The following is a 57,671-nucleotide window of genomic DNA, read 5'->3' as shown; positions in this document are numbered from 1 at the left end:
TTTCTATATCGCTGCGCTGGCTGCGAAACATGAAAAGAGTTGCCCCAAATTACTTTTGGGACAACTCTTTTTTCAGGCTGTCGAGAAACTCTCGGCAGCTTTTTTCATTCCGCTTCAGCCGGACGCTTTCCGCGGGCTTGCGCCGAGCCGCTTCGTCGCTGCGCTCCTGCAGGGTCTCGGCCCTTCGCTTTCCCGCAGGAGTCGCCGGCTTCCGCTATGCAAGACGCCGAGAGCGTCCGTCTGTCCAAGAGCAGGCTTTCCTGACAGCCGCCACGCAAAACATCAAAAAAATGGCCCTCCTTCTGGTCAGGAGGGCTTAAAAAATCAGCAGCTTTCATTTTTGATAACCTGCCAAGTTCTTTTCTAATAGCAAAGGGTTACTCAACACTCTTTTTTGCTTAGTTCAACGCTGCGATTTTCTCAAGCGCTTCTTCTGCTGATGTGTACTCGTAGCCTAAGTCTTTAGCAACAGCTTCATACGTGATGCTGCCATTTGCTGTGTTAAGGCCAAGTTTCAAAGCAGGGTTTGAAAGGATGGCGTTTTTAACGCCTTTGTTAGCGATTTGCAAAGCGTAAGTCATTGTGACGTTCGTCAAAGCGATCGTCGATGTTCTTGGAACGGCTCCCGGCATGTTTGCTACCGCATAATGCACCACTCCGTGTTTTACGTAAGTCGGGTCATCATGAGTCGTAATGCGGTCGGAAGTTTCAAAAATTCCGCCTTGGTCAATAGCGATATCTACCACGACAGCCCCAGGCTTCATCGATTTGACCATTTCTTCTGTTACTAATTTAGGCGCTTTTGCACCGGGAATTAAAACAGCGCCGATGACCAAATCAGCTTCGCGTACGGATTCTGCAATATTGAACGGATTCGAGATTAACGTAGTTACATCGTTTCCGAAGATGTCATCCAATTGGCGAAGGCGTTCCGGATTCAAGTCAAGGACCGTTACTTGTGCACCAAGGCCGACAGCCATTTTCGCTGCATTCGTACCAGCTACACCGCCGCCGACGATTGTTACTTTTCCGCGTTGGACGCCTGGAACTCCAGACAATAGGATGCCTTGTCCGCCGTAGATTTTCTCAAGGAATTGAGCGCCGACTTGTGCAGCCATGCGTCCAGCCACTTCACTCATTGGAGTCAATAAAGGAAGAGTCCGGTTTACAGAAACGGTTTCATATGCGATTGCAATCACATGCTTGTCAGCCAATTCTTTCGCCAATTCCGGTTCTGCAGCAAGATGAAGATAAGTGAATAAGATCAAGCCTTCACGGAAGTATGCGAATTCAGAAGCAATCGGCTCTTTTACTTTCATGACCATTTCAGCGGACCAAGCTTCTTTAGCAGTGGCAACGATTTTTGCTCCAGCATCGATGTAATCCTGGTCTGTAAATGAGCTTCCCATTCCTGCTTGTGTTTCAACTAGGACCGTATGTCCGTCTCTAAGGAAAGCGTCCACTCCTGCAGGCGTGATCGCTACCCGGTTTTCGTTATTTTTGATTTCTTTTGGAATGCCAATTATCATTTCTTGTTCCCCCTTGAAATAATGTTGTGCGTGTAAAATCCATTATAGGGGGAAAAAAGGAGTTTTACTTTGTGTTAAATGAAAAAACCAAAAGCTCTGATTTGTGAAAAATCACAAACGATTTTGCTTTTCCCATTGGCGAATTTTCAAATCCAAGTACACCGCCATTTTTTCATGTGTGCTTTTAAGATTCAATTGGCTGATTTCAGCTATTCTTTTTAGGCGGTAGCTCATCGTATTCGTGTGGATAAACATCTTTTTCGCGGCTTCATGGACATTGCTGTCCTGTTGGATAAAAATCTCTAGGGAAGCGAGCAGATTTGTTTTATTGTGCTGATCGTATTGTTCGAGCACCGCGATAGCGGGATGTTCGTAATGGCTGGATCTTTTTTCTTCGATAATGGCATCGAAGTATTTGAATATGCCGAGTTGATGGTAATGGGTGGCTTCTGCCAAATCGGCAGGGAAGTAGGCCCTTAACTGAAGGACCTTTAGCGCTTCCTGGTAACTGGTTTCTGCTTTTTCAAAGTCTTTATAGACGGTTCCTGAGCTGCCTTTGATGCCTTTGACCGCAAAACGGTTATTCATCGCTGTGATGAAAAAGGAAATGAAATCGTTGAATACTTTTTCATCCGGCTGTGTGGGATGGGGAGAGGCGATTAAAATGACTTCATTTCGCATCACCACCATGAAATGGTTTGTAATCTTTTGGCTTGTCGTAATTAAATAGGAGATGTTTTCCTCGATCTTGCGGCTGATTTCTTCTTCAAACTGAAAGACGAGAACCGCATATCGAGCCGGCATCTTCAAATGCAATTGGGCGAATTTCTTTTGGATATCTTCGCCTGACTTGAATTGGCCCGTCAGCAATTGCCAAAAGAAATCCTGGTAGTTTTCCTCTTTCTCTTTCCGCTGCCGGTGGAGCTTCAAGAGAAGCGGCAAAGCAGCAGCAGCTGCATCTTTTAAAAGCGCTAATTCTTCATCGGATAACCGTTCATTTTTCTCGAGTGCCCAAATATAGCCGAGCACTTCCGTATTTCTGCGAATCGCAATCGCGACTCGATCACGCAGTCCGATTTCTGCAATTTCAGGAATCCGCAAAGCGGCATCCATATTCATCAACTTAGGAATAATCCGTTCTTTCCATAAGCGGTTAATGACTTTTTCGGGAACACGCTGGCTCATGATTGTGCCGATTCTGGCGGAATCCGTGGCGTCTTCATGAGAGCTATAAGCCAACAAACGATGATTGGCGTCTTCAATTGTGGCGGGACAATCCAATATCTCTTTCACGCTGTCGGCTAACTCTTGAAGTGTGCTGAATGGTTTTTTAAACGGGTTGTCCACATGGGTTTCTTTCATAATACAGCTCCTTGCATCAGGTGCGATTCTATAAGATAAGTATAGCGAAAGTGGGTAAGCTGTGCTAGACAAGCAATGGACATAAATTAGGCAGTCCGCCCCGTTTGCTGTATATGGCTGCTGGGTACTATAGGAAGGACGGTCGCACAAAACTTTGCAGATACAAAGAAGGAGGGCCAGTATGGATACGAGTAAATACTTAGTAAAGAAAGAAGACCAAGTAAAACTTAAAAATTACGGCACAGCCGAGGACCATAATGTCATTGGGGATGAATCAATAAACGAAAAGATGCCTGAACGCGTAGAGCGGCTAAAGCAATTGCACACGAAACTCCTTGCCGAAGAGGAAAAAGGAATTGTCGTGGTGCTTCAAGCGATGGATGCTGCTGAGAAAGATGAAGCCATCACTTATCTTTTTTCAAATTTGACTGCTCAGGGGCTTAAGACCACTTCATTTAAAAAGCCGAGTGAAGCCGAACTGAAAATGGATTATTTGCGCAGGTTTCAAAAAGGGCTTCCGGAAAGAGGGCAAATCGGTATTTTCAACCGCTCCTATTATGAAGAGGTCATTGCGCCTCGCGTCCATGATTTATTAGGGGAAACACCGCTGCCGGATGAATTGATTGATGAACAGATTTGGGATGTGCGTTATCGCCAAATTAATAACTTCGAACAATATTTGGTGGAGAATGGATTCCCGGTCGTCAAATTCTTCTTCAATGTCTCCAAAGACGAGCAAAAGAAAAGATTATTGAAGCGGATGAAAGATCCGGAAAAGAATTGGGAATTCTCATTCAATGATGTGAAAGAGCGCCAGCATTGGGATGGCTATCAGGAGATATTCGAAGACTTATTAAATAAGACATCGACTGAATTTGCTCCTTGGTACATCCTGCCAGCGGATAATGAAGAATTTTCAAGATACATTATTACGGAAGTCATGATCGAACTTCTGGAAAAAATAAATCCTCAATTCCCTGAAATTTCAGGAGAAGAAAAAGAGGAATTAGATGAAGCGGTCAAAATGCTGGAAAACGAATAAGGCAAAACAGAAGGAAAGCTTCTAGGGGACTGGATCCCTTAGAAGCTTTTCGTTTTATAGAAAAATTAAGTTGATCAAAACCGTCAAAATGATGGATAGGATAATCGAAACGATAAGGCTCCCCATACAAGACATGCGTATATTCATATTCATCCCACCTTTATCAATCTTAGTCATTCTTTACCTATATGAAAGATTTTCAAACCTGATCTTTCTGTCTGGAGCAAAGTTTGAGCAAGGTTGAAAAAGGAAAAAGAGGAGCAGAAGCAAAATGAAGGAGGCAGCCTATGAGTATTTTTTCTAATGAAGCGTTAGCGCATAAACATATTCTCATAACTGGAGCAACAGGAGGAATTGGATACGAAACTGCAAAAATCGCTGCATCGATGGGAGCGAAAATTACGGCAACGGGAAGAAACGAAGAAAAGCTGCAGAAATTGAAAGAAGAGCTGCTGCAGCTGACAGATGAAAAGAATCTTTTTTTCATGCCCGCAGATCTAGCAGATTCCAAAAGCCGTGAAGAATTGGTGGCAGCGGCAGAAGAAAAGCTCGGGTTTATCAATGGGCTGGTAAATTCTGCAGGAGTCGGGGGAGGCAATGTCGTAGAAGCGCTCGATGAGGAAACTTTAGAGCAGGTGATGAATTTGAACTTTAAATCGACCTTGCTTCTGACCCAATTGGTATATAAGCGCATGCTCGAGCGGAAAGAAGGAGATATCGTCAATCTTGCTTCTTTATCCGGCCTGCGTGGGACCCATGGCAATTCCGCATATGCTGCCAGTAAATTTGCAGTAGTTGGATGGACACAATCCATGGCGGTGGAAGCGATTGAACATAATATTCGCGTCAATGCAGTCTGTCCAGGATATGTCGATACCGAAATGGCTTGGAACAGCATCCGAAAAAAAGCAGATAAGAAAGGGATCTCTTTTGAAGAAGGAATGGAGGAAGCGAAAAAAAGCATTCCTTCCGGACAGCTTTCGACGCCGCAGGAAGTAGCGAATGTCATCGTCTTCCTGTTAACAGACGCCGCGCCGAATATAGTCGGCGAATCGCTCAAGATTTCCGGGGGCAGCGTTATGAGGTAAAAGAAGTTTCAAATCACTTTAAATAGGCATGAGAGAAAGGCTCATTCTTTCTCTAATGCCTATTTGTTTTCTACAGTTTAGGCCCACCACATTTGCCCAACGGACTCTTTGACCAAAACAGGCTTTAAATTCTCAACGGCTTTTGTGAAACCTTCATCGATGGACATCAAGCCGTCTTCGTGTTCGATGCTTACGACATAGTCATAGCCGTATAAACGCAGTGCACTGATGATGTCTGCCCATGTTTTTTGATCATGGCCAAATCCCACCGTTCTGAAATACCAGGAGCGGTCTTGCATATTGGCATAATCGGTCATATCTGTCACACCGTTTCGATTCGTATTCGGCTGGTCAATCATCGTGTCTTTCGCATGGAAGTGATGGATGGCGTTTTCCTTGCCTAAAATCTTGATCGCTTCAACGGGATCAATTCCTTGCCACCATAAATGGCTCGGATCTAAGTTTGCGCCGATTGCTGGGCCGCAAGCTTCCCTTAAGCGAAGCAATGTAGCAGGGGTATGGACTGAAAATCCGCCATGGAGTTCCAAGCCGATTTTCACATGAAGCGATTCGGCCAGATCATTTTTTTCTTTCCAATAAGGAATCAGTTTTTCTTCCCATTGCCATTTTAAAACCTCCTGGAAATCATGCGGCCAAGCCGCTACAGGCCAGTTCGGATAAAGTGCGTGTTCATGGTCTCCTGGGCAGCCTGAGAATGTATTGACTACCGGAACGCCCAATTTGGAAGCAAGCTTCAATGTTTTTGTGATCGTCTCATCTGCTTCGGCAGCAATCGTTTTTTGAGGATGAAGCGGGTTTGAGTGACAGCTTAGCGCACTGATCATTAAATCGTGGTCAGCGATTGCCCGTTTGAAATCTTGCAGCTTGCTTTCATCTTCGAGCAATTCATCCACTTTGCAATGTACATCCCCTGGATATCCGCCAGTTCCGAGTTCGATTGCTTTAACTCCTTTTGAAGCAACATAGCTAAGCATTTCATCAAAATTTTTATCCGCAAATAACACAGTGAAAACCCCTAAATCCACTAGAAAGACCTCCCTTAAGTTAAAGTCGGAAAATACAGAAATGTAATCCATTACATTCAAAATATAGCGATAAATCTACAGGAAATCAAGGGAATTAGAGAAATAAAATAGTTATTGACAGATAATTCTGAATAATTTAAGATGAAAATGTAATCGATTTCATTGACAGTGAGCAAAGGGAAAGTAGGAATGCCTATGGCGAATATTCAGCAAGTAGCTAAACAAGCAGGGGTTTCAGTAGCTACAGTTTCAAGAGTATTGAACGGGCAGAATAGTGTATCGCAAAAAACACGCATTAAAGTTGAAGAAGCCATTTCACTATTAAGATATGAGCCCAGTATGCTTGGCAGAAATCTGCGTAATTCAGAAAGCCGAATCATTTTGATCTTAATTCCTACCATTTCGAATCCTTTTTATTTGGAAATTATTAAAGGAATCGAAAATACGGCGCTGAATCATCATTACAATATTCTTTTATGTGAGACTGATTCAAATCCGGACAAAGAAAATATCTACTTTGACCTTGTTCGCAAAAGAATGGCAGATGGGATTATTTCGATGGACCCGGCAGTCAATGTTGAAACTTTAAAGCAATTGGCCGAGAAATACGCCATTATCCAATGCAGCGAGTACGGAGGAGGGATAGGAATTCCCTATGTAACGATCAACAATGAAATGGCTTCCTACCAGGCAGTCAGACATCTTATCCACATGGGGCATGAAAAAATTGCCTTGATGAATTCAGATGAGAAATTCCTTTATGCGAGAGAAAGGAGGGCAGGATATGAACGCGCTTTGACGGAATACGGCATTCCGATCCGAAAGGAATATATCCACTATACACAACATCTTGGTTTTGAATATGGCCAACAGGCGATGAAAAAAATTCTCTCACTGGAGGAAAGGCCGACCGCTGTTTTCGCAGTCTCTGATTTATTGGCAATCGGCGCTTTGAAGGAGATAAATGCATCCGGGCTGTCTGTTCCAAAAGATTTTGCTGTTATCGGATTCGACAAAATTGATTTTTCCAATATGACCAATCCTACACTTACGACGATTGCACAGCCCATGTACAAGATGGGAATCGCCGCCGCTCAGATGTTAATTGATAAAATTCAAGGCAAGCAAATAGACAGCATCGTATTTGACCATGAATTGATCATCAGAGAATCGACATCAGGATGAAAGCCAAGACTAGCGCTCTATCGATACAGGGATTGGTGATAGAGCGCTGGCCTTGGTTGTGAAATGTAACCGTTTGCAAGAAAGGGAGCATGAGAAAAAAACGAAGGGGTGGATGATGTTGAAGAAATTCCTGTTTTTATTGTTGATGTTCGTAACTGTTTTCGGATTAGCTGCCTGTGGCGATGAACCAGCTTCTGGAAGTGGAGAGGGAGCAGAAAATGATGGAGAAGAAACTTTGAAAATTGGTATTTCATTGCCTTCTGCAACACATGGATGGATGGGGGCATTGATTGACAGTGCTGAAAAACAAGCAAAAGCGTTGCAGGAAAGCGATGGCATTGAATACGTGATGACCAATGCTGCAGATCCGAATAAGCAAGCGAACGATGTAGACGATCTCATTGCTCAAGATGTAGACGTCATTGTCATGCTGCCCATTGAATCAGCCGCACTCACACCTGTTGGACAAAAAATCAAAGATGCTGGAATTCCTTTGGTCATTGTTGACCGGGAACTTGAAAACGACGCAGCTACTGTCGTCGTAAAAGGTGATAATGAAGGAATTGGGGTTAATGCAGGTAAATTCTTTGTGGAACAATTGAATGGAAAAGGAAAAGTGGTCGAAATATCAGGGCCTCCTAGTTCGGTGACTGAACAGCGCGGCTCAGGATTCAAAGAAGCTGTTGAAGCAGCTGACGGAATGGAAATCATCGCATCTCAAAGCGGAGACTTCTCGACAGAAAAATCATTGGAAGTCATGCAGAATATTCTCCAGGCAAATCCGGAAATCGATGCTGTCTTCACCCAAGATGATGGAATGGCATTAGGCGTTCTGCAAGCTATTAAAGAAGCAGGACGTACAGATATCCAGTTTGTTACAGGGGCTGGCGGTGCTAAGGAAGTTTTCGAAGACATTCAAAATGACGGCTTGATGAAGGCGACCTTCCTTTATTCTCCGACTATGGTAGAAGATGCAGTTTCCATTGCAGCTGACATTGCAAAAGGAAACGATCCGGCAGAGGCGATGGTTGTGAAAGAAGCGACTCAAGTAACAAAAGAAAATGTCGACGAATTCTACGACCCGGAATCGAAATTTTAATTGAAATCCAGGAAATGCGCTGGACAATGCAGCACCCGGCGCGTTTCTTCTTTTCTGATGAAGAGGGGGAATTGGAGCAATGACGGCTGATCCTTTTTTGACAATGCAAACTATCGATAAATCATTTAATGGAGTCCGCGTGTTGAAGAATGTCTCGTTGAATATTGAAAAAGGAGAAATTCATGCGCTGCTCGGTGAAAATGGAGCCGGGAAATCTACTTTAATGAACATCCTTGGTGGTGTGCATCAACCGGATCAAGGGGTTATCCAGTTAAACGGAAAAATAGTCAAAATGGCAAATCCGAGAGTTTCCCAAGAGCAAGGAATCAGCTTTATTCACCAGGAATTGAATGTGGTATCCGATTTAAAGGTCTACGAAAACATGTTCTTAGGATCAGAACTCAGGAATCGTGCAGGTATTTTGAATGTAGAGAAAATGCTCAGAGAAACACATGACATTATGGCTCAATTGGATGTAGACATAAATCCAAAAGAGTATGTGCGGAATCTGGACACTTCTTACAAGCAATTGATTGAAATCTCCAAAGCATTGCTGCATAACTCGAACCTGATCATCATGGATGAACCGACTACGTCGTTGGCTGAACATGAAGTCCATCGTTTATTTGAATTGATGAGGAATTTAAAAAAGAAAGGCGTTTCCATCATTTATATTTCCCATAAATTGAAGGAAATCAAAGAAGTATGCGACCGCTATACGGTTTTGCGGGACGGACAAGTTGTCGGCACGGGCAGCATGAAAGATGAAGATTTAGAGACGATTACTCGAATGATGGTCGGAAAATCAATCTCACAGGAGCGCTTCCTCCATCTACATCCTTTTGGGGAAATCGCTTTACAAGTAGAGAATCTATCCAGTGAGGGGCTTTTCAGGAATGTCAGTTTTTCTGTTCGCAAAGGAGAAATTGCTGGTTTTACGGGACTGGCGGGAGATGGAAGAACGGAATTGTTTGAGAGCTTATTCGGATACCGCAAAAAGTATCGGGGAGAAATTAAGATCCACGGCCGCTCTGTTAAGCTTAACCACCCAAGAAAGGCATTGAAAGCGGGTCTAGGCTTTGTGCCAAAAGATCGGAAGGAAAATGGCATTATCAAGGATTTAAGCGTTATCCATAATATGAGCTTGTCCGCTATGGGGAATTTTGAACGGGCAGGTTTTGTTCAAGAACAGATTGAAAGGAAGAGATTTCAGCATTATAAAGAGATGTTAAATATCAAAGTCCATAATCCGCGCGTGACAATTGATAAATTGAGTGGGGGCAATCAACAGAAAGTGATTATCGCTAAATGGCTGGAAGCGCAAACCGATATCCTTATTTTTGATAATCCGACTCAAGGGATTGATATCGGCGCAAAACAGGAAATCTATCAGGAAATTATTGCACTTTCGAAACAAGGAAAAGCGATTATCATTCTTTCTTCAGAAGCTCCGGAAGTCATGAGGATCTGCCACTCTATACACGTTATGTACCAAGGGGAAATTACTGCCAGCTTCAAAGGTGAAGAAGCGGAGGAAGAGGAAATCATGCAATATGCCACTGGTTCAAAAAGGGAGGCTGTGAAAATTGACTAACGCTAACATTAAAGAATACGAGCCCCAACCTTCGACGATGAAAAGCCGACTGTCCTGGTTATGGTCAGAGTATAGCGTCATTATCGCTTTTGTCCTTATTTTCATCGCATCGTCTATTCTGAACCCGCGATTTTTGGATATGAACAACCAGCTTAATATCTTGATGCAAGTATCCATCATCGGCATTATTGCAATGGGAATGACTGTGGTGATGCTCTCTGGAGGCATCGATTTATCAGTCGGTTCGGTCTTGGCATTGGTTGGGGTTATTTCAGTTTTATCTTTAAATGCTTCCGGAAGTATTTTGATTGCGGTATTCACGGCTCTTTTAGTGGGGGCATTCGTAGGGTTTCTCAATGGGCTGATGGTTGCGAAAGGAAGAATTGCCTCCTTTATTGCAACCCTCGGCATGATGGCTGCAGCAAGGTCGATTGCTTTATACATTGCGGAAGGCGGCAGTGTCTCAGGAGAAGTTTCCGGATTTACTGCAATTGCTAACAATAATTTATGGATTTTCGATTATCCAGTCATTATTTTCTTGGCTATGACGGCATTGGTTTATGTATTGATGCATAAAATGCGCTTCGGCCGCTATGTCTATGCATTAGGAAGCAATGAAAAAGCTGCCTTGCTGTCAGCTATCCGTGTAGACCGCATCAAGATCGGCGTCTATACACTTACAGGTTTGCTAGTCGGCGTCGCAGCGATTATTGAAACTTCCCGGCTCAATTCCATTTCTTCGTCCAGTTCAGGTGTTCAATATGAATTGGATGCCATCGCAGCGGTTATTATTGGAGGCACGCGAATGACTGGTGGCCGGGGGAAAATCATCGGCACTTTATTTGGCGTTCTGATCCTCGGTATCTTGAATAATATGATGAATTTGATGAACGTTTCTCCGCACCTTCAAGGTTTTGTAAAAGGTCTGATCATCATCATCGCTGTAGTGTTCCAAAAAAGGGAATAGGAGGCTGTTTTATGGGAATGAAAGTCGGCATTATCGGCTGCGGATCGATCACGAAAATGCGCCATGCACCTGAATATCAAGCAAATCCGTTTGTAGAAGAAATCATTTTTTACGACCGCAATATTGAACGCGCAGAAATATTGGCTGCTCAATTTTCAGGGCGGGTTGCAAAGACGGTAGAAGAATTGTTCGAAGATCCGGAAATCCAAGCCATCAGTGATTGTTCTTCTAATGAGCACCATCATCTTTTTTCAACAAAAGCTTTATTAAGCGGCAAACACGTCCTGTGTGAAAAGCCAATCTCATTAACTGTTGAAAATGCGGCAGAAATTCTTGCAGCCCAACAAATGTCCGGAAAAAAATTGATGATTGACCATAACCAGCGATTTACTCAAGCTCATAAAAAAGCCAGGGAAATTATCGCTTCCGGGGATTATGGGAAAGTGCTGACTTTCCGGACGACTTTTGGCCATGCAGGGCCGGAAACCTGGGGCATCAATAAAACCAATTCGACTTGGTTTTTTAAGAAAGAGCGCTCCGGTTTAGGAGTAGGCGGTGATCTTGGCATCCATAAAATCGACTTGCTGCATTTTCTTTTGGATGATGAAATTGAACAAGTGAGCGCCTTTCAAGGATCGCTGCATAAAATCAATGAGAATGGAAATGTAATTGAAGTCGCTGATAATATTGTCTGCAGCCTAAAAACAGCTAAAGGATGTTTAGGGACGGCTTCATTTTCGTGGACCCATTACGGAGGAGAAGACAATAGCACCATTATTTATTGTGAAAAAGGCATTATTAAAATTTATAGCGACGATGAATACCAACTGGAAATTCTGGCAAAAGACCAAACGAAAATAAAGTATCAGCTAGAAGACATGCAAACTAATGAAAAGCAGACGAATTCAGGAGTCATTGATGCGTTTATCGAAAGCATACGCCTTGATCAAAAGCCGCCTGTAACCGGCCAAGAAGCTTTAAATGCTCTTAAAGTGATTTTAGCTATTGCTGAAGCAGCAGATACACAAAAAGTGGTAACCATTGAAAAAGAGTCTCTCCAATTTTTATAGGAGAGACTCTTTTTTTGCAGGTATTCCGTATAACATCCATGGAGAAGAAAGCGTGAAAGGGTGATTTTTAGGGAGTGAATGGGCTGCTTGTTTCGTTAAATCCATCCAAACAAAGCATTCACCCTCTGCTTCTTCTGCTAGTTTCCGGTAATCAGCTGAAATGGTTTCCCATAAACCGGGCTGTTCCATAATATCGTCCCACGGGTAAATGGCCTGCAGGAAATCATGTTTTTTAAAGTCTTTTTTCGTAATAAGGATTCGTGTACTTTCTTCATTTTCGTAGAACCCCCATTGCGCAAGCTCTTCGTCTGTAAAAAGGTCACGAGTTGCCGGGAAAGGATAATAGCATTCATACGGAAATACAGCACCGGTCTCAATATAAAGGCGCTCCATCCAGGATTTTTTAAGGGAAAGTTCTTTTATTTCCGTCCAAACTCCGTTGTTGTTTTCAAGCATGGATAGATCTTGGGCTGTAGCTCCGTAATCCGCTGAATAAACAGTTAAACCGAGCTTTTCCAAAACGCGGCGAGCCGGGAGATTTTCTTCTTGTGTATTTGCTCCGACCCATCGGATCGTTTCATCATTTTTCGCTACGTTGAGTACGTATTTTGTTAATTGTGTCGCTAAGTCTTTTCCGCGGTAGCGCACATCGCTGCGGATCCGCCCAATCATTGCATGGCTTTTGCCGAAAAGCGTATAGCCGCAAACGCTTGCCAGGTGCTCTCCTATAAACAAACCATATAGGCGGTTCTGCCCTGCTACAAGCCGTTCGAAGATCCGCACGACATAATCATCTTCAATTCCGGTCTCCATCGCTTTTAAGTAAGGATAATCTTTTAGCTCCAAAGGCCTGATCACCTGCTCCATTCGGTTCCACTCCCTGTTTAATTGATGCTTTTATTATAAACAATAGAGGGCAGACTTTCTTGTGAAAAGAAAATCCGGAAATTACAGGGGAGAAGACTTTATATTTTCTTAATGGAATAAGGCGTTATGGTATATAGTTCTTTAGGGTTACTCATTGAGATTTTATATAAATCTTTAAAAACTGCTTCTGAAATTGCGTAACGGAATATTTGATCCGGCAGCTCTTTCAATTTTTCCGGCGCATCTTCATATTTCAATTCATCAATATCAACCCAAAACGTATCTGTTTTGCTATATGTATGCAGCAAGTCAGAATAAGTTGTTTCACGGGAAAGGCGGCAAAAGAGAGTGATGGTAGGAGAATCGTCTTCATCATTAAAATCCTTGGACTTTAAAAAGTAGTAATGGATAGCTTCTTGGACGATTATTTGTTTTTGGGGCATATTATTTGAACTCCTTTTCATTTGAATTCGATGAAGACCCGTGAAAAAGCAACAAATGATATAGAGGTTGATAAGCATAAAATACTACGAAATCTTTTCTTTTATAGTTTATATGGTCTACAAATATTTAGTCAAGTGTAAGTACTCACAAAATTCTAAAAATAAAAATAACTAAAAGACCTACTAATTAGTTAAAAGAAAGTTCCACGTAAAATATGCGCCTCCTTTAAAGGAAAGCGCATATGAAATGAGATCTATTTAATTAGAAATACTTAAGCAACCAAATACTCCTTCAACGCTTGTTGGAGTGTTCCGAGCGTTTTGGTTTTTTGATCGAATTTCAAATCGAGGTTAATCATTTTCCGGACCACTTCAGCCCGTAGGCCGGTTATCACTGATCTGCAGCCCATCATCGCTGTTCCATCAATAATCTTCATCAAATGGTGGATGACTTCAACTTCCATATCTGCAATTCCCGACATATCAATGATCAATGTCTGGATGCGGGAACGTCCGATTTCCGTAAGCACTTTTTCTTCTAAGATATTGGTGCGGAAAAAGTCAATGGTCCCGATAAGCGGCAAGATGCAAACTGAAGAGTTGATCGGGATGATCGGAACTGAAAGGTTTTCAACTAATTGCCGGTGGGCAAGAATCAAGGAATCTTTGTATGTAGAGTAATTGATGAAAAAAGTATTTAAAAATGAATCAAGTCCTGTATTGACGGCTTTTTCTAGCTGGAAGAAATCTAATGCCAGTTCTTTGTCTGTTTCTTCATCGAATTTCTCGATAAACGTCCAAAGCGTTCTGCGGATAGCCTGTATCCATTCAAGTTTGAAGGCAAGATCGATAGAATGAGTGGCCCATGCGATGCCTTCTTGTTTTGCGAATAGACGCAGATCCTCTTCTTCTCCGTCGACGATATAACCAACCAGTTTATGGGCGTTCGTAATCAAATCTATATTTCCAATAGTAAGTATTTCATTAATTTTGTCTTTTACATTTACTGCTTCTGAAAGAAGCTTATTTTCAAATTCGGATTTATAACCCTGGAAAAATTCTTTTAGTTCAACTGAATTTTGCAACGCGTCTGCCATTTAAATTTCTCCTTTAATTTTGATGTACAACATATACCTGTACCTCAAGGTATGTGTCTTTAAACCTAAAAAGTTAAAAAAAGTGAAAAATGAGTTTGAAATCAAGAAAATATTGAATTTTGTATAACTAATTTTCTGTTGAATAATCATATTAGCATATGAAAGTCAGAAAGAAATAGGTATTTTTGCTTTAATTTAGATTATATAAAATTATAAAAATTTTGTATGAAATTTCCGATTATTTATTTTCTTCTATTATTTGGATTTGAAATCGATCCTTGTTATACTAATTTTATCAAAAAAATATTATTGAAAAGGAGAGGTAATATGGCAGCATTCTTTAAAGGAAATAAGGTAGCGTATGCACTCAGCATGTTGGCGCTAGCCTGTGTTTTAGTTTTTTCGGCTTTTTCAAATGAAGTTCAGGCGGCTTCGAAGTTTAAAGATGTCTCTGAAAATTATTGGGCTTATCCAGCCATTAAGGAATTAACCGATGAACAAATCATCCTTGGCTATACGGATGGTTCATTTAAACCGCATGCTGCGGTTACGCGAGCTCAAAGTGCCATGTTTATTGTCCGTGCACTTGATATTCCGACGACAGGATATGCAAACCCTGGATTTTCTGATGTCTCTTCAAAAACTTCCGGTTATGCCGAAATTGCAGCTTTAGTGGATATGGGTATACTAAGCAAGGCGAAGAAGTTCAATCCATATGAACCGGCGACGCGCGGCCAAATGGCTAAAATGCTGGCCCTTGCTTTTGACTTGAAAGGAACCAGCAATAAAACAAAGAGTTTTAAAGATGTATCTGTTAACAATACCTTCTATCCTTTTATCAATGCATTGGTAGCTAACGGGGTTACACAAGGAACGGCCGTTGACCGTTTTGGAACATACGATAACGTGACACGCGTTCAAATGGCGGTATTTATCAAAAAAATCCTGGATTTAAACGAAGCTCCTCCGGCTAATGGGTTGCCGGCAGTTCCAACTGTTTCAGCAGCCAACGAAAAGATCATGGATGAAATTGTTGTGTTGATCAATAAAGAAAGAGCAAAAGTTGGCGCTCCAGCCTTGAAAGTTCATGAAGGCGTAGAAGACATTGCGCTGATTAAATCGAAAGATATGGTCGACAATAATTATTTTGCGCACGAGTCCCCAACTTTAGGATTGTATTCCGATTTGCTGAAAAAAGCGGGAATTTCTTATCGGGCTGCTGGAGAAAACTTAGTGGCAGGCTATACGACTGCAGAAAGTGCTGTGAATGCTTGGATGAATAGCCCTGGCCATAAGGAAAATCTTTTGAACCCTGGGTATACGCATACAGGTGTCGGTACCTATACAGGCGGCGCTTATCGTATGTATCATACACAAATTTTCATTACGCAATAAAAGCAAAATCGAATGCGAACGATTTTGCAGCATAGAGGAATTGCCCCGAATTATTTTTGGGGCAATTCTTTTTTTGTGTAACTATTCTGTCAATTTATTTGGAATTAAACGGCCGATGTCTTATGATGGGAAGAAGAAAGAAATCTGGATCTGGCCAAAGGAAATCCTTAATAGCATCAAGAGGAGTGGTGAATATGGCTGATAGAAAAGATGGCGAAGGAAAAAAACCTTTCATCGGGGCGGGCATTGCGCTAGGAGTAGCGATTGGAGCAGCTCTTGGGCAATTGTTTGGGTATTTGGCAGTGGGAGTCGGTGTAGGAATTGCTGTCGGATTAGCGATTGGGGCAGCAGTTGAACAAAAGCGCATTCAATAATGGGAATGTTAGCCGCTCTTTTAGAATGTAAAAGATGAGTCCGGTGGTCTAAGCGATGGGTAAATTTACAGTCTGTTATTCCGGAATTAATTGACTATTTCGATTTTAAGATTTATAATGCGGGTAGAAAGCAATAAGCTGGGTAACGAACATCACGTTTTATCGAACAGTCCTGTAGGGTCTCGGAATAAAACGTATATATTTTTTTAATTTACAAAAACGTTTTCGTAAAATGATACCGCTTACATAAAGAGGGGGGATCGGGATGCTGGATTATTCAAGGGGAGAAGGGGAGCTCGAGAATTGGCTGATTTCTGAAACCGAGTTCTCTAAAGGCGAATTAGGCAAGTGCGAAGCGATCATGGCTCTAGGCAATGGTTATATGGGACTTCGGTCATCAACGGAAGAACCATATTTGCAGGAAAAAAGAAATTTTTTTATAAACGGAACTTTCAATCGCTCAGAGCAAAATGAAGTGACCGAATTGCCGAATCTTGCGGACATCGTTCAACTGGACATCCGGGTGGATGGAGAACGTTTTAGTTTAGAAGTGGGTGAGACGAGTGATTATCTGAGGCAACTGAATTTAAAGACGGCAGAATTAAGCCGCTCCTTCGTTTGGATTTCCCCAAAAGGCAAAACTTTATCCTTCAAATTTAGTCGTTTTGTTTCGTTGGAACATCACCACCTAATTGCCTTTAAAATGGAGGTGAAAAGTTTATCAGGAGATGTTCAGTTCGCCTTCGATTCAGGTATCAACGCCCAAATGACAAATTCTGGATCCCAGCATTTTCTTGAAGGGGAACGGCGCGTCTTCGATAATCGTTTTCTTCAGCTGACACAAACGACCAATGAATCCGGCATCGATGTGGTCCATCAAGCGGCTCATCGAGTGAATTGGAACGGCAAAGAAATCGATATTGAACCTGAGATGGACATGGAACGCCGAAGGGTCTGGCTGAAATATGCCTTCGATTTGCAGGAGCACGACGTCTTAACGATTGAAAAACTGGCAACAGTACATACAAGCCGCAATAAAGAGAACTTACATGACGGCTTTGAATTAAAAAAAATACAAAATGACGCAATGGAAGAATTAAAACAGTTTGCTTTAAAAGGATATGAAAAGCTGTTCAATTTGCATCAGCAAGCGTGGCAAGAAAAAGTTTGGAATTTATATGCCTTTAAAGTGGACAGTGAAAAGGGCATTGACGAATTAGCCATCCGTTTTGCAATCTATCACTTGACGATTATGGCCCCTGCACACGACGAGCGGATGGGGATTGCAGCAAAAGCATTAAGTGGAGAAGGGTACAAAGGGCATGCTTTTTGGGATACCGAAATCTTTATCTTGCCGTTTTTCATCTTTTCCAACCCCGAAATAGCCAAGTCACTTTTGATCTATCGGTATCTTGGACTGGAAGGAGCCCGGAAAAAAGCAGCTGTACATGGTTATAAAGGGGCAATGTTTCCCTGGGAAATGGCCTGGCCGGAAGACGGAGAAGTAACCCCTGAATGGGGGGATATTGATATCGTCACAGGCAAACAATCGAAAATCTGGTCGGGTTTGATTGAACACCATATTTCTGCTGATATCGCTTTTGCAATTTACCAGTACGAACAGGCGACCGGGGATCAGGAGTTTATGGATGCCTACGGCTACGAAATGGTTTTCGATACCGCAACATTTTGGGCAAGCCGCTTGGAATGGAGCAGCCTAAAAGCGCGCTACGAAATAAACGATGTAATCGGGCCGGATGAGTATAAGGAACATGTCAATAATAATGCGTTCACTAATTATATGGCGCATTTCAATTTGAAATTGGCGATTCACTATTACGTGGAGTCAAAAGAATCCAATCCGGAATTATTCGAAAAGCTATCGGAGAAGATGGACTTGGAGGAATCGTATAATGAATGGCAAGAAAAAGCGGATAAGGTATATTTGCCGGAGCCGCGAGAAGAAGATTTAGTCATTCCACAGGATGATGCGTATCTTGGGCTCGAGCAAATCGATTTATCGAAGTATAGGAACCAGGTGAAGGTCAGGACGATCTACCGCGATTATAATTCGGAACAAATCAATGAGCTTCAAGTAACCAAACAAGCAGATGTCCTCGTTTTGCTGTATTTACTGGAGCAGCTTTCCATTAATGGAATCCGGCAATTCCCGAAGGAAATCAAGAAAGCGAATTTTGATTTTTATGAGCCGAGAACTTTGCATGATTCTTCTCTTAGCACCGCCACCCATGCCATTTTAGCCAATGATATAGGCTGTGGTGATCTCGCTTATTCCTTATTCCAGAAGAGCATCGAAATCGACTTAGGCGAGCGGATGGACACATCCAACGACGGAATCCATGCTGCTGCAATCGGCGGCCTTTGGAAAACAGCCGTATTTGGCTTTGCGGGGGTTCGCATAAGGCAAGGTCAACTGAGCATCAATCCCAAGATTCCGGATCATTGGCGTTTTATGGAGTTCAATATAACGTGGCAAGGGCAAATTCTACACTTGGCCATTCGAAAAGATTTGTTCACGGTAACCGTAAAAGGGCCGGAGAAAGTCACTTTTGAATCATTCGGACAGGTGTTCGAATGTGAAAATCGCATCCAGATTCCAGTGCAAGCTAAGTGAAATCGGTAGTTATAAAATGATCCATCATTTTATTTACTATAGTAATCCAAACTTTTAGAAGGGGGAGTTTACATTGACAAACCAGAAAAAAGTCTTGCGTACACTTTTTTTAGGTCTGGTCATGCTGGTTTTAGCAGCGTGCAGCGGAGGAGGGGACGATGACGGCGGAAGCTCAGAAGATTCAGGCGGGGACTCGTCAGGGGAAAAAATCACGATTTTCCAAAGTAAAGTTGAAATTTCCGATCAGTTGGAAGCGTTGGCCCAGGAATACACGGATGAAACAGGAGTAGAAGTAGAGGTCTTGGGAACAACCGGAGACGATTATTTCCAACAGCTTCAAATCCGGATGAACAGCAATCAAGGGCCGTCTATTTTCAGTATCCAAAATGTTACAGAAGCGGAACGGTTGGAATCTTATCTTTATGATTTAAGTTCAGAAGAATACGTAGCCGATATTGCACCTGATATGGAATTGAAAGTGGGCGACAAAGTTGTGGGCGTTCCTTATGGTGTAGAAGGATTCGGATTGATTTACAACAAAGATCTGGTCAAGCCGGAAGATGTACAAGATTATGAGTCATTTGCCAGCACACTTGAGAAATTCAAAGGCGAGGACATTACAGGCCTTGGCTTGGCGCAAGATGCTTATTTCTTGATTGGGCATATGAGCAACTATCCATTTTCTGTGCAGGAAGATCCATATGCATTCATTGAGCAGTTGAATGCAGGAGAAGTAACAATGGCTGAAACACCGGAATTCCAGGAATTCGGTAAGTTTATGGAAACGATCAAAGAAAATACACCAACGCCTCTAAGCGTAACGTATGACCAGCAAATCGGGGACTTTGCTTCAGGCAAATCAGCCATGATCCATCAAGGAAACTGGGCCTGGGGAATGCTGTCTGAATTCGATATGGATTTCGAAGTCGGCATGCTGCCGTTCCCGCTTGATGGCAACGATAAGCTTGCAGTCGGCGTCGGCAGCAACTGGGCTGTCAACGGTGAAAAAGATGAAGCTGAAATCCAAGCTGCCAATGATTTCTTGAACTGGATGTTTACGAGTGAAACAGGCCAACGCTATATTGTTGAAGAATTTGGCTTTGTTCCAGCGATGACGAACATTGAAGCAGGAGATCTTGATCCATTATCACAAACGGTATTGGAGGCAAGTAACAGTGGGGAAACCATTCCATGGTCGCAAGGTGCATACCCTGCAAATATCGTACCGAACGATTTGACGCCAGTCGCTCAACAATTCTTTACAGACGATATGTCCGGTGAAGAATTCATTGAAGCAATGGATGCGGCATGGCAAGGCGCACAGTAAATAAGCATTGAGTAGTTGGGCACGCCTCTTCGGCGTGTCCACTATTCCTTATAGAATGGGTTTTCAATTTTTCCTCTTTATATTTCAGCGACTAGAAAGAAGGGAAAGACGTGGCAAATAAAAACAAAAGAAAATGGTTCATCTTGTTCGTCGTGCCATTGCTATTTATTTTTACGACCGTAGTCATCATTCCTTTTATAATCGGCATCTATTATGCCTTCTTCGAATGGGATGGAATTGCAGCCAATCCGATGGAGTTTGTGGGATTGGACAACTTTGGGAAGTTGTTTGACGACGATCAATTCCTGCGGTCAGCTTGGCTGACCACGCTCTTTACAGTTTTGTCGGTCATCACCATTAATGTAGTGGGCCTCGCCTTTGCGTTGCTGGTTACGTCGAAAATCCGGACAGCAAATGCAGCGAGAACTCTTTTATTTATGCCTTATCTAATCGGTGGGTTGATTCTCGGATATATTTGGCAGTTCGTGTTCCTGGACGTCTTTGAGTTTCTGGGGGAATTGACCGGACTCACAGATGTTTTCTTCAACTGGCTTATTGATCCTGAATTTGCTTTGTATGCACTCGTTTTTGTATTTACTTGGCAGATGGCAGGCTATGTCATGATTGTCTATATTGCAGGAATCCAGGCGATTCCAAATGATGTAGTGGAAGCAGCTAAAATTGACGGGGCCACTCCTTGGCAGCGGTTCATGAGAATTACATTGCCTCTTTTAATGCCTGCGCTAACCATCAGCTTGTTCTTGACTTTATCGTCCGCTTTTAAAATCTACGATGTCAACCTTTCATTGACAGGCGGAGGACCAGCAAACGCTACTGAATTATTCGCGATGAATATTTACAATGAAATTTTCGGCAGCGGCAATTACGGATTTGGCCAAGCAAAAGCCATTATCTTCTTTGTTATTGTGGCGGCGATTACGTTAACTCAAGTGTATTTGACGAAGAAACGTGAGGTGGAGATGTGATGAAACAAGCTTCCGGATGGATTAAATCTATTTTATTGATCTTGTTGGCGCTGTTTTTCCTTTCTCCAATTTACATTATCTTCGTCAACTCGTTTAAAGACCGGCAGGAATTGTATGAAAATGCTTTATCTCTGCCTGAGAATTTCAGTTTTCAATATTATATAGAAGCGATGGAAAAAATGAATTTCATAAGTGCGTTGTTGAATTCGCTTTATGTCACCATCGTTTCCGTCATCTTCATTGTTATTTTGTCTTCTATGACTGCCTGGATGCTCGTTCGTACAAACAATAAATTAAGCACATTTATCTTTATGGCTTTTATTGCGACGATGCTCATTCCATTCCAGACATTAATGATGCCGCTCATGCAATTTATCAGTACCATCACCCAAGATTTGAATATCCCGATGTACAACACGCATGAAGGGTTAATCTACATGAACATCGGATTCCATTCGGCATTATCGGTATTTCTTTATCATGGCTTCATCAAATCTATCCCCATTACGCTGGAGGAAGCTGCAACGATTGATGGCGCCTCAAAATTCGGTGTGTTTTGGCGCATCATCTTTCCAATGCTGAAACCGATTACGGCGACGGTCATGATTTTGAATGTCATCAGCATCTGGAATGACTTCCTCTTGCCGTCTTTGACCTTGATCGACAAGGACCTGCGGACGATTCCATTATCGACATTCTACTTCTTTGGTGAATTTACGATTCAATGGAATTTAGCTATGGCTGGACTGACTTTGACCATCATTCCGGTCATCATTTTCTACGCTTTGGCGCAAAAGCACATTATCAAAGGGATTGGCGAAGGAGCCGTGAAATAATACGCTGAAAAGGAGGGATAGAAATGCGTGATTTCAATGGATTTACTGGAATTTTATATGCAGCAGCCGAATGGATCATGCGCTTTTCAGCGGTGAATATTTTGTGGTTTCTGTTTAATCTGCCGGTGTTATTGATCATTTCCAGTATTTATTTGAATGGTTTTGAGGCAGGATTCGTCTGGTATTTGTTGCCGCTCCTGCTGTTCATTCCGCTATTGTCTGTGCCAAGCACGATTGCCGTCTTTTCGATGGTGCGCGATTGGATTATGCAGACGGGGCAAAGTTCGCTCGTGAAATCGTATTTCTCTTATCTGAAAAAAGGCTACCGGAAAAACCTTGTCGCTGGAATTATTCTGCAAAGCTTCTGGGCGGTTTGGATCATTGATTTTTATTTCTTTAAAGCCGAGAGCAGCCTGCTAGAAATTGTGTTTATCGTTATTGGAGTCGGGTTGTTTGTTTATACCATCAATTTCTTTTCGTTGGCTGCACATTACCGGATGGGCATCCGTGACATCATGAAAAACGCTTTTTTCATTACAGCCGGCAATCCTTTAATGAGCGGATTCATCGTGATTTGCAACCTGTCGCTCTTGTATACAGGAATGACTGAATTGCTGTTTTTATTCCCATTCTTCATCTGCAGCTTAAGCGCGTATCTCTCATTCCTTGCCTTTTACCGGTTTAGCCTTAAAATCCAAACGAAAGCACAGCTTGATAAAACAGGGAATCTTTTGCAATAGAGTGGCTGAAAACAGCTTTAGAAGCTGATTATTAGAAACGATTGGGATGTGAGAAAATCATTGACGACCATTAAAGATGTGGCAAAAAAAGCGGGCGTTTCGATCAGTGTGGTTTCCAAAACCTTTAATAATTATGCAGATGTCAGTGAAGAAACTCGCCAGCGCATACTAGAGATAGCCAAAGAGCTGGATTATTCGCCTAATATTGTCGCGAAGAATTTATCGTCGAAAAAACAGCTGACGTTCGGGCTGATTTCTTCAGGTGTTTTGAACAATAACGAAAAAGACAATAATGCCTTTGATATTTTTAAAGGCGTGTATAAAGCTGTTTCTGAGAGTCCTTATGAATTATCGATTTACTTGATCGATTCACTTAGCCAGAAACAGCAGAGCTATCTCCAATATTGCCGGGAACGGAATATTGGAGGGGCGATTCTGCAAGGAATCCGGACGGATGATCCCTATTATAAAGAATTGATCAATACCAATATCCCATGTGTTGTGCTTGATATCATGACCGAAACTGAAAATGGATTAATCGGAAGTGTATCGATTGATAATGCACAAGCGGGCCGGGATATAGCGGGCCATCTATTAAAGAATGGCCACCGCGATATCGTAGTCGTAGCGGGGACACGCGAAACCTACGTCAACAGCGAAAGGTTAAAAGGCGTTCAGCAGGCTTACCGGGAATCCGGTTTAGCATTAGAAGAAAACCACATCGTCTATGCGGATTTTTCTGAACAAGAAGCTTTCAATGCAGCGAAAACACGGCTGGAATCGAAGATGCCTAAGCCTACTGCCTTTCTCTGTTTCAGCGATCTGATGGCATTCGGTGTGATGAAAGCGATTGCGGAAGCCGGGTTTTCGGTACCGGAGCACATTTCAGTGACAGGCTTTGATGATTTGGTTTTCAGCAGCTACACGCAGCCGGCATTGACAACCATTCAGCAAGATTTCGTTGAAATTGGCAGCAAGTCGGCAAAGTTGCTGCAAGAGTTGAAGGAAGGAAAGCAAAAAGGCCAGCATCTGTATGTAGCGCATCAATTAGCCGATCGGAAAAGCGTAAGAAAGCTGAATTGACTCGCCGACTTCTAGCGACTAACAGATAGAAAGGACAGGATGGCATGACATTTTATCCGAAAGCTTTTATCTATGATCTTGACGGTGTCATTACAGATACCGCAGAATATCATTTTCTTGCTTGGCAAAAGATTGCAGAAGAACTGGGCATCCAGATCGATCGGAAATTCAATGAACGGTTGAAAGGGATAGGGAGGATGGAATCGCTTTATTTAATTCTTTCGCTTGATCCTTCTACGTCTAATTTATCTGCTGAAGAAAAAGAGAAACTGGCGCTAAAGAAAAATGAGTATTATTTAGAGATGATTGAAAGGATGGGGCCGAAAGACATTTTGCCTGGCATGGAAGAGTTATTGCACGCCAACAAGCAGCATGGAATTTTAACTGCGCTTGGTTCAGCGAGCAAAAATGCCAAACATGTTCTGGATTTGCTCGGTTTGACGGCTGAATTCGACTATATTGTGGATGCATCAAAAGTGAAAAAAGGAAAACCAGATCCTGAAACGTTCACAGCTGCAGCAGATGCCTTAAACGTACCGTACAGTGAATGCATCGGCATTGAAGATTCGGCAGCCGGCCTAGAAGCGATCAATGGAGCCAATATGTTTTCAGTGGCGGTAGGCGATAGAGCGCATCTTCCGAATGCCGACTATTTGGTCGCTGCCACAAATGAATTGAAGTTCGAGAAAATCATTGAGCAATACAATCAAAAAAAGGCAGCGCATTAATTTGTTCGATTTCTTTTTAATGAGTTGCTGCAGAGGGAAGCAATTGAGGAGTGAAACGTGATGGTTTGGAAACTGACAAAGACTGAAGTGGATAATCATAATCTTCTGCTTGATGAAAGCATCTTGTCTCTAGGAAATGGTTATTTGGGGGTGAGAGGAAATTTTGAGGAAGGATATCCGGATGCATTCAGCTCGATTCGAGGGACCTACATCAATGCATTTCATGATGAAACGGAAATCACATATGGGGAAAAATTATATGGATATCCGGTCATGCAGCAAAAAATCCTGAATGTCATCGATTCGCAAGGCATTGAGATTTACTTGGATGATGAAAAATTCTCTGTTTTTGAAGGTGAATTGCTTCATTTTGAACGGAATTTGCATATGGATAAAGGATTTGCTGAACGGATTATCCATTGGAAGTCGCCGAAAGGAAAAGAAGTGAAGCTCCATTTCAAACGCATCGTTTCTTTTATTACCCGTGAATTATTTGCGCAGGAAGTGACAATCGAAGCTATCCGGGGCATTCAGGAAGTGAAAATCGTTTCAAGTGTGGAAGGAGAAGTCTCTAACTTTGTGGATCTCAATGATCCGAGAGTTGCATCCGGACATGCGAAGCGGCTTGATGTTATCGAAGTGCGAAGAGAACCTGAGTACAGTGTCATCAGGAATCTGACTTACGTTACAGAACTGGAAGTGGCTTGCATCAGTTCTTCCCGTATTCAAGCTGGCGATTACCACTATACTCAATCTGTCGGAGAATCGAGAATTGAAGAAGTGTATACTTGTGTTTCTTCGAAGGAACCGGTCCGATTTACCAAATACAATATTTATACCGACTCGCTGCGGCATGGAGATGAGTTGATCGAGGTGGCGCTTCCTTTGCACGAAAAAGTGAAGCTTCAGGAATTCGACGAATTGATAGCGGAACAAAACGAATACATGGCCCGTTTTTGGAAGAATTCCGATGTGATTATTGAAGGAGACGAAAAACTTCAAGAAGGCATTCGCTTTAACCTCTACCAGCTCCTTCAATCGGTCGGGAAAGATCCATATAGCAATATTGCGGCAAAAGGGCTTTCTGGAGAGGGCTATGAAGGGCATTATTTCTGGGATACGGAAATCTTTATGTTCCCGGTATTTTTGATGACCAATCCGGAAATTGCGAAAAATTTATTGCTGCACCGCTATTCGATTTTAGACAGCGCACGGGCGAGAGCGAAAGTGATGGGCCATGAAAAAGGGGCGCTGTTTCCTTGGCGGACGATTAACGGACCGGAAAGTTCAGCTTTCTTTCCAGCCGGCACGGCTCAATATCATATAAGTGCGGATATTGCCTATAGTTACATCCAATATTACCTCGTGACAAAAGACGAGGATTTCCTGCAGGAATACATGGCTGAAATGTTGTTTGAAACAGCCCGGTTATGGGTGGATACCGGACATTTCCACAACAATCAATTTAAAATCGATAGTGTGACGGGGCCAGACGAATATACATGTGTCGTCAACAATAACTATTATACAAATAAGATGGCTCAGCATAATCTCTTATGGGCTGAAAAAGTCTATCAGCTATTGAAAGAAAAAGCGCCTTCACGATTTGAGGAGTTGGCAGAGCAGCTCGAAGCGACGGAAGCGGAAGTAGAACAATGGCGGGAAGCTGGAGAAAGAATGTATCTTCCTTATCACGAAGAACTGAAAATCCATGCACAGGATGATAGCTTTTTACAGAAATCGAGATGGGATCTGGAGAATACCCCGGCTGATAAATTCCCGCTCCTGCTCCATTATCATCCATTGACGCTTTATCGCTATCAAGTGTGTAAACAAGCGGATACGGTCCTTGCCCATTTCTTATTGGAAGACGATGTCGATGAAGAGACACTTAAGAATTCATACGATTATTATGAAGAAATTACGACGCATGATTCTTCTCTTTCTTATAGTGTTTTCAGCATCATGGCTTCTAAACTCGGCTACCGGAGAAAAGCGTATGATTATTTTCAGGAAACCGCCAGATTGGATTTAGACAATACTCATGGCAATACAAAAGATGGTTTGCATATGGCAAATATGGGGGGAACATGGTTAGCCATCGTTTATGGATTTGCTGGACTTCGTGTGAAAGAAACAGGGCTTCATTTAAATCCGTCGCTTCCTGACCAGTGGCAGTCGTTTAATTTTCATTTCCACTATTTGGGGCGCCTGATCAATATCCATATTGAAAAAGACTTCGTTTCTTATGAGTTGTTGGAAGGCGAGGATTTGAGCATTTGGCATCGCGGGGAAGCGGTAATGTTAAAACAAAACCGCCAGCTTCAAGTAACATAATGCAAAAGTAAAAGAAAGAAATCGACAGATACTAAGATAGAAAATTTTATAAAAGTGCTTAAAACCGGAAATAATTATTTCCGGTTTTTTAATTTTTATGAAATAATTTACAATAACTTTAACTTATTTTAAAATGAGTACTATTGACCGTAGCCAACTTGAAGTTTCATTCCTATAATCATGATAAGAATTTGAGTGGTAAAAGAAAGGTGGGTCGAAAAACATAGTTTATTTAATCATTATTTCCTGCATTTTGACTTATTTTTCGTAATACAAGACTTTAATGAAATATAAATTATCAAAAAATCAAAATAATATCTTTTATAAGATGGCGTTAAAAAGTTATTAAATATATAATAAAGATATGAGTAACCTAGAACAGGAGAACTGCTGTGGACGTATTGAAAGATTTTGGCAAACGTATAAAAGAGCTTCGTATAAATGCCGGGATGACACAAGAAGCGTTAGCTATACGAGCTGAATTGGATCGTTCCTATGTAGGGGCTATTGAAAGAGGAGAAAAGAATGTTTCCTTAGTCAATATCGAAAAACTGGCAAATGCAATGGGGATTGATTTGTTTTACCTCTTTGAGGATGAGCGGTTTGCTACACGCCTGGCGTTAGTGAAAAAAGAGCTTAAAAAGCCGTTGGATTCGAGATTTACCTGTCTCGTAAGTCTGGAACATCATTTTATTTGGCTGCGAATTACTGGACCTCTAAGTAAAAATGACGTGGAACTTATATCCAAAAACATTAAAAGCCAAACTTTGCTGTTAACTAAAGGCGAGATTAGGATGCTAATCGACAATCGGCTAATGGTAAAAGAAGGGCAATCATTTGTTTTCACGCCAGAAGCCTACGACGTTTGGGAAGACCTCCAAATCTGGCTGCTGCCCTATCTTAAGAAGGTTGCTGTTCTCTGCAATTCGAAATTCATGAAAAATCAGCTGGAGCGGATGGCCAATAGGAGCGGTGTGTCAAAAATTTCAACACGCATTTACAACGAAGATCTTGAAGCGGGAGACAAAGAAGCTTTCTCTTTTCTTGACATAACAGAAAATCATTTGGATCAAATAAGAAGCAATGGCATGAAAACGTAAAGGTTCAATCTGTTTATACAACTTTGGAAAACTACATATGCAACTATCTGAAACACTGATAATCTCAATTTCATAGTGAAAAAGGAGATGTATATATATGACTTGTCATCAATCTGTAAGCGCAGAAACCGTAAGATTTCTATTCACGCGTGTTAAAGATACGCATGAGGAAGACAATATTAAATACATTACCTTGTTTGCTCGGTTAACGATGAAAAATGCATATAAATCAAAAAGTGTATGGGTGGAAATTGATGAAGTGAAATGGGATCAAGCACCTCAAAAATTAAAAGAGATGCCCGATGCTATGCATTTTTACACAGTAGAAGAACCCATCTTTAAAGAGTTGTATCAGATTTCGAAAGAGTGTTATGAAGAGCTTTATTTTTTGACTCCTTTTTATAAAGCAAGTGAAATGAAAAGACTCGGCTGATTTATTTGGCCAAGCCCTGCTCGCCGTCATCAGGCAAGCAGGGCTTTTAATTTGGTTATCCGCTGGAATTTCCCTTACCATAGGAAAGAGAAGGGTATGAAAAGGAGGCTGGATGATGGAATACGCAATTGGTGTGGATATTGGCGGGACAAAAATAGCGGTTGCAGTGGTCGGCCAGTCTGGTGAAATCGCAAGCAAGACAGCTTTTCCAATGGACCTTGGGAAATCGCCTGATCAAGTGATTGGCGAAATTATCCAAGCTATTAAGTATGTTATCCAAGGACAAATTAGGAAGAATCAAAATCTTTTAGGGATTGGTGTAGGAGTACCTGGCCCTCTTGATACGCAGACGGGTGTCATCCATAACCCTCCGAATTTGCCGTCTTGGATAGATGTTCCGATTAAGGAGAAGTTAGCTTCGGCTTTTGCTGTTCCGGTCTTGATCGAAAACGATGCGAATGCAGCTGCTCTCGCCGAAAAATGGATCGGTGCCGGAAAGGGGAGCGAGAATTTCACTTATTTGACGATAAGCACCGGAATAGGGGCCGGCATCATTGCCAATGGCCAATTGCTGAGCGGAAGCCGCGGCAATGCCGGTGAAATCGGCCATACGGTGATCGACCCCGGCTACGGACGCTGTTCTTGCGGTCAGATTGGCTGCTTGGATTTGATTGCATCCGGCCGTGCGATTGCAAAAAACGGCTCGGAAATCATGGGAGAAGAGCTGTCAACAAAAGCTGTATTCGATTTATACGGCAAAGGCCATGAAGGGTTGGACGGATACATAGATCACGTCTTTTGGGCGTTAGGAGCCAGCTGTGTTTCTTTGGTGAATATTCTCGATACAGAAAAAATCATTGTCGGAGGCGGTGTTTCCCAAATCGGGGAGCCCTTATTTCAACGGATGGAAGCTTATATAAGAACTCATGCGTTGAATCCGGCCGGCAGAAGCACAAAAGTAGTGCCTGCAGAGCTGAATGAACATGCAGGTGTTATCGGAGCAGCAGCGCTCTGCTTTTCTTCTCTTGTATTGGAAGCGAATAAGTAAGCGGGATTTGCCAGTTTTGTTTTAGAAGAAAAAGAATAGGCAATAGAAAAATAGAAGCTTAAGTGAATGGAAAGGAGGACTGCGATATGGAAATCCGCATCGAATGGAGCTATAAAACGCCGAAAGGCACAGAAGCTTTCTTTCGATCTGAAGAACTTCCTGCTGCCCATGCGCTTTTACTTGCGGAAGATATCCAAAAGACCGGACGGGTAAAAAGCTTGGAATTTGTAGATCGGTTTGACTCCAGTTGGACATTAAAAGAATTGAAAGCCTATTTAAAAGGTATCGAAACAGAACCCCATAATGTCAATGTGTATTTTGATGGCGGATTTGATAAAGAAAACGGGCGAGCAGGGCTTGGCTGTGTCATCTACTACGAACAGAGTGGTAAAGCCTATCGTCTCCGGCAAAATGTCGAAGTGGCAGAGCTTTCTTCCAATAACGAAGCCGAATATGCAGCTCTCCACATGAGTGTACAGGAACTTGAACGGTTGGAAGTCCATCACCTGCCTGTCGTTTTCCGGGGCGATTCCAATGTAGTGGCCAATCAGATGAGCGGAGAATGGCCGGTGTATGAAAATGATTTATCCCGTTGGGCAGAGCGGATTGAACGGAGCCTGAATAAATTGGGGATCCAAGCACAATACGAATTGATTCCCAGAAAAGCGAATGCAGAAGCGGACCGCTTAGCTGCACAAGCTTTAAGAGGCATCGAGATCAGTGGAACAATGGAATTGGAAAAATCATAAATAATAGAACCGTAGAGGAGCGATTGGATGAAGTTTTCAGTATTGCAAAAAACGGATATGCAGATTTCTGCGTTGGGATTAGGAACCAACGCGGTGGGAGGACACAATCTTTACAAGAATTTAAATGAAGAAACGGGTAAAGATTTTGTCCGTGCGGCATTGGATAATGGCATCACCTTCATCGATACAGCTGACGTCTACGGCAAAGGGCGTTCTGAAGAATTGGTTGGGGAAGTATTGAAAGAATATGACCGCAGCCGATTCATCATTGCCACGAAAGGCGGAAGCGATTGGCGGAAGGGCACAAAGAACAATACACCTGCTTATTTGCGCCGTGCACTGGAAGAAAGTTTACAACGGCTTCAGCTCGATTACGTGGATCTTTACTATATCCACTGGCCGGACGGTGAAACGCCAATAAGTGAAGCGGTCGCTGAGCTGTCCCAATTGAAAAAAGAAGGCAAGATTAAAGCGATCGGGGTATCAAATGTTTCCTTGGAGCAGTTGAAGGAAGCCAATTCAACAGATGAAATCTCTGCTGTCCAATTGGCTTATAACATGCTCAACCGCGAAATTGAACAAGACATTTTGCCTTATTGTGTGGAAAATAAGATTTCGGTCGTTGCTTATGGTCCGCTTGCTTTCGGGATTCTAGGGGGGACGTATACAGAAGACTTTGTGCTGGAAGATGGCGATTGGCGTAATAGTGTGCCGCTTTTCCAGGAAGGGAACTTCGAAAAAAACATCAGGATTGTAGAACAGCTTAAAAGAGTGGCGGATAAAAAAGGCACAGATGTATCAAATCTGGCTTTAGCGTGGCTCCTTGAACAGCTGGGAGTAGATGCGGTGATTCCAGGCGGCAAAAAGCCGGAACAAGTTCTTTCCAATATCGCAGCTTCGGACATTCGTCTGGAAGCGGAAGTTTTGAATGAAATCGATCAAATTCTCAAAGGGCAATAAAAATAGAAAAACCGGTCCATTGCGTCGTTAACTGCAATGGGCCGGTTTTTACTTATTTCTTCGCTAATTCAAGGGCGATATCCGCTTTTTTCAGATCGTGCTCGACTTGTTCCTCAATGTCGTATGCATGATACATTTCTTTTTTAATCATGTATTGAGCGATTTTATCGTGGGTATCGATGGCGATATCCAACTCGCGGCGCAATAGCTTTTTCACTTCCGGAGTCGCCGTTTCAGTAATCGCTACAGCCAGATTCCGAACGGCGGCTTTAGCCGTTACAAGGAAATCAGTCGCAATTGCCAAGTCGTCGAGCATGGAAGCAGGGAGTGCCAAAGCATCTTTGCTAATAGCTCCACTTTCCTGCGTTTCTGTTATTGCTGCTGCTTCAGTTTTAGTGGCTTTCTTTTTATCGTCTTTCTTAGCCGTCTTTTTCACATCTTTTTTAGTGGTGTTTTTTTCATCTTTTTTTGCCATAGCCAAATTCCTCCTTTAGTCCGTATAGGGATTATTTGCTTGAATCTGCTAATACTTTGCGTAAATCTTTTATCGCTTTCGTCGATAATTTAATGTCTTCTTCTAATAATTGTTTCAATTCATCGTCTTCGACGAGACCGCTGAATACTTTGCTTTTAGCGACACAGCTAGTCTTGAAAATTAATACTTCATGGACTTCCAGCTTTTCATGCATTGCCAATTCTTTTGCCATTACGAATCCCTCCAATGAAATAAATGATCAATCTTAACACTAGTTAGGGTTTACCCGCAGTGGGGCTTTTTAATCCTGATTTCCCTTTTTCAAGGCGAATAAAAATGGCTCAAGAAAATTAAAGAATTTTCAAATTTTCAGTAGCTGGTATTAGACTTCTCAGGAAAAAACGTGTTTTATTTAAAGAGACATTGATGAAAAGGGGCTGCACTCATGAAAATTACTGAAACGGCGTTTCCGATAACCGAAGTGCGCGGGCAATTTCCAGCGCTGACAAGAACGTATAAAGACCGGCCGGTTGCATACTTTGACGGACCGGGCGGATCGCAAGTGGTAAAATCCGCAATCGAAGCCATTACTGAATACATGGAAAAAGGCGGAGCAAACCTCCATGGAACGTTTCCGAGTAGTTGGGAAACAGAAGAGGTGATTGCAGGTGCCAGGAGTGCAGTTGCCGATTTTCTGAATGTAAGAGCGAATGAAGTGGCCTTCGGCGCAAATATGACCACATTGACGTTTGCCATTGCGGCTGCACTGGGCAAACAATTCCAAGCGGGTGATGAAATCGTCGTAACTGAAATGGACCACCGGGCAAATGTCGACCCTTGGATCATGATGGCCAAAGACCATGGACTGACCATAAAATGGATTCCTGTCGATACGAAAACGATGGAACTCGATTTAAGCAATCTAAAGGAAATTATTAACGAAAAGACAAAACTCGTTGCTGTCGGCTTGGCATCTAATGCCATTGGCACCATTGTCGATATTGCACCGATTGTGGAACGGACAAAAGAAGTAGGGGCATTATTTGCAGCGGATGCGGTTCATGCAGCTCCGCATATCGTGATCGACCGTGACCGCTACGGCATCGATATCCTTTTGTGCTCAGCCTATAAATTTTTTGGACCGCATATCGGCATCGCTGCCATTAAAGAATCCGTTTTTGAAAGCCTTGAGCTGTATAAATTGACCACGTCCCCAAGCTATTATCCGGATAAATTGGAGACTGGTACGCAAAACCATGAAGGGATTGCCGGAATCAAGCCTGCTATCGAATTTTTTGAGCAGTTTGGTGAAGGGGAATCTAGACGGGAACGGCTCGTTTCAGGAATGGAAAAACTTGAGCACTACGAAAATTACCTTGCGGAACGATTGCGCCAAGGGCTGGCAAAAATAGAAAAAGTCCGCCTATGGCAAGCGGCGGAAGATGTACCGAAAACTCCGACAATCGCTTTCCAGGTGGAGGGCATTGAACCGTTGGAAGTCTGTAAATTATTAGCCGAGCAATACAGCATCTTTACAGCATCCGGACATTTTTATGCCTCAACACTAGGCGACCGATTGGATGTCAACGGAAGCGGCGGTTGGATTCGTGCTGGCCTTGCTCCATACAATACAGAAGAGGAAGTGGACAGGCTGATTGAGGCGGTTGCTTCTCTCTAAGAAATTTGCTAAAAAAAGGGAAATGTGTTATGGTTAGCATCACTTCAATTTATGGATTCTAACAGACTTTATTTAGTCAATTTCCATCAGGAAATGGGGAATTCTTAATGACGTACGATGCGATTCAAGAATTATTGAAAACGGTCAGTTTTTACAACACCGTAAATATCACCCAAACTTTTGCAAGAGCCGGAGAACCGTATATTACGGTGAAAGCAGGCAAGGATAAAAATATATTCGAGCTGACTTTTGTGGAAAGTGGAGAAATTGTCCATTATCAAGACATCCCGACAGCAGCAAAAGCGATTGAAGAAATGTTGAATGCCGATCCAGTTCTATAAGCTCCCGTAACGGGGAGCTTTTTCTTTTTAGGCCGGATGATGGTACAATACAGAAACAAGCCTATCATAGGCATACTTTCATTTTCCGTACAGGGAAATGATCAAAGGAGAATGAATTTTTTGAGTCAAGAAAAAAACACGAATAACTTGCCGCCAAATTACGATGAATTGAAGAAAGCTGCGAACCGGACAGCGAATTGGAAAGAACGGTTAGCTGCGGTTGAAGAACTGGGCAAATGGAAAAACAACCAGACAATTGATATTTTAACTCACCGGATGAACCATGATCCTGTTTATAAAGTGCAGCAGGCTGCGTACAATCAGCTTGTGGATTTGGGTGAAGATGTAGAAATGCCTGAACAAAAGCAAACCGATCTGATCAAAGATACGAGCAAAGTATTGGTGCGCATCAAGAAAAGTTTGCCGAAAGACCATAGCTATGAAGACTTCAAAGTGAAGTTGCAGAAAATGCGCGTCGACATCTACGATACGTATAAAGGCGAAAAAGGCGAAGAGTTTGACCAGTGGTTGGAAAGCCAATGGAAATCCATGCCGACAAGAAGATAGAACAAAAAAGCGATGCCCGTATAGAAATGCGGGCATCGCTTTTTTTGCATTCAAGTGGGCAATTGCAATTGCCCGGTTCCGACATTTGCTACATTTCCACTGATTTTAATGGAAGAAATGGCCCCTTTGGATTTGTCGACAATGATATCGATAAAGCTGGGGCGTTCCATTTCAAAACCTTGTTCACTGCGGATATAGTAGAACTGGTTTTTGGATGGAGCAATAACTCCATTTTCCACAAGATAAGCACCGAGCGGCCCGGAAGCTGCACCTGTCGCTGGGTCTTCCGGAATTCCCATAGCGGGTGCGAACATCCGGCTATGGACAGTGGATGATTTTTGGACGGTTTCAAAAGTGAAGACAAATATATGCTGGGTATGCGGATTTGTACTGAAATGCTTTTCCCAAATATCCGAACGGAATTTGATTTTCTTCATTGCCGCCAAGGTACGGACGGGAACGTATAAAAAAGGGACGCCGGAAGAAACGGATTGAAGCGGCAAGCGCTGGTCAAAATCCTTTACTGACAGGGACAGCAAATCGGCAACAAGGCCCGGTTTACTATAGACGCTGCCGAAAGCAGGCAACGGCTGGGTCATTTCGACTTTCTCGATTTGTCCGTCTTTTTCATATACGCTGATTGGAATTTCACCGACATGCTCTTCGAACACCCAATCGTTTTTGCCAGCTGTCACTGGGATTTTCTTTGCAGCTGCCAGAACATAAGCAGCGCCAATTGTGGGATGTCCAGCCATCGGCAACTCGACTTTCGGTGTGAAAATACGCAAGCTTTTTTGATTGTTGGAATCCGCAGGGGGCTGGATGAAGACCGTTTCTGACAAATTAAGTTCACGTGCGATTTTTTGCATGGTTTCCGATGGCAAAGGCCGTTCATCATGAAAAACAGCCAATTGGTTGCCGCCGAAAGCCGTAGAAGTGAATACGTCGACTAAGGAATAATTTAAGTTGGTCATAGCGTCCCTCCATTAGTTGTCTTCTGTCATTCGATTTATGTATTCAGTATATATAATTTATCTTCAGATTGTTAATTAATTGTTCGAGTTTTCTGGAAATAAAGGGATTTAGAGGGAAAGGAGCGAATTAGGCTGGGGAGAAGATCTTATCAAGATCAAGAAGGTTCGGAGGAGGCGCATATGAAGTATCGGAATCTCGGGAAAACAGGTTTGCGCGTATCGAATTTAAGCCTTGGCACTATGGCTTTTGGAAGATGGATAGATGAAAAGGCTTCTGCTGAAATTTTGGCTCAATCTTTTGATGCGGGCATCAATTTAATCGATACCGCTAATTTTTATGGAAAAGGACAAGATGAATCCTTCAAGTATGGAACAGGTGAAGCGGAAGAGATCATTGGCAAGCACTTAAAAGGCAAACGGGACAAGGTGGTGCTGGCGACAAAAGTAGGGCTTCCGATGGGGCAGTACGTCAATGACGCAGGGTTATCAAAATTCCATATCATGCGGGAAGTGGAAAGATCTCTGGAGCGGCTTCAAACGGATTATATCGATTTGTATCAAGTCCACCGTTTCGATAAGCGCACACCCTTGGAAGAAACCTTGTCGGCTTTGACGGATTTGGTGAGGCAAGGAAAAGTAAGGTATATCGGCTGTTCAAATTTTGCGGCTTGGCAGATGGCGAAAGCAAATGGCCTCAGTGCGCTCTATAATTTAGAGCATTTTGTCAGCTCACAATCCCAATATAATCTCTTGTCCCGGGAACTTGAAAATGAAGTTATTCCTTTTTGCCAATCTGAAAAAATGGGATTGTTGGTGTACAGCCCGATGGCCCGTGGGATGTTATCCGGAAAATATGCATCGAAGGAAAGCGTGCCAGAAGACAGCCGGGCAGCTAAAGGAGAGGAATTGATCCAGCCCTATTTTACAGAAGAGAATTTCAAGAGGATCGATCACTACAAAGAAATTGCTAAAGAACAGGAAGTGAGTTTATCGCAGCTTTCGCTCGCTTGGCTTTTCAATCAGCCTGCTGTCACGTCGGCCATATTGGGTGCAAGTAAACCGGAACATGTGTTAGAAGCTGTCCGGATCAGCGATTGGATATGGCCGGAAGAGTTAAAAGAACAACTGTCGCTTGTCCCGTAACTCCTCAGCATTGGAGGCTGAACTGATGAAGCAAAAATGGTGGAAAGAAGCAGTCGTCTATCAAGTTTATCCAAGAAGTTTCAAGGACTCGAATGGAGACGGAGTCGGTGATTTGAATGGCATGATAGAAAAGTTGGACTATTTACAAGAACTCGGAATTGATGTGATTTGGATTTGTCCGATGTATAAATCGCCGAACATCGATAATGGATACGACATCAGCGATTATCATGAAATTATGGAAGAGATGGGTACGATGGAGGATTTCGATCGCTTGCTTGAAGAAATACACAATCGAGGAATGAAAATGATATTGGATCTGGTCCTTAACCATACCAGCGATGAGCATCCATGGTTTATTGAATCACGCTCATCAAAAGACAATCCTAAGAGAAATTGGTATGTCTGGCGGGATGAACCGACCAACTGGGAAAGTATTTTTAGCGGTCCCGCTTGGACATTTGATGAAAAAACCCGTCAATACTATCTTCATCTATACGCAGAAAAACAGCCGGATCTGGAATGGGAGAATCCAGAAGTCCGTAAAGAACTGTACCGGATGGTCAACTGGTGGCTAGAAAAAGGAATTGACGGTTTTCGTTTGGATGCCATCAGCCATATCAAGAAAGACTATTCCGATATGCCGAATCCCACCAATGCCCCATATGTTCCGGCTTGGGAAAAAATGACCGATGTCGAGGGCATCCAAGATTTCTTAGCTGAATTATACAAAGAAACCTTCTCCAACTATGACATCATGACGGTCGGTGAAGCCAATGGAGTGACTGTTGAAGAAATCGATGAATGGATTAGTGAAGAACACGGGAAAATGGATATGGTCTTTCAGTTTGAGACATGGTATCTAAGGAAACCGAATGAAGATTGCGGCGTGAATTTGACCTCGCTCAAACGTATTTTAACGAACTGGCAAAAAGGAGCCGAAGGAATTGGGTGGAATGCCTTATACGTAGAAAACCATGATCGGTCGCGCATTGTTTCAACATGGGGCGACGACCGGAACTACTGGCGTGAAAGCGCAACTTCCATTGCCTGCATGTATTTTCTGATGCAAGGCACGCCTTTCATCTATCAAGGGCAAGAAATCGGCATGACCAACGCACCGTTTGATGGAATCGATCTATATGACGATGTGAAAACATTAAATTTTTATCGCTACAAACGGGCAGAAGGAATGTCGCCTGAAGAAATTATGAAAACCATTAAAATGAGCAGCCGAGATCATGCCCGTACACCGATGCAATGGAATAGTGGACGTTATAGCGGGTTTTCGACAAATGAGCCATGGATTCAAGTGAATCCGAATTATCGGTGGCTAAATGCAGAAGCCCAACAGAAAGATCCGCTGTCTGTGTATCATTTTTATAAGAAGATGATTTCGCTGAGAAAAAGTTCAACCGTTTTGATTTATGGAATCTATAATCTATATGAAACCGGCAACCCTTGTATCTACGCTTACACTCGTGAAAACGAAGACGAAAAAATGTTGATCCTGGCAAATTTAAAAGGCATGTCCTGCCGCTGGAAAGTACCGGAAGGGGCAGAGTTGCTTCTCGGGAATTACAGCATCGAAGACCGGGGAAAAGTCCATCCATTTGAAGCGAGAGTCTATCGCTTAGCTGAATGAAGCCATGCTTTTGTGCATGGTTTTTTTTGAACAAATAATTACATGAAAAAGAAGAATATATAAAGTAAAATATTTCCAAAGAATACAAAGACCTAATACTAATGGCGTGTATTCCTAATTTTATACAGATACGCCTGATTTTTTTCCCAATTACGCTTTCCTAAGAGTTCTGTTAACTTTAAGTTGTGGCAGGCAAGCAGCCTAAGCGGGACGCCGTAAAAGCTCAAATGCCCAACAAATTGAATGGTAAAGGGGATTGGACGATGAAGAAATCAGGTAAGTTATTGACGAGTATCATGTTATCAGCAACATTGCTTGTACCCGCAATGGGCGTAAGCGCGAACGGAGATGCAGTGGATCAAAAAGGCAATGATACATTCCGTGTCTTAATTGATTCGCAAAACAACAAGGACCTTCAAAATGCAAAATCGAAATACGGTGTTAAGTGGGATTTTGCAAGTGAAGGATTCACCGTCGACATGAACCAAAAACAATATGAGGCGCTGCAAAAGAACAAAAACATAGAAGTTGAAAAGGTACCTGAATTTACGATTGAAAAAAGCTCTTCTAAACCAGAAGCGGTTTATCAAGCGATGGCTGCTTCGCAATCAACACCTTGGGGCATAAAAGCCATCTATAATGACAGTTCGTTGACCCGTTCTTCAGGCGGTGGTGGAATTAATGTAGCGGTCTTGGATACAGGCGTTAACGTCAATCATCCGGACTTGAAAAATAATGTGGAGCAATGCAAAGACTTTACGACAAGCACAAGTATTGTCAATGGTTCGTGTACAGATCGCCAAGGGCATGGTACACATGTAGCAGGTTCGGCACTGGCTGACGGTGGTACGGGTTCTGGCGTATACGGAGTTGCACCGGATGCGGATCTTTGGGCATATAAAGTATTAGGCGACAACGGTTCTGGATCGTCTGATGATATTGCAGCAGCTATCCGCCATGCAGCTGACCAAGCATCTTCATTGAACACGAAAGTGGTCATCAATATGTCACTGGGATCTTCAGGTGAAAGCAGCTTGATCACAAATGCAGTGAACTATGCATACAGTAAAGGTGTATTGATCATAGCAGCTGCAGGAAACTCTGGTCCGTATCAAGGGTCAATCGGCTATCCAGGCGCATTGCCGAATGCGGTAGCAGTAGCAGCATTAGAAAATGTCATCCAAAACGGCACTTACCGGGTAGCTGATTTTTCTTCTAGAGGCTACAGCTCGACTGACGGCGATTACGTCATCCAAAAAGGGGATGTTGAAGTATCAGCTCCGGGAGCTTCGATTTACTCGACTTGGTATAACGGCGGCTACTCAACAATTTCTGGAACGTCAATGGCTTCACCACATGTAGCAGGACTAGCAGCGAAAATTTGGGCAAGCAATCCTTCTGCAAGCAATGCAACGATTCGCAAAGATCTTCAGAACCGCGCAAGAAATTATGATATTCTTTCTGGTTCTGGGGCTGGCTACGGAGACGACTATGCATCCGGCTTCGGATTCGCACGCGTCCGCTAAAGGCTAAAAAGAATAACAAGGGGTTCCAGTTTATGCTGGAGCCCCTTTTTTATGTTACTATTTTATTATTCTGACAAAAAAGGGTGGAATTATGAACATTGGATCTGTCATCAAATATTACCGGACAAAATATCAATTGACACAAGCCCAATTGGCTGATGGCATTTGCTCAATTTCGCATTTAAGCAAAATAGAATCAAATACATACGTCCCTCATGAATCGACGATTGATGCGCTGTTGGCGAAGATGGGCGTTCAATGGGAAAAAGAAATGCACCGGCATAAGCGTTTGGAGCGCCAAATTGGGGAATTCATCGATTGTTCCTTATTTTATGATTTAGAGCATATGAGGAAACAGTATAAGCAGCTTGAGAAGGAGAATGATTACATTCAATCGTCTGAGCTCGTGAACCAATATGAATTGTATAAATTCCGTTTTTATATTTATGAGAATGACCACGTACAAGCTGAACAGCAAAAAGAACTGATAGATCGCATGAAAGGGTCTTTTACTGCGCCTGAAAAATGGCTGCATCAATTTTTCCTTTCCATCTATTACACCATGCTCAATAAAACGGAGAAAGCGCTCGGGTTTCTTGAACAGCTGGAACAGGGAATCCAGAGCATTCCACAAAAATTTGAAGGCGAGTACTATTATCAAAAAGCACGCCTTCTAATTTTATTCGACCGGTTTGAGCTATCGGCGTATTATGCAGAAATGGCCGTCCAATATTATCAGCTGCATCATAATTATATTCGGCTGCTGCATGCACAGCTCTTGCTGGCGATCAATTATACACGCAGAAATTTGCTGGTTCAGGCGGGTGGATTGTATGAAGTGCTAAAACGCAATGCCCATTTGATGGGGCAAAAAGATCTTTATTACCAAACCCTCTATAATTTGGCCGAGTTATTCAAGCAGAAAAAGGATTATGACCAGGCGTTTGAATTGCTTGCAGAATTGAAAGTAAGCTTGCCGGAGGATTCTTATATTTATAAAGCTGTGTTGATCAGCATGATCGAGGCAACAATAGAGATGAATCAAAAAGATGAAAGCCTTTTAAGGGAATTAAAGCTGCTCACACGTGAAACAGAAGAGGAATACTTCCACATTTATGAAAACTATTTCGAGAAGCGAATGTTTTCCCAACCAGATCTTATTGCCTATTGTGAAGAAATAATGTTCCCATTTTTCAGAAAAAATGGTTATATAAAAGAAGGTAAAAAAGTAGCAACTGAATTGAAAATTTTCTACGAGCAAAAGAAAGACTGGGAAAAAGCCAATTTCTACCGCTCCTATGAAGAACGAAAGGCTGGTGAAGTTTAATGAAGCTTACAAAAAAACTAATAGCAGCAATCGCAGTAGCGGGAATTATCGGTGCTTTAGCCGTATCGCCTGCATTTGGAGAAGCTCTTCCGGCAGCTCCACAAGCCGATGTACAAGTTAATCCGCTTTCGGCTCCACACATATTGCCACCGCTTTAATCAAAATAAAATAAGGCTTCCGCTAATTATGGCGGGAGCCTTATTTTATTTTGATTATTTAAAATGCCTATTGGCCTATTTTAAGTGTTACATCCATAATATATAAGAATTTTAAGGTATAATTATCAAGAATGTTAAGTAACATGTAGGAGCTGGGAAATTTTAATGGCATCGTTTAGTCCGTTTTTGATTATATTATCTGTATTTATAGCAATTTTTTCTTCCTATATTTCGCTTGTTTTAATTGGGAAACTGGCAGATGTTGCGAAAGGAAAGCGTCAAATCTTTGTTTCAGCTGCTAGTGTATTTATGGGCCTCGGCATCTTCACCATGCATTTAATTGGAATGTCAGCTTTCCATTTCTACGGGAATACGGACATCTCTTACCACGCCCTTTTATTATTAGCCTCATTAGGGATATCCATCTTGGCATCGTTCATCGCTTTTCAAGTGTTGTATAACGGAAAAACTACAAAAGTTAATATAATTTTCAGTGGCCTGATGTTGGGGGTCGGCATCATTTTAGGCCATTACATCGCAATGGCTGCCGTACAAGGTGACGAAACCAGCCGGTTGAATTGGGGTTTTTTCATCTTATCCATTGCCGTCGCCTTTCTTTTTTCAACAGCGGCGATTAAAATTTTCATGAATTTCAAGCGGCTGAACAAATCACTCAGCCGAAAAGCCATGAGTGCGGTTTTACTCGGAATGGCTATTTCCTTGATGCATTACACAGCCATGAATGCCAATCTTGTTGATGTGCAATTTTCTGCAGCGGGACCTTTCTGGATTTCAGAAATGTCCATAATGAACACGATTTTTGCTCTATCAGCTGCGCTGGTTGTGCTGGCGATGCTGTTTGCTTATGCCGATTACCGAACGATCGTGGTAGAGAACCGATTAATTGAGGAAAATAAGGAAAGTGAAAACCGATTCCGGAAACTGGTTGAATTGTCTCCAGAACCCATTGTCGTGCATAGCCAAGGAAAACTGATTTTTGTGAATGAAGCCTGTTTGAAAATGGTTGGGGTAGAAAACAAAGAGCTTGTTTTAGGGAAGTCGATTTTAGATTTTGTCCCGGCTTCTTTCCAACCGATTGTCAAAGAACGGATCCATCATATGATGCAGGGAGGCAATGCTGCTCCCATCGAACAGCAATTCATCAAGCCTGATGGCACATTGATCGATGTCGAAGTGACAGGTGCCCAAATGAAATTCGAAGGTAAGCCGGCCATCCAATTGATTCTCCGGGATATTACGTTGGAAAAGAAAATCCGTCTGGAGCTTGAAGCAAGTGAACAGCGCTACCAATCGTTGTTTGCCTATAATCCCGACGGCGTTTTTTCAATGGATCCCGATGGCCGGATGTTGAATGTCAACAACGCCATAATGGATCTTGTCGGTTATACAAAAGAAGAATTTATCGGCACTACTTTTCATCCGATTGTAGCTCCGCCTTATTTAGAGAAAACCCAAATGCATTTTGAACAAGCTTTGCTGGGGATACCGCAGAATTACGAATTGCAATGCATCCGGAAAAATGGGGAATGGGTATATCTCCACATTACAAATCTACCTATCAAAATTGATGACGAAATTATTGGCGTCTACGGCATTGCCAAAAATATCACGAAAGAAAAAGAAGCGCTGCGATTGATGGAGGAGAACGAAGAGAAATACCGCTCTCTATTTGAAAATAATTTAGATGCAGTTTTTGAAATCGCTCTTGACGGTTCGTTTAAGAATGTCAATAAGCGAGGGGAAGAGCTGACCGGTTTTACCCAGGAAGAATTGCGGGATATGCCTTTTACCGAGTTGATCGTCGAAAAGACTGCGCGTGTAAAAGAAGTTTTTGAATTAGCCAAACAAGGGAATGCCCTTCAAGCTGAACAAAAATTGGTGGATAAAGAAAAAAACGAGCTTCAAGTTGATTTGAATGTTGTGCCAATCCGTAAACAAGGTCAGGTGGACGGAATGTTTTCAATTACCCGAAACGTTTCCGAAAAAAAGCAGCTTGAAAAGAGAATGAATGACTTGGCTTTTACCGATCAATTGACCGGTTTGCCGAATCGCCATTGGTTTTATGAGAATCTATCGGCCATTGCTGCAAAAGCCAGACAGTACGATCGTTCTCTAGCAGTAATGCTGATCGATTTTGATGACTTTAAAGGCGTAAATGACCTTTTGGGGCACCAAGGGGGCGATCTTTTCCTAAAAAAAGTGTCTGAGCGAATTAAATCTTGCTTGCGCCCGACCGACCGCTTATCACGGCACGGCGGGGATGAGTTTATCATCGCTTTTGAAAATGTGACAAAAGCTTATATGACCCGATTGGCGAAGAAAATCTTTCAAGTGATGGATCGGCCGGTCGAATTGTTCGACCATGAAATGATCGTGACAATCAGTGTTGGCATCAGCATGCAGGAAAAATGCATGAACAATGAGGAAACCTTAATCCGTGAAGCGGATTTTGCGTTGTATTCAGCAAAAGAAAAAGGCAAGAACAATTATCAGTTTTTCACGGAAGATCTAAACCAAAAGGTCAGCCGAAAATTCGAGGTGGAAAACGCCCTGCGAAAAGCCATTGAGAAAAATGAATTCCAACTTTATTATCAGTCGCAAGTCAATTTGCGGACAGAGAAGATGGTAGGGCTTGAAGCTTTGCTGCGCTGGAATCCATCTATTGGCACGGTATCTCCTGCTGAATTCATTCCGATTGCGGAAGAAACAGGGCTGATCCTGCCGATTGGGGAATGGGTTTTAGAAGAAGCCTGCCGTCAAATCTGCGAATGGGAACAGGATGGGAAGCCGAAAGTGAAAGTTTCTGTGAATGTCTCTGCCCGCCAATTCCGGGACTCTCAATTTAATCGGAAAGTGGAATCGATTTTAACAGCCTATCAAATCGATCCAGCGTATTTGGAAATCGAAATCACCGAAAGTGTCATGATGAATATCGAAGAATCATCCAAAGTCATTAGAGGGCTGCGGGGATTGGGCATTAAAATCGCAATTGATGATTTTGGCGCCGGCTATTCTTCTTTGACTGTCATCAAAAATATTGAAATCGATACTTTAAAGATCGATAAATCATTGATTGATGATATGCTTGTCAATCCAAGAAACCTTTCAATTCTTAAAGCTATTATTGAGGTAGGAAAAGGGCTCCATACGCTTGTGGTTGTGGAAGGCATCGAAAAAGAAGAGCAAGTGGAATTATTGAAGAACTTTGACGTAATCGGACAAGGCTATTACTATAGCCGTCCATGCCCGCCGCTAGAATTAGAAAATCTGTGGGAAAATGTGGCCGACTAGAGAAAGCCCCAGCATTTGCTGGGGCTTTTTATTATGGGAGAAACTTTGAATATTCTATGACAAAATATTCATTTAACTGAATAAAAATTTTTAATTCATTGAATTGTTTAAAAATTGCTCTATAATGAGTAAAAAGAAAGGATAGATGTTCTATGAAAAAAGATTTGCGCATCAAGAGTAAAGTATTCAGCGAGGGTGCTATGAAGGCGCCAAACCGGGCCATGCTCCGTTCTGTCGGAGTGACCGATGAAGATTTCCAAAAACCGATGATCGGGATTGCAAGTACGTGGAGTGAAGTGACTCCGTGCAATATACATATTCATGATTTAGCAGTGAGTGCGAAAAAAGGGGCAAGAGAAGCAGGCGGTGTTCCTTTTATCTTCAATACCATTACCGTCTCGGATGGCATTTCCATGGGGACAGAAGGCATGCGCTATTCATTGCCAAGCCGCGATGTTATCGCGGATTCTATCGAAACAGTGGTAGGAGCAGAAAATTTGGATGGCCTAGTGGCAATCGGCGGATGCGATAAAAACATTCCCGGCTGCTTGATTGCCATTGCCAACTCTGAAGTCCCGGCTGTGTTTGTCTACGGAGGCACCATTGCCCCAGGCAAACATAACGGTGGAGACATTGATATCGTATCTGTGTTCGAAGGCGTCGGCCAGCATAATAATGGTGACATTTCGGATGATACTTTGCGCGGCATTGAATGTGCGGCGTGCCCAGGCGCTGGTTCATGCGGCGGCATGTATACGGCCAACACGATGGCATCGGCTGCGGAAGCAATGGGGATGAGCTTGCCAGGAAGCTCTTCGAATCCAGCTGAAAATGATTTGAAAGCAGCAGACTGTGAAGCGGCAGGAAAAGCCGTCTACAATTTGCTGGAACTTGGCGTTTATCCGAAAGACATCATGACAAAAGAAGCGTTTGAAAATGCGATTACCGTTGTTATGGCCCTAGGCGGATCGACTAATGCCATTCTTCATTTATTGGCGATTGCCCACGCGATTGAAGTGGATCTGACCATCGATGACTTCAACCGATTGCAGAAGCAAGTGCCTCATATTGCAGATTTGAAGCCGAGCGGACGATTTGTCATGGAAGATCTGCATAAAGTCGGCGGGGTCCAAGCGGTTATGAAACTATTGCTGGAAAAAGGTTATTTGCACGGAGATTGTATGACAGTGACTGGAAAGACCTTGGCAGAAAACTTAGCTGAAGCTCCGGGCTTGATCGAGGGGCAGGAAGTCATTGTACCGTTTGAGAAGCCGAAGCGTGCTGACGGTCCATTGGTCGTATTAAAAGGAAATCTTTCACCAAGAGGCGCAGTTGCTAAACTGTCTGGCGTTAAAGTGAAAGTGCATACCGGTCCTGCTCGCGTTTTTGATACAGAAAAAGAAGCGACGGCTGCCGTAATGGCAAACGAAATAAATGAAGGAGATGTACTCGTTATCCGTTATGTAGGGCCAAAAGGCGGTCCGGGGATGCCGGAAATGTTATCAATATCCGCTATTCTTGTCGGAAAAGGCATGGATGAATCGGTTGCTTTATTGACGGACGGACGCTTTTCTGGAGGAACGCACGGATTGGTCGTTGGGCATATTGCGCCAGAAGCCCAAGTGGGTGGACCGATTGCGTTGTTGAAAGAAGGGGATATCGTGACAGTCGACTCCATCAAGCAGGAGATTACCATGGATGTGTCAGACGAAGAGCTGGAAGCGCGCCGCAAAGCATGGGTAGCACCGCCACTTTATAAAAAAGGCGTTCTTGGAAAATATGCGCACAATGTTTCGTGTTCTTCACGAGGCGCAGTGACAGATTATTTAAACCGCCAGGAAGATTCGTATGTACTGGAGTCAGCCGGCAAAAACAAGTAAATGCAAGCATTGGAAAAGGGATGTCCTCGTTAGAGGACATCCCTTTGATTTTTTAAGGTAACATTAACTAATATTTGATTTCAATTTTTCAACCCGATAAACGGGGAATCATTTCCATTGAAAGGATTAACTTTCTGTGCCGCGGTCATTGTTCCACTGGTGGCTTTCTAACTTAAGCAACGTAAACCCTACCTTCTTTTACGTCCTTGCGATCCTTAAATCGCGCCAGTGTGAATAAGTATTATCAAAAACATTACTGTAGAATGCCAGATTATCAAAATTTTTCAGTTACCTCGCTGTTAACTGATTAAGTATCTCATAAGCTATGGCTAATGTCAATTAAATCGATTATTTGTGTTTTTCTTATTTGAAATGAGTCTATTAGGGTATAATTATAGAAATTAACTTGAAACTAATGACTTGCGGAAGAAGGAGATTCAAATGGAAAGAAAATATTCAGATGACAGTTTAACGCTACATACAGATTTATACCAAATCAATATGTCCGAAGCTTATTGGGCAGATGGCATGCATGAACGGAAAGCGGTATTTGAATTGTTTTTCCGGAAGCTGCCTTTTGGCAATGGCTACGCTATCTTTGCTGGGTTAGAGCGTATTCTTGATTATTTGAAAGAATTCCGTTTTACAGACAGCGACCTTGCCTATTTGAAAGAAGAGGTTGGCTATGGAGACGATTTCTTGGCTTATTTGAAGACAGTCCGGTTTACAGGAGACATCTATTCCGTAGTAGAAGGGGAATTGGTCTTCCAAAACGAACCGCTTCTTCGCATCGAAGCACCTTTAGTTGAAGCTCAACTGATTGAAACGGCTCTACTGAATATCGTCAATTACCAAACTTTGATTGCGACAAAAGCAAGCCGCATTAAACAAATCGTCAAAGACGAACGGGTCATGGAGTTTGGAACGAGACGTGCACAGGAAATGGATGCGGCTGTATGGGGGACGCGCGCTGCCTATATCGGCGGCCTTGAAGCCACGAGCAATGTCCGTGCAGGGAAAATGTTTGGCATTCCTGTAGCCGGTACACATGCGCACTCTCTTGTTCAAGCTTATAAAGATGAATACGAAGCCTTCCACTCTTACGCGAAACGGCATAAAGACTGTGTTTTCCTAGTCGACACATACGATACATTGAAATCGGGCCTTCCGACAGCTATCCGCGTAGCAAAAGAATTGGGCGATAAGATTAATTTCCAAGGAATCCGCCTAGATAGTGGAGATATTGCTTTCTTGTCGAAAGAAGCCCGGAAGATGCTGGATGAAGCAGGTTTCACGGATGCCCAAATTGTCGTTTCTAATGACCTTGATGAATACACGATCCTTAACTTAAAAGCGCAAGGTGCGCGGGTAGACGCATGGGGAATCGGGACTAAGCTGATCACGGCATACGACCAGCCGGCTCTTGGAGCTGTCTACAAATTGGTGGCGATTGAAAACGACCATGGCGAGATGGAAGACACCATTAAAATTTCCGGGAACGCTGAAAAAGTGACAACTCCAGGCCTAAAAAACGTTTATCGCATTATTGATAGGGAAAATGGTAAATCAGAAGGGGATTACATCACGATGCAGGATGAAAATCCGGCTGCTGAAGATCATTTGAAGATGTTCCATCCTGTCCATACGTATGTATCCAAATTTGTCAGCAATTTTGATGCCATCAATATCCATCAACAAGTCATCAAAAACGGAGAACTTATTTACAAAAATCCTTCATTAGAAGAGATTCAGGCATATGCAAACCGCAACATGGATTTGTTGTGGGATGAATATAAGCGTTCGTTGAATCCGGAAGAATATCCGGTCGATCTCAGCCAGAAGTGTTGGGACAATAAAATACGCAATATCCAAGAAGTAAAAGATTCTATCCAACAAATGACCAGCAAATAAGGGGGATATCAAATGTCGACATTACAGCAAACGATAATTGAAGAACTTAAAGTTCAACCAAGTATTGATCCGAAAGAGGAAATTAGCCGGACCATTGCTTTTCTGAAAGAATATTTGGTGAAGCATCCATTTTTGAAAGGATATGTTCTCGGTATTTCTGGAGGCCAAGACTCGACGTTAGCCGGCAAACTGGCCCAAATGGCTGTAGATGAATTGAACGCTGAAAGCGGAGAAGAAAAATATGGTTTTTATGCGGTCCGTCTTCCGTACGGCGAACAATTTGATGAACACGATGCAAAAGATGCGATCGACTTCATCAACCCGACAAAAGTATTCACAGTGAATATCAAAGCGGCAGTAGATGCCAGCAGAAAAGCGTTGGAGGATGCGGGCATCATACTCACGGATTTTGCTAAAGGCAATGAAAAAGCCCGCGAGCGCATGAAAGTACAATTTTCTGTGGCAGCTATGCAAAATGCAGTTGTTCTCGGAACCGATCATGCAGCTGAAGCGATAACTGGGTTCTATACGAAATTCGGGGACGGGGCAGCGGACCTGACGCCATTATTCCGTTTGAATAAGCGCCAAGGCCGTGCGTTATTAAAAGAGCTGGATGCTCCTGAACATTTGTACACGAAAATTCCAACTGCCGATTTGGAAGAAGATAAACCGGCTATACCGGATGAAGTGGCTCTCGGCCTAACTTATGAGATGATTGACGATTATTTGGAAGGCAAAAAAATTCCGGAAGATGCGCGTGAAAAACTGGAAGGCTACTATCTACGCACGCAACATAAGCGCCATTTGCCGATTACAGTATTCGATGATTTCTGGAAATAAACCAATATGGACAGAGCCCGTTAAAAGGCTCTGTTTTTATTTGCGGAAAAAGACCTGTATAAGAGGAAGCAGAGTTGAGAAATTCCTATAAATTCGTTATGCTTATGATAAGTTTTAGATAATTTTAAATTTTATTTATTATACATTGGGGGCAATGAGCATGGATGCTAAGGATCGATTAAATGCAGTGATTGATAATATAGAAAAAGTAATAATCGGTAAACGGAATATTGCCGAACTCAGCATCGTTGCTATGCTTTCACACGGACATGTGCTGTTAGAAGACGTTCCAGGAGTCGGAAAAACCATGTTGGTAAGAGCGCTTGCTAAATCAGTCGGCGCCGATTTTAAACGAATTCAATTTACACCGGATCTTCTGCCGTCAGACGTAATCGGTGTTTCCATCTATAATCCAAAAGATATGGAGTTCCATTTCCGGCCAGGGCCGATTATGGGCAATATTGTTTTAGCGGATGAAATTAACCGAACTTCCCCGAAGACACAATCCTCTTTGCTAGAAGCGATGGAAGAAGCTTCTGTCACAATTGATGGTGTTACGATGACGATTCCCAAACCCTTTTTTGTTATGGCAACTCAAAACCCGATTGAATACGAAGGAACCTATCCGTTGCCGGAAGCCCAGCTTGACCGCTTTTTGCTGAAAGTGAAAATGGGTTATCCAAGTTCGAAAGAAGAAGTGGAAGTGTTGAGCCGCTCGCAATTATCGGTGCCGATAGACGAACTTGAAGCCGTCATTTCATTGGAAGAATTATTGCATCTTCAAGAAGAAGCGAAAAAAATTAAAGTGGAAGATTCGATTAAAAGTTACATCGTGGATCTTTCGCGCCAAACCCGCACTGATCCTTATGTCTATTTAGGGGTAAGCCCCCGAGGTTCAATTGCGTTGATGAAAGCTTCCCAGGCTTACGCCATGCTGAAGGGGAGAAATTACGTGACTCCAGACGATGTGCAATATTTAGCGAAATCTGTTTTTGGCCATCGCATCATGCTCCGCTCAGAAGCGCGCTATGACGGCATTACTGCGGAAGAAATTACCGACCGTATATTAGCAAAAACAAGAGTGCCTGTGCAAAGGCTTGTTGGCCAATGAAGCACTTGCCTGGCTTTGTGAATTTATGGGGAAGACTGCTTTTCGTTATTCTGATCCTGATTTTCACTTTTTCGTTTGCGATGTTCCAAGGAGGGTTTGTCAGCTGGTTTATTTTTTATATGACATTGCCATTCTTATTGTATTCTTTATTGATGAGCTTTTATCCAATCCAGGATATCCAGCTTTCGAGAGAAATCCATACGGCTCAAATCAGGAAAGGCGGAAACTTTTCAGCGACGATCCATGTCCAAAGAAAATTCCGTTTTCCTTTGCTCTATATGGTCATGTCTGAAAAGACCGATTCACCTTTGTTGAAAAACCGGGCAGACGGGAGCTATCAGAAAATGCTCGTGCCTGGTTTCAGGAAATCGTATTCATGGTCATATGAAATTCCAAACATGCCGCGTGGTGAACACGTATTAGAAGGCATTCAAGTCGAGATTGCCGACTTTTTTGGCTGGGTCAGGAAAACCCGGCTTTTGCCGTTGCAGCAGAAAGTACTTGTTTATCCAAATACAGTGGAACTCGCTTACCGGCCCATGGAGGCTAAATACGACCACGGAAGCATGGCAGCTCCTTTTACGCTAGTGAAAGATACGACGATGGCGACCGGGATCAGAGATTATCATCCAGGCGACCGGGTTTCCTGGATTCATTGGAAATCTTTTGCCCGTACGCAGACGATGCGGACGAAAGAGTTTGAAGACCGCCAGTCGCAGGATCTGTTCTTGATGGATGACCGTGCGCCTTCAGATAAATTTGAAATCCAAGTAGAACTTATAGCTTCTATCATCAAATCAATTATTGGAGCCAATTCAAGTTTGGCTTACCTATCTATAGGAGACACGAAAAATTATTTCCCGGTTATTCAAACCGAAGAGCAGCTGCAGCGGGTGATGTATCATTTGGCAAAAGTTCAGCCGGATCTTGAAATCCCAGTCGAGCAAGCGGTGAACCGGGAACTGCAGGAAATCCATGCATCCAGTTTGCTATACGTAACAAGCCAGTTAACGATGGAAATGGTAAAAACAATTCAGCGCAATGTCAAACAACTGAATACTTGCATGTTTTTGGTGGTGGCTGTAAAAGGCGAGAAGTTCACATCAGAAGATGAAATGACTTATCAATATGCGAGATCAAAAGGATTTCTCGTCAAACGGCTAAGTCCGGAAAACTTTACTTCCGTATTTACAGGAGGGAGCGAAAAATGAGCGCCATTCGTAAAAACACTTGGTTTATGGCTTGTTTATATGTGCTAGTCTTCTTTCTGCTTGCAGAATGGCTGACTCCAGTGATGACATTGACATCGACGGGACATAAAACGCTGTTTCTGATTTTTATAGTTTTAGGCCTGCTAATGGCATTGTTCAAAGTGCCGTGGATAATTTCTGGACCCGTTAAATTGCTTTATATTCTTTGGTTTATTGTCCATGTCTATACAGATTCGTTCTTCTTTTCGAAAGATGCGATGGCTTTTGTATGGACGGACTTGCAAGTGAATATCGAAGCCTTATTTTCACAGAACTGGGCCCAGACTACAGATATTTTTAGAACCGTCCTGTTTTTTGCGTTGCTGTGGATGGCTGTCTATTTGATTCATTATTGGGTCAGCTTCCGTCTAAGCATTTTCCTGTTTTATTTTTTGACGGTTCTATTCATCGCAGTTTTGGATACGTTCAGCCCTTATACAGGGAACACGGCCATTATCCGTATCATGGTGATCGGCTTGCTTCTTGCTGGCTTGCTGCATTTAGCAAGATGGACCGAACGCCATCATATTGAGTTGAGCGGAGATAAGATTGCCGCTTCTGTCATTCCGCTATTTTTAGCGATTGCCGGAACGACAGCTGTCGCATTGTATTTGCCGAAATCCGGTCCGGTTTGGCCGGATCCTGTTCCGTATATCACGTCATTTTCAAACCAAGCCGGCAGTGGAACAGGCGGCAATTCAGTTGGCAGGATCGGCTATGGAGTAGACGATTCCCAGTTAGGTGGATCATTCATCGGCGACAGCTCACCTGTATTTACGGCGGAAGTGGATGACGGCCAATATTGGAAAGTCGAATCCAAAGACATCTATACGTCGAAAGGGTGGGAATTGACCGAAAATGTTGGAGATGTCGCGGTATATGAAAATGGGGAATTCATTAAAACGGATTTTATCCCAGGAGAAGCGGAAGAAGAGGATACGGCTTTAATATCGATGGATCAAGACTTCCCTTTCGTCTTATATCCATATGGAACTGAATCGATTTTAATGGACGCTGCACCAAATTATCAATACGATGCAGCAGATCAGCGGATCGAAACATTCCAGCAAGGCAATGTCTTTGAACCTCAAGTTTATGAAATCAGCTATAGCGAGCCCACCTTCAGTTTAACGGCGCTCCGGGCGACGGCACCAGAAAAACTGGCGGAATTGCCAGCTGCATTTGATCGCTTTTTACAGTTGCCGGATCAATTGCCTCAGCGAGTCCGGGATTTGGCTCTTGAAATCACTTCAACTTCAACGACTGTTTATGACAAAACAAGAGCGGTTGAGCGGTATTTTTCCAATGGCAGCTTTGAATACAGCCAACAGGATATACCGGTTCCAGAAGATGGCCAAGATTATGTAGACCAATTCCTATTTGAAACACAGAGGGGTTATTGCGATAACTTTTCAACTTCCATGGTAGTGCTTTTACGCTCTCTTGATATTCCTGCAAGATGGGTGAAAGGATTTAATGAAGGAGAATTGCTGGAAACGGAAGGAACGCGAGACGTCTATCAAATCACTAATAATAATGCCCATTCCTGGGTGGAAGCTTATATGCCGGGAGTGGGCTGGATGCTCTTTGAACCAACTATTGGATTTACAGGTTCTTCTGAAGTTGAATTTGATGTAGAAGTGGATGCTTCGGATCCAGTTGAACGCGAACAACCTGAACGCCCAAATCCGATTGAAGAAGAGGAAGACAGCGCTGCAGCAATAGGAGAAGAAGACAATGGTCCAGGCTTTTGGGATCGCGCTTCCGATCTTTGGGATGAAAATAAATCGAAAATTTTATGGGCTCTTGGCGGACTTCTAGTTTTAGCGGGTATCCTTTATAAGATTCGCCAAAAATGGCTCCCGAAAGTGTTAATCCCTTATTACCGCAACCGCGGCGAAAACGCATCAACGTTTGAAAAAGCATATTTGCGTTTATTGAAACAATTGGAATTATATGGAATTAAGAGAAAGGAAGGCCAGACCTTAAAATCCTATGCTTCCTATATTGATTCATTTTTCGGTACCAGCGACATGACGCGTTTAACGTGTGCCTATGAGCAGGCCGTTTACGGTGGAAATCCAGAATCCGTTGACTGGAGCGAGCTACAAGAAAGTTGGGAAAATTTAATCAATCGCACAAGCGGTTGATTTTGAGGGCGCTAGCTTGTACAATTGAGAAAATTATAATTTACAAGTGCCCTCATATATGTCCGGTGATATGGATCGGATGTCTCTACCAAGTCTCCGGAAATGACTTGACTATGAAGGTGGATGACGCATGCTTTCAGACATGTGCATTCGCCTTTTTGATGTAGAGCAAAAGAACGCGAGGAGTCCATTTTCGCGTTCTTTTGTCATTTTGAGGCCTGAAAAGAATAGAAGAGGTGAAGAGTGTGCCAGCAAGTCCGATGTTAAAAGAGCAAAAGAAAATAGTGGTTTTGGATTTTGGAAGCCAGTACAATCAATTGATTACGCGGCGTATTCGTGAAATTGGCGTATACAGCGAGTTGCACCCGCATACAATTACAGCTGAAGAAATCAAAGAAATGAATGCTACAGGCATCATTTTCTCAGGTGGACCGAATTCCGTTTATGATAAGAACGCTTTTTCAATTGATGAAGCGATTTTTGAAATGGGTCTTCCGATTTTAGGGATTTGCTATGGTATGCAGTTAATGGCATTGAAATTGAACGGAAAAGTCGAAAAAGCTCAAAACCGTGAATATGGCAAAGCCGAACTTAAATTGATCAAGGAAAGCAAAGTCTTCGAAGGTTTGCCAGAAGAGCAAATTGTATGGATGAGCCATGGCGACTTGGTAACTGCTGCGCCTCCAGGGTTTGAAGTTACCGGTACTAGCGCAAGTTGTCCAATCGCTTCAATGGCAGACGAATCACGTAAATTCTACGGCGTACAATTCCACCCGGAAGTTCGCCACTCTGTCTATGGCAATGAATTACTGCGCCAATTCGTCTTCGGTGTTTGCGGGATGGCAGCTGACTGGTCGATGGAAAACTACATCGAATTGGAGATCGAAAAAATCCGTGAAGAAGTAGGGGACAAAAAGGTTCTTTGTGCACTAAGCGGCGGTGTCGATTCATCGGTAGTAGCAGTTCTGATCCATAAAGCGATTGGCGATCAGTTGACGTGTATGTTTGTTGACCATGGTTTGTTGCGTAAAGGAGAAGCAGAAAGCGTCATGAAAACTTTTGCTGACGGCTTTAATATGAACGTCATCAAAATCGATGCGCGCGACCGTTTCATGAAAAAACTCGAAGGCGTTACAGATCCAGAGAAGAAACGCAAAATCATCGGCAATGAATTCATCTATGTATTCGATGACGAAGCTTCAAAACTTGAAGGCATGGATTTCTTAGCTCAAGGCACTCTTTATACTGATATCATCGAAAGCGGCACAACAACTGCCCAGACGATCAAATCCCACCATAACGTGGGCGGGCTTCCAGAAGATATGCAGTTTAAACTGATCGAACCATTAAACACGCTGTTCAAAGACGAGGTCCGTGTTCTAGGGACGGAACTTGGCATGCCTGACGAAATCGTATGGCGCCAGCCTTTCCCGGGTCCAGGTCTTGGAATTCGGATCATGGGAGCAGTCACTGAAGAAAAGCTGGAAATCGTCCGTGAATCTGATTGGATTCTACGCGATGAAATCAGTAAAGCCGGCCTTGACCGCGACGTTTGGCAATACTTTACGGTGCTTCCAGATATCCGCAGCGTAGGCGTTATGGGAGATGCCCGTACGTATGATTACGCGATCGGTATTCGTGCAGTGACATCGATTGACGGCATGACTTCAGACTGGGCGCGCATCCCTTGGGATGTACTTGAGAAAATCAGTGTCCGTCTAGTTAACGAAGTTTCGCATATTAACCGTGTGCTCTATGATATTACCTCTAAGCCACCAGCAACTATTGAGTGGGAATAAAAACAAAAACCGGAGTGCCAGTAGGCATTCCGATTTTTTACGAACTATACTTATCTATTCTTATTAAATGTTCGTGTTTGGTATTGTTTTGGACGTTCAATCATGATATATTACAAAAGTAATTAAATAACGTTGTCGTATAATGTCGGGGATATGGCCCGAAAGTTTCTACCGAGTTACCGTAAATGACTCGACTACGATTTTGTCCTTTAACTGATAAGGGACCTTTTTAAGGAAGTTTTACGCTTAAAAAGATAAATCGAACACATACGGCAAGTTGCTGTATGTGTTTTTTTGCATTATCGCGGCGACAAGCGGAGGAAAAATGATGAAGAGTTATTTTCAATTTAATGAACTGGGGACAAATTACCGCAAAGAAATAATTGGCGGATTGACTACTTTCTTGGCAATGGCTTATATTTTGGTGGTCAACCCATTAACGCTCACATTAAGTTCAGTACCTGATCTTCCAGAAGAAATGTATATGGATTATGGGTCTGTATTTATGGCGACCGCTCTGGCTGCAGCAGTTGGTTGCTTTATGATGGGAATTCTAGCCCGTTATCCGATCGCTTTAGCACCGGGCATGGGTTTAAATGCATTTTTTGCTTATACAGTTATTCTGACTTATGGAATTCCATGGCAAACAGCTTTAACCGGTGTTTTATTTTCTGGACTCATCTTTATTGTTCTATCCCTTTCCGGTTTGCGTGAAATGATTATCAATGCAATACCTGCTGAATTGAAATATGCAGTGGGCGCAGGAATCGGGCTTTACATTACATTCATCGGATTTCAAAATGCCGGAATTATTGTCGGCAATCCGGATACTTTGGTCGGATTAGGCGATTTAACACAGCCTTCAACTTTGTTGGCGATCTTCGGTCTAGTAATCACAGTCATCTTCATGGTACGCGGCATTAACGGCGGAATATTTTTCGGAATGTTAATTGCAGCTGTAATCGGGATGATTTTCAGCATCGTGGAATTGCCAAGTGCGATTGTTGGAGAAATTCCAAGCATGGCACCGACGTTTGGCGTGGCATTAGAACCGATTTTCAATGATCCAGGTTCATTGATGACAGTTCAATTCCTTGTAATTGTTCTTACTTTCTTGTTTGTCGACTTTTTCGATACAGCCGGAACACTAGTGGCAGTTGCCAACCAAGCGGGATTAATGAAAGATAATAAGTTGCCTCGTGCAGGTAAAGCTTTAATGGCAGATGCGGTAGCTACAGTAAGCGGCGCTATTTTCGGAACTTCTACGACAACTTCATACATCGAGTCGACTTCTGGTGTTGCTGCAGGCGGCCGGTCAGGATTTTCTGCTGTAGTGACAGGGGTATTGTTTTTAATTTCGATTTTATTCTATCCGCTCTTAGAAGTTATTACGAGTGCTGTAACGGCTCCAGCTTTAATTATCGTAGGGGTTTTAATGGTTTCAGCTTTAGGTAAAATCGATTGGACAAGATTTGAAATTGCGGTGCCAGCATTTTTGACGATGATTTCTATGCCTCTTGGGTATAGCATCGCTACAGGAATTGCCATCGGATTTATCTTCTATCCGATCACAATGATTTTTGCAGGGAAAGCTAAACAGATCCATCCGATTATGTATGGGCTATTCATTATCTTTATTCTTTATTTTATTTTCTTAGCTTAAACTAGACCCGCCGAATTCAATCGGCGGGTTTTTATTATTATAGAAGGAAGTTGTTCGAGAGAAGTAGAAAAGCAGAATTAGTTATTACTATAGAAGAGATTCATTTCAATAGGAACCGGGTCAACTACAATTGAAAGTCTCTTTGCACAGAAGATTTATAAGATGAAGGCAGGGATGGGAGTGAAGTTACATAAAGAGAATAAAGCGCAGGAAGATAAGCATAAGGATACGTTAAAAGATTCTATGTAAAGGGGAATATCCCATTCATTTTTGTAACAGTTTTGTAATTTTTATTTATAGAATTTTCTGTTATAATAAGAAATGTAAATGGTTTATTATTTTTTTGCCTATCATTTAAAGTTTGTTGACAAAAACAAATAGGCTTGGTATATTAATAAGCGTCCTCAAAACAACTTGATTGAAACGGAATTATAAATTTTATAAAACTGTTGACATCGAAATTGAATTGAGTTATACTAATAAAGTTGCTGAGAAAAAGCAGTGACAACATGAACCTTGAAAACTGAACAGCAAAACGTCAACGAATACTCGATACGAGCGTTTATCGCGAGTACGAGAATTTGCGAAGGCTGCGCAAGCAGTCGAGCAAAAGATTACTGATCAGGCTTTTGCCAGATCAAAGCGAATCGCACGTCTTTTCGGAGACGGCGATGCGCCAGCATTGAGCAATCAATACTACTCTATAATGGAGAGTTTGATCCTGGCTCAGGACGAACGCTGGCGGCGTGCCTAATACATGCAAGTCGAGCGGAACACTTGGAGCTTGCTCCAAGCGTTTAG

The 57,671-nt window shown here is 42.6% G+C and carries 49 protein-coding genes, 1 rRNA gene and 2 riboswitches (1 of these 52 running past the window's edge); of the genes, 41 read left to right on the top strand and 9 right to left on the bottom strand.

Going from position 1 to position 57,671, the window contains the following annotated elements:
- A protein-coding gene (locus NFU07_RS14495) for a hypothetical protein (protein ID WP_251479597.1) crosses the window boundary here: on the top strand, positions 1–367 show its 3' portion. It extends 128 nt beyond the left edge of the window; the window shows 367 of its 495 coding nt (coding positions 129–495); its start codon lies off the left edge, out of view; it ends in the stop codon at positions 365–367.
- A gap of 31 nt (positions 368–398) precedes the next feature.
- On the opposite strand, the gene ald is transcribed toward NFU07_RS14495, so the two are convergent.
- Positions 399–1,529: an alanine dehydrogenase gene (ald, locus tag NFU07_RS14490; protein ID WP_251479292.1), complete on the bottom strand. Its 1,131-nt coding sequence runs from the start codon at positions 1,527–1,529 to the stop codon at positions 399–401.
- A 111-nt stretch (positions 1,530–1,640) separates the two neighbouring features.
- Positions 1,641–2,891 (bottom strand): PucR family transcriptional regulator, encoded by a 1,251-nt coding sequence (locus NFU07_RS14485; RefSeq protein ID WP_251479289.1) that lies wholly within the window; start codon positions 2,889–2,891, stop codon positions 1,641–1,643.
- 181 nt (positions 2,892–3,072) lie between these two features.
- On the opposite strand from NFU07_RS14485, the gene NFU07_RS14480 reads away from it, so the two are divergent.
- Together NFU07_RS14480 and NFU07_RS14475 are read left to right on the top strand one after the other, a co-directional pair.
- On the top strand, positions 3,073–3,933 hold the full coding sequence (locus NFU07_RS14480) for a PPK2 family polyphosphate kinase (RefSeq protein WP_251479287.1): 861 nt from the start codon (positions 3,073–3,075) through the stop codon (positions 3,931–3,933).
- Between the two features lie 287 nt (positions 3,934–4,220).
- On the top strand, positions 4,221–5,021 hold the full coding sequence (locus NFU07_RS14475; protein WP_251479285.1) for an SDR family NAD(P)-dependent oxidoreductase: 801 nt from the start codon (positions 4,221–4,223) through the stop codon (positions 5,019–5,021).
- A gap of 77 nt (positions 5,022–5,098) precedes the next feature.
- Here the strand turns inward: NFU07_RS14475 and NFU07_RS14470 are convergent, their stop codons facing one another.
- Complete coding sequence (locus NFU07_RS14470; RefSeq protein ID WP_251479283.1) at positions 5,099–6,067, bottom strand: sugar phosphate isomerase/epimerase family protein; 969 nt, start codon at positions 6,065–6,067, stop codon at positions 5,099–5,101.
- Between the two features lie 195 nt (positions 6,068–6,262).
- On the opposite strand from NFU07_RS14470, the gene NFU07_RS14465 reads away from it, so the two are divergent.
- The 5 genes from NFU07_RS14465 to NFU07_RS14445 all read left to right on the top strand — a co-directional run bounded on the left by NFU07_RS14465 (position 6,263) and on the right by NFU07_RS14445 (position 11,982).
- Positions 6,263–7,252 carry a LacI family DNA-binding transcriptional regulator gene (locus NFU07_RS14465; protein ID WP_251479282.1) on the top strand — a complete coding sequence of 330 codons (990 nt, stop codon included), beginning with the start codon at positions 6,263–6,265 and terminating at the stop codon, positions 7,250–7,252.
- 115 nt (positions 7,253–7,367) lie between these two features.
- Positions 7,368–8,351 carry a substrate-binding domain-containing protein gene (locus tag NFU07_RS14460; protein WP_251479280.1) on the top strand — a complete coding sequence of 328 codons (984 nt, stop codon included), beginning with the start codon at positions 7,368–7,370 and terminating at the stop codon, positions 8,349–8,351.
- Positions 8,352–8,430: 79 nt separating this feature from the next.
- Positions 8,431–9,945 (top strand): sugar ABC transporter ATP-binding protein, encoded by a 1,515-nt coding sequence (locus NFU07_RS14455; RefSeq protein ID WP_251479278.1) that lies wholly within the window; start codon positions 8,431–8,433, stop codon positions 9,943–9,945.
- Complete coding sequence (locus NFU07_RS14450; RefSeq protein WP_251479275.1) at positions 9,938–10,912, top strand: ABC transporter permease; 975 nt, start codon at positions 9,938–9,940, stop codon at positions 10,910–10,912. The genes NFU07_RS14455 and NFU07_RS14450 overlap by 8 nt, the downstream gene beginning before the upstream one ends.
- 11 nt (positions 10,913–10,923) lie before the next feature.
- Positions 10,924–11,982, top strand: a complete 1,059-nt coding sequence (locus NFU07_RS14445) for a Gfo/Idh/MocA family protein (RefSeq protein ID WP_251479273.1) — start codon at positions 10,924–10,926, stop codon at positions 11,980–11,982.
- Here the strand turns inward: NFU07_RS14445 and NFU07_RS14440 are convergent.
- From NFU07_RS14440 to NFU07_RS14430, 3 genes are all read right to left on the bottom strand, one after another.
- Positions 11,977–12,849, bottom strand: coding sequence for a GNAT family N-acetyltransferase (locus NFU07_RS14440; RefSeq protein WP_251479272.1), 873 nt, complete (start codon positions 12,847–12,849; stop codon positions 11,977–11,979). The genes NFU07_RS14445 and NFU07_RS14440 overlap by 6 nt on opposite strands.
- Positions 12,850–12,947: 98 nt before the next feature.
- Entirely contained in the window at positions 12,948–13,292 is a 345-nt protein-coding gene (locus NFU07_RS14435; RefSeq protein WP_251479270.1) for a hypothetical protein, read from the bottom strand.
- A gap of 272 nt (positions 13,293–13,564) precedes the next feature.
- Positions 13,565–14,389: an STAS domain-containing protein gene (locus tag NFU07_RS14430; protein ID WP_251479268.1), complete on the bottom strand. Its 825-nt coding sequence runs from the start codon at positions 14,387–14,389 to the stop codon at positions 13,565–13,567.
- A 327-nt stretch (positions 14,390–14,716) separates the two neighbouring features.
- Here NFU07_RS14430 and NFU07_RS14425 point away from each other — a divergent pair, with 327 nt between their 5' ends.
- The 15 genes from NFU07_RS14425 (at position 14,717) to NFU07_RS14355 (ending at position 31,120) form a co-directional block, all read left to right on the top strand.
- Positions 14,717–15,784 (top strand): S-layer homology domain-containing protein, encoded by a 1,068-nt coding sequence (locus tag NFU07_RS14425; protein ID WP_251479266.1) that lies wholly within the window; start codon positions 14,717–14,719, stop codon positions 15,782–15,784.
- Positions 15,785–15,978: 194 nt separating this feature from the next.
- The gene (locus NFU07_RS14420) at positions 15,979–16,158 is read left to right on the top strand and encodes a glycine zipper domain-containing protein (RefSeq protein ID WP_251479264.1); all 180 of its coding nucleotides are present in this window, start codon (positions 15,979–15,981) and stop codon (positions 16,156–16,158) included.
- 265 nt (positions 16,159–16,423) lie between these two features.
- A complete protein-coding gene (locus NFU07_RS14415; RefSeq protein ID WP_251479262.1) occupies positions 16,424–18,793 on the top strand; it encodes a glycoside hydrolase family 65 protein in 2,370 nt (789 codons plus the stop codon).
- Between the two features lie 73 nt (positions 18,794–18,866).
- The gene (locus NFU07_RS14410; protein ID WP_251479260.1) at positions 18,867–20,120 is read left to right on the top strand and encodes a sugar ABC transporter substrate-binding protein; all 1,254 of its coding nucleotides are present in this window, start codon (positions 18,867–18,869) and stop codon (positions 20,118–20,120) included.
- Positions 20,121–20,230: 110 nt separating this feature from the next.
- Positions 20,231–21,106, top strand: coding sequence for a carbohydrate ABC transporter permease (locus NFU07_RS14405; protein ID WP_251479258.1), 876 nt, complete (start codon positions 20,231–20,233; stop codon positions 21,104–21,106).
- Entirely contained in the window at positions 21,106–21,942 is an 837-nt protein-coding gene (locus NFU07_RS14400; protein WP_251479256.1) for a carbohydrate ABC transporter permease, read from the top strand. The genes NFU07_RS14405 and NFU07_RS14400 overlap by 1 nt, the downstream gene beginning before the upstream one ends.
- A 23-nt stretch (positions 21,943–21,965) precedes the next feature.
- Positions 21,966–22,682 (top strand): YesL family protein, encoded by a 717-nt coding sequence (locus tag NFU07_RS14395; RefSeq protein WP_251479254.1) that lies wholly within the window; start codon positions 21,966–21,968, stop codon positions 22,680–22,682.
- Positions 22,683–22,742: 60 nt separating this feature from the next.
- Positions 22,743–23,765, top strand: coding sequence for a LacI family DNA-binding transcriptional regulator (locus tag NFU07_RS14390; RefSeq protein ID WP_251479252.1), 1,023 nt, complete (start codon positions 22,743–22,745; stop codon positions 23,763–23,765).
- 44 nt (positions 23,766–23,809) lie between these two features.
- On the top strand, positions 23,810–24,493 hold the full coding sequence (pgmB, locus tag NFU07_RS14385; protein WP_251479250.1) for a beta-phosphoglucomutase: 684 nt from the start codon (positions 23,810–23,812) through the stop codon (positions 24,491–24,493).
- 60 nt (positions 24,494–24,553) lie between these two features.
- Positions 24,554–26,830: a glycoside hydrolase family 65 protein gene (locus NFU07_RS14380; RefSeq protein ID WP_251479248.1), complete on the top strand. Its 2,277-nt coding sequence runs from the start codon at positions 24,554–24,556 to the stop codon at positions 26,828–26,830.
- Between the two features lie 401 nt (positions 26,831–27,231).
- A complete protein-coding gene (locus tag NFU07_RS14375; RefSeq protein WP_251479246.1) occupies positions 27,232–27,930 on the top strand; it encodes a helix-turn-helix domain-containing protein in 699 nt (232 codons plus the stop codon).
- Positions 27,931–28,027: 97 nt separating this feature from the next.
- Positions 28,028–28,363, top strand: a complete 336-nt coding sequence (locus NFU07_RS14370; protein ID WP_251479244.1) for a hypothetical protein — start codon at positions 28,028–28,030, stop codon at positions 28,361–28,363.
- 115 nt (positions 28,364–28,478) lie between these two features.
- On the top strand, positions 28,479–29,411 hold the full coding sequence (locus NFU07_RS14365; protein ID WP_251479242.1) for an ROK family protein: 933 nt from the start codon (positions 28,479–28,481) through the stop codon (positions 29,409–29,411).
- Positions 29,412–29,497: 86 nt separating this feature from the next.
- Positions 29,498–30,160: a reverse transcriptase-like protein gene (locus NFU07_RS14360; protein WP_251479240.1), complete on the top strand. Its 663-nt coding sequence runs from the start codon at positions 29,498–29,500 to the stop codon at positions 30,158–30,160.
- A 27-nt stretch (positions 30,161–30,187) separates the two neighbouring features.
- Complete coding sequence (locus tag NFU07_RS14355) at positions 30,188–31,120, top strand: aldo/keto reductase (protein WP_251479238.1); 933 nt, start codon at positions 30,188–30,190, stop codon at positions 31,118–31,120.
- A 52-nt stretch (positions 31,121–31,172) separates the two neighbouring features.
- On the opposite strand, the gene NFU07_RS14350 is transcribed toward NFU07_RS14355, so the two are convergent.
- Both NFU07_RS14350 and NFU07_RS14345 read right to left on the bottom strand, forming a co-directional pair.
- Entirely contained in the window at positions 31,173–31,436 is a 264-nt protein-coding gene (locus NFU07_RS14350; protein ID WP_397443535.1) for a spore coat protein, read from the bottom strand.
- A gap of 190 nt (positions 31,437–31,626) precedes the next feature.
- The gene (locus tag NFU07_RS14345; RefSeq protein ID WP_251479236.1) at positions 31,627–31,827 is read right to left on the bottom strand and encodes a spore coat protein; all 201 of its coding nucleotides are present in this window, start codon (positions 31,825–31,827) and stop codon (positions 31,627–31,629) included.
- Between the two features lie 213 nt (positions 31,828–32,040).
- On the opposite strand from NFU07_RS14345, the gene NFU07_RS14340 reads away from it, so the two are divergent.
- The 3 genes from NFU07_RS14340 (at position 32,041) to NFU07_RS14330 (ending at position 34,181) form a co-directional block, all read left to right on the top strand.
- The gene (locus tag NFU07_RS14340; protein WP_251479234.1) at positions 32,041–33,273 is read left to right on the top strand and encodes a cysteine desulfurase-like protein; all 1,233 of its coding nucleotides are present in this window, start codon (positions 32,041–32,043) and stop codon (positions 33,271–33,273) included.
- 107 nt (positions 33,274–33,380) lie between these two features.
- Positions 33,381–33,614 carry a hypothetical protein gene (locus NFU07_RS14335; RefSeq protein ID WP_251479232.1) on the top strand — a complete coding sequence of 78 codons (234 nt, stop codon included), beginning with the start codon at positions 33,381–33,383 and terminating at the stop codon, positions 33,612–33,614.
- Positions 33,615–33,725: 111 nt separating this feature from the next.
- The gene (locus tag NFU07_RS14330; RefSeq protein ID WP_397443513.1) at positions 33,726–34,181 is read left to right on the top strand and encodes a HEAT repeat domain-containing protein; all 456 of its coding nucleotides are present in this window, start codon (positions 33,726–33,728) and stop codon (positions 34,179–34,181) included.
- Positions 34,182–34,231: 50 nt separating this feature from the next.
- Here the strand turns inward: NFU07_RS14330 and NFU07_RS14325 are convergent, their stop codons facing one another.
- Positions 34,232–35,155, bottom strand: a complete 924-nt coding sequence (locus NFU07_RS14325) for a PhzF family phenazine biosynthesis protein (RefSeq protein ID WP_251479230.1) — start codon at positions 35,153–35,155, stop codon at positions 34,232–34,234.
- 180 nt (positions 35,156–35,335) lie between these two features.
- Between NFU07_RS14325 and NFU07_RS14320 the strand changes: the two genes are divergently transcribed.
- The 15 genes from NFU07_RS14320 to NFU07_RS14250 all read left to right on the top strand — a co-directional run.
- Positions 35,336–36,298: an aldo/keto reductase gene (locus tag NFU07_RS14320; protein WP_251479228.1), complete on the top strand. Its 963-nt coding sequence runs from the start codon at positions 35,336–35,338 to the stop codon at positions 36,296–36,298.
- A 25-nt stretch (positions 36,299–36,323) separates the two neighbouring features.
- On the top strand, positions 36,324–37,943 hold the full coding sequence (locus NFU07_RS14315; protein ID WP_251479226.1) for a glycoside hydrolase family 13 protein: 1,620 nt from the start codon (positions 36,324–36,326) through the stop codon (positions 37,941–37,943).
- A 263-nt stretch (positions 37,944–38,206) separates the two neighbouring features.
- Positions 38,207–39,469 (top strand): S8 family peptidase, encoded by a 1,263-nt coding sequence (locus NFU07_RS14310; protein WP_251479224.1) that lies wholly within the window; start codon positions 38,207–38,209, stop codon positions 39,467–39,469.
- Between the two features lie 91 nt (positions 39,470–39,560).
- Positions 39,561–40,796, top strand: coding sequence for a helix-turn-helix domain-containing protein (locus NFU07_RS14305; RefSeq protein WP_251479222.1), 1,236 nt, complete (start codon positions 39,561–39,563; stop codon positions 40,794–40,796).
- Entirely contained in the window at positions 40,796–40,954 is a 159-nt protein-coding gene (locus tag NFU07_RS14300) for a hypothetical protein (RefSeq protein WP_251479220.1), read from the top strand. Before NFU07_RS14305 ends, NFU07_RS14300 begins: the two co-directional genes overlap by 1 nt.
- Before the next feature lie 165 nt (positions 40,955–41,119).
- The gene (locus NFU07_RS14295; protein WP_251479218.1) at positions 41,120–44,266 is read left to right on the top strand and encodes an EAL domain-containing protein; all 3,147 of its coding nucleotides are present in this window, start codon (positions 41,120–41,122) and stop codon (positions 44,264–44,266) included.
- Between the two features lie 152 nt (positions 44,267–44,418).
- Positions 44,419–46,146 carry a dihydroxy-acid dehydratase gene (gene ilvD, locus NFU07_RS14290; protein WP_251479216.1) on the top strand — a complete coding sequence of 576 codons (1,728 nt, stop codon included), beginning with the start codon at positions 44,419–44,421 and terminating at the stop codon, positions 46,144–46,146.
- A 441-nt stretch (positions 46,147–46,587) separates the two neighbouring features.
- On the top strand, positions 46,588–48,057 hold the full coding sequence (locus NFU07_RS14285) for a nicotinate phosphoribosyltransferase (protein WP_251479214.1): 1,470 nt from the start codon (positions 46,588–46,590) through the stop codon (positions 48,055–48,057).
- Positions 48,058–48,069: 12 nt separating this feature from the next.
- The gene (gene nadE, locus NFU07_RS14280; RefSeq protein WP_251479212.1) at positions 48,070–48,897 is read left to right on the top strand and encodes an ammonia-dependent NAD(+) synthetase; all 828 of its coding nucleotides are present in this window, start codon (positions 48,070–48,072) and stop codon (positions 48,895–48,897) included.
- Between the two features lie 160 nt (positions 48,898–49,057).
- Complete coding sequence (locus NFU07_RS14275) at positions 49,058–50,008, top strand: AAA family ATPase (RefSeq protein WP_251479210.1); 951 nt, start codon at positions 49,058–49,060, stop codon at positions 50,006–50,008.
- On the top strand, positions 50,005–51,219 hold the full coding sequence (locus NFU07_RS14270; RefSeq protein ID WP_251479208.1) for a DUF58 domain-containing protein: 1,215 nt from the start codon (positions 50,005–50,007) through the stop codon (positions 51,217–51,219). The genes NFU07_RS14275 and NFU07_RS14270 overlap by 4 nt, the downstream gene beginning before the upstream one ends.
- Complete coding sequence (locus NFU07_RS14265) at positions 51,216–53,408, top strand: DUF4129 domain-containing transglutaminase family protein (RefSeq protein ID WP_251479206.1); 2,193 nt, start codon at positions 51,216–51,218, stop codon at positions 53,406–53,408. The genes NFU07_RS14270 and NFU07_RS14265 overlap by 4 nt, the downstream gene beginning before the upstream one ends.
- A 32-nt stretch (positions 53,409–53,440) precedes the next feature.
- Positions 53,441–53,542, top strand: a riboswitch (purine riboswitch).
- Positions 53,543–53,668: 126 nt separating this feature from the next.
- Complete coding sequence (gene guaA, locus NFU07_RS14260) at positions 53,669–55,207, top strand: glutamine-hydrolyzing GMP synthase (protein ID WP_251479576.1); 1,539 nt, start codon at positions 53,669–53,671, stop codon at positions 55,205–55,207.
- A gap of 115 nt (positions 55,208–55,322) precedes the next feature.
- Positions 55,323–55,424: riboswitch (purine riboswitch) on the top strand.
- 111 nt (positions 55,425–55,535) lie between these two features.
- Entirely contained in the window at positions 55,536–56,870 is a 1,335-nt protein-coding gene (locus NFU07_RS14255) for an NCS2 family permease (protein WP_251479204.1), read from the top strand.
- A 703-nt stretch (positions 56,871–57,573) separates the two neighbouring features.
- Positions 57,574–57,671 (top strand): 16S ribosomal RNA (locus NFU07_RS14250); the annotation flags it as partial.

Source organism: Planococcus sp. NCCP-2050, from assembly GCF_023708025.1.
Classification (GTDB): Bacteria; Bacillota; Bacilli; order Bacillales_A; family Planococcaceae; genus Planococcus.
Note: the sequence above shows the minus strand (reverse complement) of the source record. Positions and strands in the feature narration are given on the sequence as shown.

What these genes read in the sequence shown, in the direction of transcription:
- NFU07_RS14350 (WP_397443535.1), bottom strand. Translation starts at nt 31,436, where the DNA reads ATGCTCGACGACTTGGCAATTGCGACTGATTTCCTTGTAACGGCTAAA.
- NFU07_RS14315 (WP_251479226.1), top strand. Translation starts at nt 36,324, where the DNA reads ATGAAGCAAAAATGGTGGAAAGAAGCAGTCGTCTATCAAGTTTATCCA.
- NFU07_RS14475 (WP_251479285.1), top strand. Translation starts at nt 4,221, where the DNA reads ATGAGTATTTTTTCTAATGAAGCGTTAGCGCATAAACATATTCTCATA.
- guaA (WP_251479576.1), top strand. Translation starts at nt 53,669, where the DNA reads ATGTTAAAAGAGCAAAAGAAAATAGTGGTTTTGGATTTTGGAAGCCAG.
- NFU07_RS14370 (WP_251479244.1), top strand. Translation starts at nt 28,028, where the DNA reads ATGACTTGTCATCAATCTGTAAGCGCAGAAACCGTAAGATTTCTATTC.
- ilvD (WP_251479216.1), top strand. Translation starts at nt 44,419, where the DNA reads ATGAAAAAAGATTTGCGCATCAAGAGTAAAGTATTCAGCGAGGGTGCT.
- nadE (WP_251479212.1), top strand. Translation starts at nt 48,070, where the DNA reads ATGTCGACATTACAGCAAACGATAATTGAAGAACTTAAAGTTCAACCA.
- NFU07_RS14320 (WP_251479228.1), top strand. Translation starts at nt 35,336, where the DNA reads ATGAAGTATCGGAATCTCGGGAAAACAGGTTTGCGCGTATCGAATTTA.
- NFU07_RS14365 (WP_251479242.1), top strand. Translation starts at nt 28,479, where the DNA reads ATGGAATACGCAATTGGTGTGGATATTGGCGGGACAAAAATAGCGGTT.
- NFU07_RS14355 (WP_251479238.1), top strand. Translation starts at nt 30,188, where the DNA reads ATGAAGTTTTCAGTATTGCAAAAAACGGATATGCAGATTTCTGCGTTG.
- NFU07_RS14455 (WP_251479278.1), top strand. Translation starts at nt 8,431, where the DNA reads ATGACGGCTGATCCTTTTTTGACAATGCAAACTATCGATAAATCATTT.
- NFU07_RS14445 (WP_251479273.1), top strand. Translation starts at nt 10,924, where the DNA reads ATGGGAATGAAAGTCGGCATTATCGGCTGCGGATCGATCACGAAAATG.
- NFU07_RS14275 (WP_251479210.1), top strand. Translation starts at nt 49,058, where the DNA reads ATGGATGCTAAGGATCGATTAAATGCAGTGATTGATAATATAGAAAAA.
- NFU07_RS14430 (WP_251479268.1), bottom strand. Translation starts at nt 14,389, where the DNA reads ATGGCAGACGCGTTGCAAAATTCAGTTGAACTAAAAGAATTTTTCCAG.
- NFU07_RS14425 (WP_251479266.1), top strand. Translation starts at nt 14,717, where the DNA reads ATGGCAGCATTCTTTAAAGGAAATAAGGTAGCGTATGCACTCAGCATG.
- NFU07_RS14415 (WP_251479262.1), top strand. Translation starts at nt 16,424, where the DNA reads ATGCTGGATTATTCAAGGGGAGAAGGGGAGCTCGAGAATTGGCTGATT.
- NFU07_RS14335 (WP_251479232.1), top strand. Translation starts at nt 33,381, where the DNA reads ATGACGTACGATGCGATTCAAGAATTATTGAAAACGGTCAGTTTTTAC.
- NFU07_RS14420 (WP_251479264.1), top strand. Translation starts at nt 15,979, where the DNA reads ATGGCTGATAGAAAAGATGGCGAAGGAAAAAAACCTTTCATCGGGGCG.
- NFU07_RS14285 (WP_251479214.1), top strand. Translation starts at nt 46,588, where the DNA reads ATGGAAAGAAAATATTCAGATGACAGTTTAACGCTACATACAGATTTA.
- NFU07_RS14480 (WP_251479287.1), top strand. Translation starts at nt 3,073, where the DNA reads ATGGATACGAGTAAATACTTAGTAAAGAAAGAAGACCAAGTAAAACTT.
- NFU07_RS14460 (WP_251479280.1), top strand. Translation starts at nt 7,368, where the DNA reads ATGTTGAAGAAATTCCTGTTTTTATTGTTGATGTTCGTAACTGTTTTC.
- NFU07_RS14265 (WP_251479206.1), top strand. Translation starts at nt 51,216, where the DNA reads ATGAGCGCCATTCGTAAAAACACTTGGTTTATGGCTTGTTTATATGTG.
- NFU07_RS14360 (WP_251479240.1), top strand. Translation starts at nt 29,498, where the DNA reads ATGGAAATCCGCATCGAATGGAGCTATAAAACGCCGAAAGGCACAGAA.
- NFU07_RS14295 (WP_251479218.1), top strand. Translation starts at nt 41,120, where the DNA reads ATGGCATCGTTTAGTCCGTTTTTGATTATATTATCTGTATTTATAGCA.
- ald (WP_251479292.1), bottom strand. Translation starts at nt 1,529, where the DNA reads ATGATAATTGGCATTCCAAAAGAAATCAAAAATAACGAAAACCGGGTA.
- NFU07_RS14340 (WP_251479234.1), top strand. Translation starts at nt 32,041, where the DNA reads ATGAAAATTACTGAAACGGCGTTTCCGATAACCGAAGTGCGCGGGCAA.
- NFU07_RS14330 (WP_397443513.1), top strand. Translation starts at nt 33,726, where the DNA reads ATGAATTTTTTGAGTCAAGAAAAAAACACGAATAACTTGCCGCCAAAT.
- NFU07_RS14440 (WP_251479272.1), bottom strand. Translation starts at nt 12,849, where the DNA reads ATGGAGCAGGTGATCAGGCCTTTGGAGCTAAAAGATTATCCTTACTTA.
- NFU07_RS14310 (WP_251479224.1), top strand. Translation starts at nt 38,207, where the DNA reads ATGAAGAAATCAGGTAAGTTATTGACGAGTATCATGTTATCAGCAACA.
- NFU07_RS14465 (WP_251479282.1), top strand. Translation starts at nt 6,263, where the DNA reads ATGGCGAATATTCAGCAAGTAGCTAAACAAGCAGGGGTTTCAGTAGCT.
- NFU07_RS14255 (WP_251479204.1), top strand. Translation starts at nt 55,536, where the DNA reads ATGAAGAGTTATTTTCAATTTAATGAACTGGGGACAAATTACCGCAAA.
- NFU07_RS14435 (WP_251479270.1), bottom strand. Translation starts at nt 13,292, where the DNA reads ATGCCCCAAAAACAAATAATCGTCCAAGAAGCTATCCATTACTACTTT.
- NFU07_RS14305 (WP_251479222.1), top strand. Translation starts at nt 39,561, where the DNA reads ATGAACATTGGATCTGTCATCAAATATTACCGGACAAAATATCAATTG.
- NFU07_RS14485 (WP_251479289.1), bottom strand. Translation starts at nt 2,891, where the DNA reads ATGAAAGAAACCCATGTGGACAACCCGTTTAAAAAACCATTCAGCACA.
- NFU07_RS14345 (WP_251479236.1), bottom strand. Translation starts at nt 31,827, where the DNA reads ATGGCAAAAGAATTGGCAATGCATGAAAAGCTGGAAGTCCATGAAGTA.
- NFU07_RS14395 (WP_251479254.1), top strand. Translation starts at nt 21,966, where the DNA reads ATGCGTGATTTCAATGGATTTACTGGAATTTTATATGCAGCAGCCGAA.
- NFU07_RS14400 (WP_251479256.1), top strand. Translation starts at nt 21,106, where the DNA reads ATGAAACAAGCTTCCGGATGGATTAAATCTATTTTATTGATCTTGTTG.
- NFU07_RS14325 (WP_251479230.1), bottom strand. Translation starts at nt 35,155, where the DNA reads ATGACCAACTTAAATTATTCCTTAGTCGACGTATTCACTTCTACGGCT.
- NFU07_RS14380 (WP_251479248.1), top strand. Translation starts at nt 24,554, where the DNA reads ATGGTTTGGAAACTGACAAAGACTGAAGTGGATAATCATAATCTTCTG.
- NFU07_RS14270 (WP_251479208.1), top strand. Translation starts at nt 50,005, where the DNA reads ATGAAGCACTTGCCTGGCTTTGTGAATTTATGGGGAAGACTGCTTTTC.
- NFU07_RS14300 (WP_251479220.1), top strand. Translation starts at nt 40,796, where the DNA reads ATGAAGCTTACAAAAAAACTAATAGCAGCAATCGCAGTAGCGGGAATT.
- pgmB (WP_251479250.1), top strand. Translation starts at nt 23,810, where the DNA reads ATGACATTTTATCCGAAAGCTTTTATCTATGATCTTGACGGTGTCATT.